This is a genomic window from Pseudomonas sp. BF-R-01, from assembly GCF_019946615.1.
GTDB classification, from domain to species: Bacteria; Pseudomonadota; Gammaproteobacteria; order Pseudomonadales; family Pseudomonadaceae; genus Aquipseudomonas; species Aquipseudomonas migulae.
Genome location: NZ_JAGYFX010000006.1, coordinates 1 through 55698, shown reverse-complemented (window position 1 = coordinate 55698; position 55698 = coordinate 1). Strand labels below are relative to the sequence as shown.

The following is a 55698-nucleotide window of genomic DNA, read 5'->3' as shown; positions in this document are numbered from 1 at the left end:
GATCACCTCGAGCATGTCGCCGCGCTTGGCCAGTTGCCGCTCCAGCCCGAGCATTGCCAGGGCGTAGCGCAGCGGTTCGCGCTGCAGGGTGCTCGGGTCGCGTTCAAGGGCGCCGATCAGCGCGCGATAACCTTCGCGCAGATTGATGTCGTCGCCGCCGTAGACTTCCAGCGTGTCCTTGGGGTCGCGAATCAGCAGGCTGCCAAGCATGCAGGTCAGGCCGGCTTCGCTGGTCTGGCCGGTCTTGGCGATCTTGTCGACAAGGACGGCGGCGAGAAACACGCCGCCCAGCGCCGTCAGTTGCTCCTGAGTGGGGCTCATTGCTGCTCGCCTTGAAGGGTGCCTTTGCTGGTCCACGGTTCTGCCACTTCAATCACGCCGCCGCCGAGGCAGATTTCGCCGTCGTAGAACACCACGGACTGACCCGGAGTGACCGCGCGTTGCGGCTCATCGAAGGTCGCGCGGTAGCCGGTGGCGGTTTTCTCCAGCGTGCACGACTGGTCGCTCTGGCGATATCGCACTTTGGCGGTCAGCTTGCGCGGCTCGCTCAGGTCGATCGGGTTGACCCAATAGATGTCCGAGGCGAGCAAGGCGCGGGAGAACAGGTAAGGGTGGTCATTGCCCTGGCCAACGATCAGTTCGTTGTGCTCCAGGTCCTTGATCAGCACGTACCACGGCTCGTCGCTGGCGTCTTTCAAGCCGCCGATGCCCAGGCCCTGACGCTGGCCGATGGTGTGGTACATCAAGCCGTGGTGGCGGCCGATGACTTCACCTTCGGTGGTTTTGATTTCGCCTGGCTGCGCCGGCAGGTATTGCTTGAGGAAGTCGCTGAAGCGGCGTTCGCCGATAAAGCAGATCCCGGTGGAATCCTTTTTCTTCGCGGTGGCGAGTTCGTATTTCTCGGCAATCGCCCGCACTTGCGGTTTTTCCAGCTCGCCGACCGGGAACAGGGTCTTGGCGATCTGTTCGCCGCCGACGGCGTGCAGGAAGTAGCTCTGGTCCTTGTTCGGGTCCAGGCCCTTGAGCAGTTCGGTACGGCCGTCGATGTCGCGGCGGCGTACGTAGTGGCCGGTGGCGATCAGGTCGGCGCCGAGCACCATGGCGTAGTCGAGGAACGCCTTGAACTTGATTTCGCGGTTGCACAGGATGTCCGGGTTCGGCGTGCGACCGGCCTTGTATTCGGCCAGGAAGTGCTCGAACACGTTGTCCCAGTACTCGGCGGCGAAGTTGGCGGTGTGCAGCTTGATGCCAATTTTGTCGCACACGGCCTGGGCGTCCGCCAGGTCGTCCATGGCGGTGCAGTATTCCGTTCCATCGTCTTCTTCCCAGTTCTTCATGAACAGGCCTTCCACCTCATAACCCTGCTCGATCAGCAGGAGGGCGGAAACGGAAGAGTCCACGCCGCCGGACATGCCGACAATGACGCGCTTCTTTTGTGTGTCAGAAGGGGCTGGATCACGCATAGGGATTCAATGAGTGTCTTGAAAAAGGACGCGATTCTAGCAGGCCGCAGCCCACAAGGCTAAAGAGAAGGGCGGATCAGTTCGAGGCCGAAGTGTTTACCGTCCAGATAATCATCGATACAGCGGATGATCAGCTCACTGCGCCAGTTTGCGCGTTGTGCCAGCAGTTCGTCACGCGTCAGCCATTTTGCGCCGACGATGCCGTCATCCAGCTGATAGTCGGGGTGATGCTTGAGCGGTTTTGCGATGAAGCAGACTCGCTGATACGTCACGCCGTTGCTGGGCGCGGTGTAGAGGTAAATGCCCACCACGCCGGTCGCCTCGACGTCCCAGCCGGTTTCTTCGAGGGTTTCGCGTACGGCGGCTTCGGTCAGGGTTTCGTTCGGGTCGAGGTGGCCGGCGGGCTGGTTGAGCACCGTCCGTCCGTGCTTGGTTTCTTCGACCATCAGGAAGCGGCCATTGTCTTCGACGATGGTGGCTACGGTGATGTGGGGTTTCCAGTCCATAGATAGTCCTCAAATGTTGAAATGCGAAACCTGTAGGAGCCGGCTTGCCGGCGATCGCGGAGTGTCAGCCAATAAAAATGTTGAATGATAAACCGCAATCGCCAGCAAGCCGGCTCCTACAAGGTTGTGGTCAGCCTGTAGAAACAGAAACCCCGGCACTGGGCCGGGGCTTCTTTGCATCCTTACAACCTTAAACCAGCGCAGCGATCGCGGCGTTGAAAGTGTTGCTTGGGCGCATGGCCTTGCTGATCAGCTCGGCATTGGCGTGGTAGTAACCGCCGATGTCCACTGGCTTGCCCTGAACGGCGTTGAGCTCGGCAACGATGGTCGCCTCGTTCTCGGTCAGGGTTTTTGCCAGCTCGCCGAACTGCGCTTGCAGTGCAGCGTCTTCAGTCTGGGCGGCCAGGGCCTGAGCCCAGTACAGCGCCAGGTAGAAGTGGCTGCCGCGGTTGTCGATGTTGCCGACTTTGCGCGATGGCGACTTGTTGTTGTCCAGGAACTGGCCGGTGGCCTGGTCCAGGGTCTTGGCCAGAACCAGCGCCTTAGGGTTGTTGTAAGTAACGCCCAGGTGCTCAAGGGAAGCGGCCAGGGCGAGGAACTCGCCCAGGGAATCCCAGCGCAGGAAGTTCTCTTCCAGCAGTTGCTGAACGTGCTTCGGTGCCGAACCGCCGGCGCCGGTTTCGAACAGGCCGCCGCCGTTCATCAACGGAACGATCGACAGCATCTTGGCGCTGGTGCCCAGTTCCATGATCGGGAACAGGTCGGTCAGGTAGTCGCGCAGTACGTTGCCGGTCACCGAGATGGTGTCCTTGCCTTCGCGGGTGCGGCCCAGGGTGAAGGCCATCGCGTCGACTGGCGACATGATGCGGATGTCCAGGCCGGAGGTGTCGTGATCCTTCAGGTAAGCCTGAACTTTCTCGATCACTACGCCGTCGTGAGCGCGCATTGGGTCCAGCCAGAAAATCGCCGGGGTGCTGCTTGCGCGAGCACGGTTGACGGCCAGTTTGACCCAGTCCTGGATCGGCGCGTCTTTGGTCTGGCACATGCGGAAGATATCGCCGGCTTCAACCGACTGCTCCAGCAACAAGGTGCCTTTGCTGTCCGTCACGCGGACAACGCCGTTGGTCTTGATCTGGAAAGTCTTGTCGTGCGAGCCGTACTCTTCGGCTTTTTTCGCCATCAGGCCAACGTTTGGCACGCTGCCCATGGTGGTTGGATCGAAAGCGCCGTGCAGCTTGCAGTCTTCGATAACGGCCTGGTAGATGGTGGCGTAGCAGCGATCCGGGATCACAGCCTTGGTGTCGTGCAGCTGACCGTCAGTGCCCCACATTTTGCCGGAGTCACGGATCATCGCCGGCATCGAGGCGTCGACGATCACGTCGCTCGGCACGTGCAGGTTGGTGATGCCTTTGTCGGAGTTGACCATGGCCAGCGAAGGACGAACGGCGTAGACCGCCTGGATGTCCGCTTCGATCTGCGCTTGTTGCTCGGCAGGCAAAGCCTTGATGCGAGCGTACAGGTCGCCGATGCCGTTGTTCAGGTTGAAGCCGATCTGTGCCAGCACGTCAGCGTGCTTGGCCAGTGCGTCTTTATAGAACTCGGCAACGATCTGGCCGAACATGATCGGGTCGGAGACCTTCATCATGGTGGCTTTCAGGTGAACCGACAGCAGCACGCCCTTGGCTTTGGCGTCTTCGATCTCGGCAGCGATGAAGCTGCGCAGAGCGTTTTTGCTCATGACCGCGCAATCGAGGATCTCACCGGCTTGCACGGTGGTCTTTTCTTTCAGGACGGTGGTGGTGCCGTCTTGAGCGATCAGTTCGATTTTGACGGCGTCAGCGGCGTCGATCAGGGCGGCTTTTTCGCTGCCGTAGAAATCGCCGGTGCTCATGTGCGCGACGTGGGACTTGGAGTCCGCAGCCCAGGCGCCCATTTTGTGCGGGTGCTTGCGAGCGTAGTTCTTGACCGACAGCGGGGCACGACGATCGGAGTTGCCTTCGCGCAGAACCGGGTTCACGGCGCTGCCCTTGATCTTGTCGTAACGCGACTTGGCTTCTTTGTCGGCGTCGCTGGTCACGGTTTCCGGGTAGTCCGGCAGTGCGAAGCCCTGGGCTTGCAGCTCTTTGATCGCGGCCTGCAGTTGCGGAACCGAAGCACTGATGTTCGGCAGCTTGATGATGTTGGCTTCTGGCGTAACGGCCAGGTCGCCCAGTTCGGCGAGGTGGTCGGCTACGGCTTTGTCACCCAATTGCTCGGGGAAGCTGGCCAGGATGCGCCCTGCAAGAGAGATATCGCGGGTTTCAACGGCGATATCAGCCGAAGCGGTGAACGCTTCTACGATAGGCAACAGTGAATAGGTGGCGAGGGCTGGGGCTTCGTCGGTGAAGGTATAGATGATCTTCGAGCGGGTGGGCATATTCGGATTAACTCTCTCTTCTTTGCTAAAGCGTGCGCAGAAACTCGAGGGGCGCCGGGTAAGCGCGTTCGTTCAAAGTCATCCATGAGCCGAATGTCGAGATTTGTGCGCGGTGATGTTGGGTGCATCAGTCGAGCGTCAAGCGGGTGGACTGCGGTAACAGTCCTGCTTTTTCGGGTCCAAAGTCTCGTGCTAGAGAGGTCGGCCGTCGTGACTCTGTGGTCAGCGGGCGGCATTATACATAGGTAGCTGGCAATCTGCCGATGGTTCATACGTAACGATTGTCGTCCATTGGTCTAAAGGTCGCAGGGGAGTGCAGGGCGTAGAGTCGTTGGCCGTGCTTGAGTTTGGCGCTTTTCCCTTTGCTTTCAGGCTTGTAGAACACGAACTGCGCAGCTTTGCAGTCGATGGGCAGAACATAGGGTTTGCGCGCCGATTTAACTGGGGTACGCTCGGACGAAGCCAGATGTTCAATCCAAACAATGGAGTTCAGCATGGGATACAAGAAGATTCAGGTTCCAGCAGTCGGCGACAAAATCACCGTCAACGCGGACCATTCTCTCAATGTTCCTAACAACCCGATCATCCCCTTCATCGAAGGCGATGGTATTGGCGTTGATATCAGCCCGGTCATGATCAAGGTTGTCGATGCTGCTGTTAAGAAGGCTTACGGCGGCGAGCGCAAAATTTCCTGGATGGAAGTCTACGCCGGGGAGAAAGCGACTCAGGTTTACGATCAGGACACCTGGCTGCCTCAGGAAACCCTGGACGCAGTCAAGGACTACGTGGTTTCCATCAAGGGCCCTCTGACCACGCCGGTCGGCGGCGGCATTCGTTCCCTGAACGTGGCCCTGCGTCAGCAACTCGACCTGTACGTGTGCCTGCGCCCGGTGCGCTGGTTCGAAGGCGTGCCTAGCCCGGTCAAGAAGCCAGGCGACGTCGACATGACCATCTTCCGTGAAAACTCGGAAGACATTTATGCCGGTATCGAGTGGAAGGCCGGTTCGCCGGAAGCGACCAAGGTCATCAAGTTCCTCAAAGAAGAAATGGGCGTCACCAAGATCCGTTTCGACGAAAACTGCGGTATCGGCGTCAAGCCGGTGTCCCTGCAAGGCACCAAGCGTCTGGCGCGCAAGGCCCTGCAGTACGTGGTCGACAACGACCGCGACTCGCTGACCATCGTGCACAAAGGCAACATCATGAAGTTCACCGAAGGTGCCTTCAAGGAATGGGCCTACGAAGTGGCGGCTGAAGAGTTCGGCGCGACCCTGCTCGATGGTGGTCCGTGGATGCAGTTCAAGAACCCGAAAACCGGCAAGAACGTCATCGTCAAGGATGCCATCGCCGACGCCATGCTCCAGCAGATCCTGCTGCGCCCGGCCGAATACGATGTGATCGCGACCCTGAACCTGAACGGCGACTACCTCTCCGACGCCCTGGCGGCGGAAGTGGGCGGTATCGGTATCGCGCCGGGTGCCAACCTGTCCGACACCATCGCCATGTTCGAAGCGACCCACGGTACTGCGCCGAAGTACGCCGGCAAGGACCAGGTCAACCCGGGTTCGCTGATTCTTTCCGCCGAGATGATGCTGCGTCACCTGGGCTGGACCGAAGCGGCCGACCTGATCATCAAGGGCACCAACGGCGCGATTTCCGCGAAGACCGTGACCTATGACTTCGAACGTCTGATGGACGGCGCGAAGCTGGTGTCGTCTTCCGGGTTTGGCGATGCACTGATTTCGCACATGTAAGCGAATCGGCACAAAAAAACCGCCTTCGGGCGGTTTTTTTATGACTGGGTAACGGCTTGCGTCAGTTCGACACTGTTTCTTTGTGGGGGGCGGGTGTGGGCAGTTCGTTAGAGGCAGGCGCCGCCGTAATCTTCACGGCGTGCAGGCCTTTAGGGCCCTGGACGATCTCGAATTTCACGAGCTGCCCGGCCTTGAGGGTTTTGTACCCGTCCATTTCAATGGCGGAATAATGGGCGAAGAAATCAATAAGGCAACCATCCTCGTGGCGACCTTCACTGGTGTCGGTATTGATGAAACCGAACCCTTTGGCATTGTTGAACCATTTCACCTTACCGACAGCCATGCTCATATCCCTCTGCAACAGACTCCATCACTGGAGTATCATCCAGTACATCCGCAGTCGAATCCTGTAAATAAGATTGACTCCGCGGACCTTTTTTACCCACTGTGGGCTCTATTGGTTGTAACACCGTTTTGCCGATAGTCAAGGTGACCCGGCAGTCGGTATTGAAATCGTTCATAACCGTCCCCACTACTGTATTCGCACAACTGACGAACCTTTCTTTCCATGCATGCAATCAGCCAGATTCGACTAACATTCAATCAGGATCGCCCTGATTTACACGACGACGATTCCGCAGGCATTGCTGTTCAGGAGGCCAAGCCTGCTTTACAGGCGCCGCCGATGTACAAGGTGGTTTTGTTTAATGATGACTACACACCGATGGATTTCGTCGTCGAAGTGCTCGAGGTGTTTTTTAACCTGAATCGCGAGCTGGCGACCAAGGTCATGCTGGCCGTCCACACAGAAGGACGGGCAGTATGTGGAGTGTTTACCCGCGACATTGCCGAGACCAAGGCCATGCAGGTCAACCAGTACGCCAGGGAAAGCCAGCATCCGCTACTCTGTGAAATCGAGAAGGACGGTTAATCGCCGACCACTTGGGTATGAGGTGAAGCTATGTTAAACCGCGAGCTCGAAGTCACCCTCAATCTTGCCTTCAAGGAGGCCCGTTCGAAGCGTCATGAATTCATGACCGTCGAACATCTTCTGCTGGCCTTATTGGACAATGAGGCTGCCGCCACCGTTTTGCGTGCCTGCGGCGCCAACCTCGACAAACTCAAGCATGATCTGCAGGAGTTCATCGACTCCACCACGCCGTTGATCCCTATTCATGATGAGGATCGCGAGACCCAACCTACCCTGGGCTTCCAGCGTGTTCTGCAGCGTGCTGTTTTCCACGTACAGAGCTCGGGCAAACGCGAAGTGACTGGCGCAAACGTGCTGGTTGCGATCTTCAGTGAGCAAGAAAGTCAGGCAGTGTTCCTGCTGAAACAGCAGAGCGTTGCACGCATTGATGTCGTCAACTACATCGCACACGGCATTTCCAAAGTGCCGGGGCATGGCGATCACTCTGAAGGTGAGCAAGATATGCAGGACGACGAGGGCGGTGAGTCTTCTTCTTCAGGCAATCCTCTGGATGCTTATGCCAGTAACCTCAACGAACTCGCGCGCCAGGGTCGTATCGATCCGTTGGTAGGTCGTGAGCTCGAAGTCGAGCGTGTCGCGCAGATCCTCGCGCGTCGACGCAAAAACAACCCACTGCTGGTGGGCGAGGCGGGCGTGGGTAAAACCGCGATTGCCGAAGGCCTGGCCAAGCGTATTGTCGACAACCAGGTGCCAGACCTGCTGGCCAACAGCGTGGTGTATTCCCTTGATCTGGGCGCCTTGCTGGCCGGGACCAAATACCGCGGCGATTTCGAGAAACGCTTCAAGGCGTTGCTCAATGAGCTGAAAAAACGTCCGCAGGCGATCCTGTTCATCGACGAAATCCACACCATCATCGGTGCGGGTGCCGCGTCCGGTGGCGTCATGGATGCCTCGAACCTGCTCAAGCCGCTGCTGTCGTCCGGTGACATCCGTTGCATCGGTTCGACCACCTTCCAGGAATTCCGCGGCATCTTCGAGAAGGACCGTGCCCTGGCACGACGCTTCCAGAAAGTCGATGTGTCGGAACCGTCGGTGGAAGACACCATCGGCATCCTGCGCGGCCTGAAAGGGCGTTTCGAGCTCCATCACAATATCGAATACAGTGATGAAGCCCTGCGCGCCGCTGCCGAACTGGCCTCGCGTTACATCAATGACCGGCACATGCCGGACAAGGCCATCGACGTGATCGACGAGGCGGGCGCCTACCAGCGTCTGCAGCCGATCGAGAAACGCGTGAAACGCATCGAAGTGCCTCAGGTCGAGGACATCGTCGCGAAAATCGCGCGGATTCCGCCAAAACACGTCACCAGCTCCGACAAAGAGCTGCTGCGTAACCTTGAGCGTGACCTGAAGCTGACGGTGTTTGGCCAGGATGCCGCAATCGACTCGCTGTCGACTGCGATCAAACTGTCCCGTGCCGGCCTCAAGTCGCCTGACAAGCCTGTCGGTTCGTTCCTGTTCGCAGGCCCGACCGGTGTCGGTAAAACCGAAGCGGCGCGTCAGTTGGCCAAGGCGTTGGGTATCGAGCTGGTTCGTTTCGACATGTCCGAGTACATGGAGCGCCACACCGTATCGCGTCTGATCGGTGCGCCTCCTGGCTACGTCGGGTTTGATCAGGGCGGTCTGCTGACCGAAGCCATTACCAAGCAGCCTCACTGCGTGCTGTTGCTCGATGAAATCGAGAAGGCGCATCCGGAAGTCTTCAACCTGCTGTTGCAGGTCATGGACCACGGTACGCTGACCGATAACAACGGGCGCAAGGCGGACTTCCGTAACGTGATCGTCATCATGACGACCAACGCCGGTGCCGAAACCGCAGCGCGTGCTTCGATCGGTTTCACCCATCAGGACCATTCGTCCGATGCGATGGAAGTGATCAAGAAGAGCTTCACGCCGGAGTTCCGCAACCGTCTGGACACCATTATCCAGTTTGGTCGCCTCAGTCATGAGGTCATCAAAAGCGTGGTGGACAAGTTCCTTACCGAGCTTCAGGCGCAGTTGGAAGACAAGCGCGTGCAGCTGGAAGTGACCGACGCGGCGCGCAGCTGGCTGGCGGCAGGTGGTTACGACTCGGCAATGGGCGCTCGGCCGATGGCGCGTTTGATTCAGGACAAGATCAAGCGTCCGCTGGCGGAAGAGATTCTCTTTGGCGAGCTGGCTGACCATGGTGGCGTGGTGCATATCGATCTGAAGGACGGCGAGCTGACCTTCGAGTTTGAAACCACGGCTGAAATGGCCTGACGGTTGTTGATCTGTTGTAAAGCGAAAGGCGCCTTCGGGCGCCTTTTTTGTTGGCTGCTTGGTTTGGGTGCATATCCGTTTCTTTGGTAACGGCGGCTATTGGTTTCGCCCTTACGGCGAGTCACTTGGAAGAGCCCCAAGTAACCAAGGGCTCTTGCCCCTTTCGTTCGGTGCCTCGCCTAGGCTCGGCATGCCCTCGCTCCGGTCCTGCTCCGTGGGCCCGCCGCCATCGGCCATCCATGGCCGGGGGCGGCTAACCCGGCATCCATGCCGGGTTGCCCACTGCGCAGAACCTGCGCTCGGCCTCTCGAGGGGGCGCTCAGATCAAAAGCGGAAGGCGAGCTAACGCTCGGCCTGATGAGTGGTGGAAATCAAAAGCGTATGGGATTCCCTGTAGGAGCCGGCTTGCCGGCGAAAAGCGTTTGGACAACGCGTTCATTCAGACACCCCGCGTTATCGTTGGCGTCCATCGCCAGCAAGCTGGCTCCTACAATTTTGAATCGTGTGAACCCAATCCCTTGTAGGAGCCGGCTTGCCGGCGAAAAGCGTCTGGGCAACGCGTTCATTCAGACGGCCCGCGTTATCGTTGACCTCCATCGCTGGCAAGCCAGCTCCTACAATTTTGAATCGTGTGAACCCAATCCCTTGTAGGAGCCGGCTTGCTGGCGATAGCGGTGGGTCAGTCGCGCATTTATCGCCTGAAAGGACGCCATCGCCAGCAAGCCGGCTCCTACAGGGGATTGGTGTACATGTTCGGAATGAGTGAGCGCAGCAGTGAAGGACAACGCGGACAACTGCAGAGCCAGGTCGGCTTTCAGGCCGCCTCGGCGGCTGTGGCGGTAGTCGCCCCCTCGAGAGGCCGAGTGGAGGTTCTGCGCAGTGGGCAACCCGGCATGGATGCCGGGTTAGCCGCCCCCGGCCATGGATGGCCGATGGCGGCGTGCCCACGGAGCAGGACCGGAGCGAGGGTATGGCGAGCCTTAGCGAGGCACCGAACGAAAGGGGCAAAAGCGCTTTGGTTACTTTCGCGCTTTTCGAAAGTGACTCGCTGTAAAAGCGAAACCAATACCAGCCATCACCAAAAAAATGGATATTCACACCACACCACACCAAACCAAATCGCAGACAAACAAAAACGCCCGGCAAAAGCCGGGCGTCTTGTATTGACTTGATTAGCGAGCGCGGTAAGTGATGCGCCCTTTGCTCAAGTCATAGGGCGTCAGCTCGACGCGCACTTTGTCACCGGTAAGAATACGAATGTAGTTCTTGCGCATCTTGCCGGAGATATGCGCGGTTACGACGTGCCCATTTTCCAACTCCACGCGAAACATGGTGTTGGGCAGGGTGTCGACGACAGTGCCTTCCATTTCGAAGCTGTCTTCTTTCGACATGCAGTAAAGCCCTCGGTGTCCAATGAATGGCCCGGTGCAACTGCGCCAGGCAAAAGCGGCGTGCATTGTGCCCGAAAAATGGGGTTTAAGCCAAGGGGTTCTAGTTCAGGATGACCCAGCGCTGATTAATCAACAGTTCGATCGGGCGATATTGGGTCTTGTAGCTCATTTTTTTGCAGTTCTTGATCCAGTATCCGAGGTAGACCGCTTCAAGCCCCAGGCGCTGGGCCTCGGCGATTTGCCAGAGAATCGCATAGCGCCCCAGGCTGCGGCGTTCTTCAGAGGGTTCGTAGAAGGTGTAGACCGCCGACAGACCGTTCGGCAGCAAGTCAGTGACCGCCACCGCCAACAGCTGGCCCTCCAGGCGAAATTCGTAGAAACGCGAAAATGGCAGGTCACGCACCAGGAAGGTCGAGAACTGGTCACGACTCGGCGGGTACATGTCGCCATCGGCATGGCGCTGTTCGATGTAGCGCTGATACAGGTCGAAGTACTCTTCGCTGAACTTCGGCTTGGTCGGGCGCACCTGCACGTCGGCATTGCGCTTGAAAATGCGTTTCTGCTGACGATTCGGCGAAAATTGCGCCACTGGAATGCGCGCAGGCACGCACGCATTGCAATTCTGGCAATGTGGCCGATAAAGATGATCGCCGCTGCGACGAAAACCCATTTCAGACAGGTCTGCATAGACATGCACATCCATGGGCTGGCTAGGGTCGAGGAACAGCGTTGTGGCCTGCTCCTCGGGCAGATAACTGCAAGAGTGGGGCTGAGTGGCATAAAACTTCAAACGCGCCAACTCGGTCATGATCAACCCTCGGTATAAGCTTTGAATTAAGTGTAAGCCACGCGCGCGAAAGTCGCTCAGCAAACCCAGATGGCACGGCTGGGTTGGTCCAGATGCTGCGCAAGATAGCGGGCAAACTCGCGACGAGGAATGGCGCGGGCGCCCAGGCTGTGCAAATGGTCGGTGGGCATCTGGCAGTCGATCAGCACGAAACCCGAGTCTTTCAGATGTTTGACCAGGGTGGCAAAGCCGAATTTGGAGGCGTTGTCGGCGCGGCTGAACATGGATTCGCCGAAGAACAACTGCCCCATTGCCAGGCCATAGAGCCCGCCGACCAGTTCCCCCTGATCCCAGACCTCTACCGAATGCGCGTAGCCCCGCTGGTGCAGCGCGAGGTAGGCGTTCTGCATCGCTTCGGTGATCCAGGTCCCGTCGGCATAATCGCGCGGTGCAGCGCACGCGCGAATGACCGCGGCAAAATCCTGATCAAAGGTCACTTGATAGCGTTGCTGACGCAGCAGCTTGCCGAGGCTGCGCGAGACGTGCAGTTCGTCGGGAAACAGCACGGTACGCGGATCCGGCGACCACCAGAGAATCGGCTGGCCTTCCGAAAACCACGGAAAGCAGCCATGGCGATAGGCCTGAATCAGACGATCGGCGGACAGATCGCCGCCCGCAGCCAGCAATCCGTTGGGATCGCGCATGGCTTTTTCCAGCGGCGGGAAGGTCAGGGTGTTGCGTTGTAACCAAGTCAGCATGGCATTCGGGCTTACAGAAGGGGAGGGCAGTGGTGGGCGTTTGGGCCCACCGTGAAGTTTGCCGTCAAACGGCCGGAATGTCGTCGAGGTATTTCTCGGCGTCGAGTGCGGCCATGCAGCCGGCGCCGGCGGAAGTGACGGCCTGGCGATAAACGTGGTCGGCCACATCACCGGCGGCGAACACGCCGGGGATCTCGGTGGCGGTGGCATCGCCTTCGCTGCCGCCTCTGATCAGCAGATAACCGTCACGCATTTTCAGCTGGCCTTCGAATAGTCCGGTATTGGGCTTGTGGCCAATGGCAATAAACACGCCGGCCACCGACAGCTCGCTGGTTTCGCCGCTGTGGCTTTCGCGCAGGCGGGCGCCGGTCACGCCGCTGGCGTCGCCCAGCACTTCATCGAGATTCTGGTTCCAGTGCAAACGGATATTACCGTTGGCGGCCTTTTCGAAGAGTTTGTCCTGAAGGATTTTCTCCGAGCGCAACTTGTCGCGTCGGTGGATCAAGTGGACTTCCTTGGCGATGTTGGACAAATACAACGCTTCTTCAACAGCGGTATTGCCGCCACCGACTACAGCGACCACCTGATTGCGGTAGAAGAAGCCGTCGCACGTTGCGCAGGCCGAAACCCCTCTGCCGGCGAAGGTCTCTTCGGAGGGCAGGCCCAAGTACTGCGCCGAAGCGCCGGTGGCAATAATCAGTGCGTCGCACGTATAAGTGCCGCCGTCGCCGATAAGTTCGAACGGGCGCTGTTGCAACTTGGCTGTGTGGATGTGGTCGTAAACGATCTCTGTGTCAAAGCGCTCGGCGTGTTTTTGCATGCGTTCCATCAGTACCGGGCCGGTCAGGCCTTCGACGTCACCGGGCCAGTTGTCGACTTCGACGGTGGTGGTGAGCTGGCCACCTGCCTGTATGCCGGTAATGACCACAGGTTTGAGGTTGGCGCGGGCGGCATAAACCGCTGCACTGTAACCGGCAGGGCCGGAACCCAGAATGATCAGGCGGCAATGCTTGGATTCGCTCATAAAACACCTCATAAGCCTTTGTCACGAAAGAGAATGCGTGCTCAAATTGAATCGCAATCGGTGCGCCGTTAGCTATGCTGATCCATGGCCTGCCAGCATGGCATCGTACGAACAAACCCGTACAATGCGTGCCGGTCACTTGAATATTCAGTGCGCCCCGTGTTTATAAAAACCGGAGTGCAGTGTTAAAAGTAGTCCCAGTTGCGCCGGTTAACTTTTTTACCTGCCTGGATTGGGCAGTTTTTTATAGTCATTCAACAGATGGACGCGCCATAGGCGCAGGAAAAGAAGCGTTTTGAAGAAATCCACCGCAGCACCTAAACCAGCCGTCGTTCCGCTCTGGCGCCAGCATTTGCACTACCGGCTCAAGGAAGGTGCATTGATCGCCATCGGCGGCCTGTGCCTGTTCCTGATGATGGCCTTGTTGACTTACGGCAAGGACGATCCGGGCTGGAGCCATAACAGCAAGATCGACGATGTTCAGAACTTTGGCGGACCGGTCGGCTCCTACAGTGCCGACATCCTGTTCATGGTGCTGGGTTACTTCGCCTACATTTTCCCGCTGTTGCTGGCGGTCAAGACCTACCAGATCTTCCGTCAACGCCACGAGCCGTGGCAGTGGAGCGGCTGGCTGTTTTCCTGGCGCCTGATCGGCCTGGTGTTCCTGGTGCTGTCGGGCGCGGCCCTGGCCCACATCCATTTCCATGCACCGACCGGTCTGCCGGCCGGCGCGGGCGGCGCGTTGGGCGAAAGCCTTGGCGATCTGGCCCGCAATGCGCTGAATATCCAGGGCAGCACCTTGCTGTTCATCGCGTTGTTCCTGTTCGGCCTGACGGTGTTCACCGACCTGTCGTGGTTCAAGGTGATGGACGTTACCGGCAAGATCACCCTCGACCTGTTCGAAGTGTTCCAGGGCGCGGCCAACCGCTGGTGGGCCGCCCGTGTCGAGCGCAAGCAGCTGGTTGCGCAGTTGCGTGAAGTCGATGATCGCGTGCATGAGGTGGTCGCACCGACCGTTACCGACAAGCGCGAGCAAGCCAAGGTCAAGGAACGCCTGATCGAGCGTGAGCAAGCCCTGAGCAAACACATGTCGGACCGCGAGAAGCAAGTCCCGCCGGTGATTGCCCCCGCGCCGCCGAAACCCGCCGCGCCAAGCCAGCGCGTGGAAAAAGAGAAACAGGCGCCGCTGTTCGTCGACAGCGCCGTCGAAGGCACCTTGCCGCCGATCTCGATTCTCGATCCTGCAGAAAAGAAACAACTCAATTATTCCCCGGAGTCGCTGGCGGCCGTTGGCCACTTGCTGGAAATCAAGCTCAAGGAATTCGGCGTCGAAGTCTCGGTAGACTCGATTCACCCGGGCCCGGTGATTACCCGTTACGAAATCCAGCCTGCCGCCGGGGTCAAGGTCAGCCGTATCGCCAACCTGGCGAAAGACCTGGCGCGTTCCCTGGCCGTGACCAGCGTGCGGGTGGTGGAAGTGATTCCGGGCAAGACCACCGTCGGTATCGAGATTCCCAACGAAGACCGGCAGATCGTGCGCTTCTCCGAAGTGCTGTCGACGCCTGAGTACGACAACTTCAAATCCCCGGTCACCCTGGCCCTGGGTCATGACATCGGCGGCAAGCCGGTCATCACCGACCTCGCCAAAATGCCGCACCTGCTGGTGGCCGGTACGACCGGTTCCGGTAAGTCGGTGGGTGTGAACGCGATGATTCTGTCGATCCTGTTCAAGTCCGGCCCGGAAGACGCCAAGCTGATCATGATCGACCCGAAAATGCTTGAACTGTCGATCTACGAAGGCATTCCGCACCTGCTGTGCCCGGTCGTGACCGACATGAAGGACGCGGCCAACGCCCTGCGCTGGAGCGTGGCGGAGATGGAGCGTCGCTACAAACTGATGGCGAAGATGGGCGTGCGAAACCTGTCCGGCTTCAACGCCAAGGTCAAGGAAGCCCAGGACGCCGGCACGCCGCTGAGCGATCCACTGTACAAGCGCGAAAGCATTCACGACGAAGCGCCGCTGCTGACCAAGCTGCCGACCATTGTCGTGGTGGTCGACGAATTCGCCGACATGATGATGATCGTCGGCAAGAAGGTTGAAGAGCTGATCGCCCGTATCGCCCAGAAGGCCCGTGCCGCCGGTATCCACTTGATCCTCGCGACCCAGCGTCCGTCGGTTGACGTGATCACCGGTCTGATCAAGGCGAACATCCCGACGCGCATGGCGTTCCAGGTGTCGAGCAAGATCGACTCGCGGACCATCATCGACCAGGGTGGTGCCGAGCAGTTGCTGGGCCACGGTGACATGCTCTACATGCCGCCGGGCACCAGCCTGCCGATTCGTGTGCATGGTGCGTTCGTGTCCGATGACGAGGTTCACCGGGTGGTGGAAGCCTGGAAACTGCGCGGTGCGCCTGAATACAACGATGACATCCTCGCCGGTGTCGAAGAGGCCGGTAGCGGCTTTGAGAATGGCGGTGGCGGCGGTGATGACGATGCTGAAACCGATGCGCTGTACGACGAAGCGGTGCAGTTCGTGCTGGAAAGCCGTCGCGCGTCCATCTCTGCGGTTCAGCGCAAGCTGAAGATCGGCTACAACCGCGCCGCACGCATGATCGAAGCCATGGAAATGGCCGGGGTCGTGACGTCCATGAACACCAACGGTTCGCGTGAAGTCCTGGCGCCTGGCCCGGTGCGCGACTGATTTGATTTGCAAGGATGGTGCGGTGACGCACCGTCCGAACTCCCACGAATGTTATGAGGACTCCCATGCGTCTTATCCGCATGCTGTTGCTGCCGGTTCTGGCTTTGACCACGCTCTCGGCCCACGCCGATGACAAGGACGTGGCACGTCTGACCCAACTCCTGGAAAAATCCCAGACCCTGACTGCACGCTTCTCGCAGCTGACCCTCGATGGCAGCGGCACCCAGTTGCAGGAAACGGCCGGTGAAATGTCGCTGCAGCGCCCGGGCCTGTTCTACTGGCACACCGATGCGCCGGCTGAGCAAGTCGTGGTTTCCGACGGCAAGAAAGTGACCCTGTGGGACCCGGACCTGGAACAGGCCACCATCAAGACCCTCGATCTGCGTCTGAGCCAGACGCCGGCGTTGCTGTTGTCCGGTGACGTGTCCAAGATCAGCCAGAGCTTCGCCATCAGCGCCAAGGAAGCCGGCGGCGTGATCGATTTCACGCTGAAGCCAAAGACCAAGGACACCCTGTTCGACAGCCTGCGCCTGTCGTTCCGCAATGGCCTGGTCAATGACATGCAACTGATCGACAGCGTCGGCCAGCGCACCAACATCCTGTTCACCGGCGTGAAGGCCAACGAGCCGATCCCGGCGTCGAAGTTCAAGTTCGACATCCCTAAAGGCGCGGACATCATCCAGGAATAAACCGCAGCCCCTTGTAGGAGCCAGCTTGCTGGCGATGGTGGGTCAGTCAACATCAATGTTGAATGATAAACAGCCATCGCCAGCAAGCTGGCTCCTACAGGTATTGCGGTGTTCATAGTGAGGTTTTATAGGCAGTGATGGACCTGTTTCGCAGCGCCCCGATAGCTCAGCCCTTGGCCGCCCGTTTGCGTGCGGCCAATCTGGACGAGTACGTCGGTCAGGAACACGTGCTCGCTCGCGGCAAGCCTTTGCGCGAAGCGCTGGAGCAGGGTGCGCTGCATTCGATGATTTTCTGGGGCCCGCCGGGCGTGGGCAAAACCACCCTGGCGCGGTTGCTGGCGGAAGTCTCGGATGCGCACTTCGAAACGGTCTCGGCTGTATTGGCCGGCGTGAAGGAAATCCGCCAGGCGGTGGAAATCGCCAAGCAACAGGCCGGTCAGTACGGTAAACGCACCATCCTGTTCGTCGACGAAGTGCACCGCTTCAACAAGTCGCAGCAGGACGCCTTCCTGCCCTACGTCGAAGATGGCACGCTGATTTTCATCGGCGCGACCACGGAAAACCCCTCGTTCGAACTCAATAACGCCTTGCTCTCCCGGGCGCGCGTCTACGTGCTCAAAAGCCTCGACGAAGCGGCGCTGCGCAAACTGGTGCATCGTGCGCTCACCGAAGAGCGTGGCCTGGGCAAACGGCAACTGACCCTCAGCGATGAAGGCTTTCAGATGCTGCTGTCCGCCGCCGATGGCGATGGTCGACGCCTGCTCAACCTGCTGGAAAACGCCTCGGACCTTGCCGAAGACAACAGCGAAATCGGCGTCGATCTCCTGCAAAGCCTGCTCGGCGATACCCGTCGGCGGTTCGACAAGGGCGGCGAAGCGTTTTACGACCAGATTTCCGCGCTGCATAAATCGGTTCGCGGCTCCAATCCGGACGGCGCGTTGTACTGGTTTGCACGGATGATCGATGGCGGTTGCGATCCGCTGTACCTCGCCCGGCGTGTGGTGCGCATGGCCAGCGAAGACATCGGCAACGCCGACCCTCGCGCATTGAGCCTGTGCCTGGCCGCGTGGGAAGTGCAGGAACGCCTCGGCAGCCCGGAAGGCGAGTTGGCGGTGGCCCAGGCCATCACCTATCTGGCCTGCGCGCCGAAAAGCAACGCGGTGTACATGGGTTTCAAAGCCGCGATGCGCAGCGCCACCGAACACGGCTCGCTGGAAGTGCCGTTGCACCTGCGCAACGCCCCGACCAAGCTGATGAAGCAACTCGGTTATGGCGACGAGTACCGTTATGCCCACGATGAGCCGGATGCCTACGCCGCCGGCGAAGACTACTTCCCCGAAGAGCTTGAGCCGCAACCGTTCTATCAGCCAGTGCCGCGAGGCCTGGAGCTGAAGATCGGCGAGAAGCTCAATCACCTCGCGCAACTTGACCGTTTAAGCCCCCGGCAGCGGAGAAAATAGTGCTTCCATTGATTGTTGCGGTTTCCGTCGGCGGGGTCGCTGGCACGCTGTTGCGCTTCGCCACTGGCAACTGGGTCAACGCTAATTGGCCACGGCACTTCTATACCGCGACGCTGGCCGTTAATATCGTCGGCTGTTTGCTGATCGGCGTTCTATACGGTCTGTTTTTGATTCGCCCGGAGGTGCCTTTCGAAGTGCGCGCCGGGCTGATTGTCGGCTTCCTCGGGGGGCTGACGACTTTTTCATCCTTTTCACTGGATACGGTGCGCCTGCTGGAAAGCGGGCAGGTGCCACTAGCCCTGGGCTATGCTGCCATCAGCGTATTCGGCGGGCTGCTCGCCACCTGGGCCGGCCTGTCCTTGACCAAACTTTGATAACGAGAGACCGACATGCTCGATTCCAAACTGTTACGTAGCAACCTTCAGGACGTAGCGGACCGCCTGGCATCCCGTGGCTACACGCTGGATGTTGCGCGCATCGAAGCGCTGGAAGAACAGCGCAAGACCGTCCAGACCCGCACCGAAGCACTGCAGGCTGAACGTAATGCGCGCTCCAAATCCATCGGTCAGGCCAAGCAGCGCGGCGAAGACATCGCGCCGTTGATGGCGGACGTCGAGCGCATGGCCAACGAATTGAGCGCCGGCAAAGTGGAACTGGACGCGATCCAGACCGATCTGGATTCGATCCTGCTCGGCATCCCGAACCTGCCGCACGAATCCGTGCCAATCGGCGATGACGAAGACGGCAACGTTGAAGTGCGTCGCTGGGGCACCCCGACCGCGTTCGATTTCCCGGTCCAGGACCACGTCGCCCTGGGCGAGAAATTCGGCTGGCTGGACTTCGAAACCGCCGCCAAGCTGTCCGGTGCGCGTTTCGCCTTGCTGCGTGGCCCGATCGCCCGTCTGCACCGCGCCCTGGCGCAGTTCATGATCAACCTGCACACCAGCGAGCACGGTTACGAAGAGGCCTATACGCCTTATCTGGTCCAGGCGCCGGCATTGCAAGGCACCGGTCAATTGCCGAAATTCGAAGAAGACCTGTTCAAGATCGCGCGCGAAGGCGAGGCCGATCTGTACCTGATCCCGACCGCTGAAGTGTCGCTGACCAACATCGTCGCCGGCGAAATCGTCGATTCGAAACTGCTGCCGATCAAGTTTGTCGCCCATACGCCGTGCTTCCGCAGTGAAGCCGGTGCGTCGGGTCGCGATACCCGCGGCATGATTCGCCAGCACCAGTTCGACAAGGTCGAGATGGTCCAGATCGTTGAGCCATCGACCTCGATGGAAGCGCTGGAAGGCCTGACCGCCAACGCCGAGAAAGTCCTGCAACTGCTGGAACTGCCTTATCGCACCCTTGCGCTGTGCACCGGCGACATGGGCTTCAGCGCCGTCAAGACCTACGACCTGGAAGTGTGGATCCCGAGCCAGGACAAATACCGCGAGATTTCGTCGTGCTCCAACTGCGGCGATTTCCAGGCCCGTCGCATGCAAGCACGTTTCCGCAACCCGGAAACCGGCAAGCCTGAACTGGTTCACACCCTGAACGGTTCCGGTCTGGCGGTCGGTCGTACCCTCGTTGCCGTGCTGGAAAACTACCAGCAGGCCGACGGTTCGATCCGTGTGCCGGACGTGCTGAAACCGTACATGGGTGGCCTCGAGGTCATCGGCTAAATGGACTATCTGCCGCTGTTTCACAACCTTCGCGGCAGTCGTGTGTTGGTCGTCGGTGGGGGGGAAATTGCCTTGCGCAAATCCCGCCTGCTGGCCGAAGCCGGTGCGCTGCTGCGGGTGGTTGCGCCTGAAATCGAACCGCAACTGCGCGAACTCGTTGCCGGCAGCGGTGGCGAGTGCCTGCTGCGTGGCTACGTCGAAGCGGATCTGGACGGCTGCGGGCTGATCATTGCCGCCACCGATGATGAACCGCTGAATGCACAAGTCTCCGCCGATGCTCATCGGCGTTGCGTGCCAGTCAACGTGGTGGATGCGCCAGCCTTGTGCAGCGTGATCTTCCCGGCGATCGTCGACCGTTCGCCACTGATCATCGCGGTTTCCAGTGGCGGCGATGCGCCGGTGCTGGCGCGGTTGATCCGCGCCAAGATCGAAACCTGGATTCCTTCCACCTACGGTCAACTGGCCGGTCTGGCTGCGCGTTTTCGCAGTCAGGTCAAAGGCCTGTTTCCGGATGTACAGCAGCGTCGGGCGTTCTGGGAAGATGTGTTCCAGGGCCCGATTGCCGACCGGCAACTAGCCGGGCAGGGCGCTGAAGCCGAGCGCATGATGCAGGCGAAAATCAGCGGTGAAGCGCCGGTTGCCACGGGTGAGGTGTACCTGGTCGGTGCCGGGCCGGGTGATCCCGACCTGTTGACCTTCCGCGCCTTGCGCCTGATGCAGCAAGCCGATGTGGTGCTGTATGACCGGTTGGTGGCGCCGGCGATTCTCGATTTGTGCCGTCGCGATGCCGAGCGGGTCTACGTCGGCAAGCGTCGCGCCGATCACGCCGTGCCGCAGGATCAGATCAACCAGCAATTGGTGGACCTGGCCAAGCAGGGCAAGCGCGTGGTGCGGTTGAAAGGTGGTGATCCGTTCATCTTCGGCCGTGGCGGTGAAGAGATCGAAGAACTGGCGGCCCATGGCATCCCGTTCCAGGTGGTGCCGGGCATCACGGCGGCCAGCGGTTGCGCGGCATACGCCGGGATTCCGCTGACCCACCGCGATTACGCGCAGTCGGTGCGATTTGTCACCGGGCACCTGAAGGACGGCTCCACCGATTTGCCGTGGGGTGACCTGGTCGCCCCGGCGCAAACCCTGGTGTTCTACATGGGGCTGGTGGGCTTGCCGATCATCTGCGAGCAGTTGATCAAGCATGGTCGCGCAGCGGATACGCCGGCGGCGTTGATTCAGCAGGGCACCACGGTGAATCAGCGGGTGTTTACCGGCACCTTGGCCGATCTTCCACGGCTGGTAGCGGAGCATGAAGTACATGCACCGACGCTGGTGATTGTTGGGGAAGTGGTGCAGTTGCGCGAGAAACTGGCGTGGTTTGAGGGTGCTCAGGCGCAAGTCTGAAGACCGCGTCGCTTCCTTCGCGGGCAAGCCTCGCTCCTACAGATTTTATGTTGTTCGCACGATTGCGGGTGGACACAAAACCTGTAGGAGCTAGGCTTGCCCGCGAAGGGGGCCTCAAAATCGAAATAGAACCCGGATCAGGCGCTGTTCTTGCGCCAAACCCCTTTCCCACTCAACCGCGCCCGATCATGCGCCACGGTAAAGTCCTGCTCCGGCCCCTTCGGCACAACCCCGGTCGGGTTAATGGTCTTGTGGCTGCCATAGTAGTGGTTCTTGATGTGCTGAAAATCCACCGTCTCGGCAATACCCGGCCACTGATAAATCTCGCGCAGCCAGTTCGACAGGTTCGGATAATCGGCAATCCGCCGCAGGTTGCATTTGAAGTGCCCGTGATACACCGCGTCAAAGCGGATCAGCGTGGTAAACAGGCGAATGTCCGCTTCAGTCAGGTATTCGCCCACCAGATAACGATTGGCGTCTAACAGCTGTTCCAGTCGATCCAGTTCCGCAAACAACCCGTCAAACGCCTCTTTATAAGCCGTCTGCGATGTCGCGAACCCGGCGCGGTACACACCGTTGTTCACCGCCGGATAAATCCGCTCATTCAACGCATCGATCTCGCCGCGCAACGGCGCCGGATAGAAATCCAGGTCATTGCCGGTCAAGTCATCGAATGTGCCGTTGAACATGCGGATGATCTCCGCCGATTCATTGTTGACGATGCGATTCTGCTGCTTGTCCCAGAGCACCGGCACGGTGACGCGGCCAGTGTAGTCGGCAGTGTCGGCGGTATAGCGCTGGTGCATGAAGTTGAAGTGATCGAGCTTGTCGCCGGTCGAGCCGAAGTGCTTGTCGAAGGTCCAGCCGTTTTCCAGCATCAGCCAACTGACCACCGACACGTCGATCAGGCTTTCAAGGCCTTTGAGTTTGCGCAGGATCAGTGTGCGATGCGCCCACGGACAGGCGAGCGATACGTAGAGGTGATAACGACCCGCTTCGGCGGCAAAGCCACCCACACCGGTCGGGCCGGGCGTGCCGTCGGCCGTCAGCCAGTTTCGACGCTGCGCCTGTTCGCGCTGGAACGCGCCGTCCTTGCTGCTTTCGTACCACTGGTCATGCCAGCGACCTTCGACTAACAAACCCATGTTCAAGACTCCTCAACCGATAAGCGTTGGAGAGGAGTCTATTCCGATAGGTTCGATAAAAAAGCGCAAAGGTTGGGCGCTTATGATCGGTTAAATCGATCTGTCCCGTGCGTCCCAATATTTCTGGGCTGTTTCGAAGGCGATTTCGCGAGGTTGGCCGAGGCCGCGTAGTGCGAGGGCCATTGTCGCAATCAGCGCCATTTGCGGATAACTGTCGACCACGTCGCCACGCCATACGGCTTTCAAATGTTCGGGATCGAGAGAGGCGGGTTTGACATGGCGTTGCGCCGACAGCTGCGGCCATTCCTCATCCCAGCTCTCGCCACCGGTGGTGCCGTAAAGGTGGCTGTCGGTGTCGGGGTTGATCTCGATCTCGCCGCCATCGCCCTTGACCACAATCGCGGTGTCGCCGAGCAAGCCGCTGGCATCGCGATGCACCGCCTGGTAGCCGGGGTGGAAAATGCTTTGCAGGCCGCAGCGGGCGTTCAACGGATTGAGAATGCGCGTCAGGGAGTGGATCGGCGAGCGCAGGCCCAAGGTGTTGCGCAGGTCGATCATGCGTTGCAGTTGCGGCGCCCAATCCACCAGCGGCATGAACGCCAGGCCGCCGTTATCGAGCGCCGAGCCGACCTGTTGCCAGTTGCGGCACAACGGGATCTTCAGCTCATCCAGCAGTTGCTCGCTGTACAGCCGCCCGGCCGTATGTGCGCCGCCGCCGTGCATGAAAATCCGCACGCCGTTCTGCGCCAGGCACTTGGCCGCCAGCAGATACCACGGCAGATGGCGTTTCTTGCCGGCGTAGGTCGGCCAATCCAGATCGACATTCAAGGCCGGTGGTTGCAAGCGCTCACGCAGGGCTTCGGTGAAGCCGGCCATTTCCTCGGCGCTTTCTTCCTTGTGCCGCAGCAGCATCAGAAACGCACCGAGCTGAGTGTCTTCGACCTTGTCGTCGAGCACCATGCCCATGGCTTCGCGGGCTTCTTCGCGGGTCAGGTCGCGGGCGCCGCGCTTGCCTTTGCCGAGGATCCGCACGAATTGGGCGAAGGGGTGTTCGGCGGGCGTTTCTAGAGTCAGCACTGGATAATCGGTCATAAGCAATTCGTCGGTTTGGGCAGGCCCGCCAGTTTCGCGGCGAGTTTGGCAGGGGTGCCTTTGAACAGTCGGTTCAGGTGCAGGCTGTTGCCTTTTTCCGGGCCGAGCTTCAACGCTGTGTACTTGATCAGCGGACGTGTCGCCGGGGACAGCTGGAATTCGGCGTAGAAGCTGCGCAGCAATTCGAGGATTTCCCAGTGCTCGGGGCTCAACTCGATTTCTTCGGCAGCGGCGAGGGCGCTGGCCACGTCGGCGGACCAGTCGCTCAGTTCAACCAGGAAACCGTCCTTGTCCAACTCGATGGCGCGGGCGCCGACCGTCAGTGCATTCATAACCAGCTGTTGACCTTGTCGTAGTGAATCGACAGTTCGACGAAGGCGGGATAATCGATCGCCTTGGCCGTATCCGGAACCTCCACCGCACGGGCCTGGGCGTCTTCGGCCAACACGAACAGCGTCGGGTTGCCGGCGATCAGTGCGTTGAAGGGCGCGGTGCCCGGTTGCAACGCATACACCGCGTCACCGGTCAGCAGCAGCGCATCGTTCGCGCCGATCAGGCGCAGGCAACTGCTCAGGCGGTCGTCGCCGAACGGGGAATGAGACAACACATGCAAAGTCGACATCAGAGGGTGATCACCTGGTCGTAACGGTCAATAAGGGCGGTGATTTCGCGGGCGGCCAGCACCTGAGCTTCTGCCAGCGACAAGCTGTCCGGGGCCAGGCCGCGTTCAGCGGCGCTGTCGCCACAGACGAACAGGTCTTCGACGCCGAACATCGGCAACGCTTGCAGGTTGGCGCTCAAGTCTTTTTGTTGCAGGGCCTTGGCGTCCTGTTTCGGCGCGAGCTGGAACACTCCGTCATCAAGAAACAGCAGGCCGATCGGCAGGTCGAAGGCACCACCGGCCAGCACGATGTCCAGTGCTTCACGTGCGCTCGGCCCGGACCACGGCGCCTGACGGCTGATAATCAGCAAGGATTTAGGCATGTCACGCACCTCCGAAACAGATCAGTCGGTCGGCGTCCTGCACCGCGTCATGCAACTGACCGAGACCGGACAACTCCCACGGCGCGCCGACGGCGACCGCTTCGCGCTGATAACGCTGGGCTTCTTCGTCGTTCAACACACCACGACGCAGGGCGGCGGCGATGCAGACAACGCCGTCCAGTTGATGTTCGGCCACAAAGGCGCGCCATTGCTTGGGCAGGTCCTGTTCATCCTGCGGCGTGACCACGCTGGCGGACGCGTTGTAGACGCCATCCTGATAGAAAAACAGCCGGACAATCTCATGCCCGCCGGCCAGCGCAGCCTGGGCGAACAACAAGGCACGGCGCGAGGAGGGCGCATGGGCGGCGGAAAACAGCGCGATGGCGAACTTCATGACGGACTCGATCAGTAAAACTGCGGCCATGATAAGGCGTGGACCGAGTTGTCGCCATCGCCAGCAAGCCGGCTCCTACAGGTCCCGTGTCGTTTACAAGCCTTCGACCCACCACAAAACCCCTGTAGGAGCTGGCTTGCCAGCGATGGCGGTCTGTCTGCCGACATAAATGCTGGATGTGCTACGCCGCTCAACGCGGCATATACCCCAACTGCCAACGCCGTGGAATCCTCAACGACAACACTCCAAGCGCCCCCGCCAGCAACCCGCTGACAAACAACGCCCTGAGTCCAAGATGATGCTCCAGCACCGCTCCCAACACCGCGCCGGCAAACATTCCGGTCCAGGGGATCAACTGCACCCGCCAGCCATTGCGCCGCTCGCCGAGCATCCAGCGTCCCAGGCCGCGACCGAAGCGCGACAGGGCGCCTGTCACGTAAGTAAGCCCCACCGGCAGGCCATTCACTTCTTCGACGGCGGCATTGAGCATGCCCATCGCGATGATCGCTGCCAGCAGCGCCGGCAATTGTTCGTCATAAGGCCAGGCCGCCGCCGCACACAGCAACATGGCGATGCACAACAGCAAGGGCAGCGCGCGGCGCCCGCCGACCCGGCTGACGACAATGCCCAAGGCGTTGCCGAGGATGAACGTGGCCACGAGCAGCAGCAGGCGCAGGGTCAGGCCCATGTCGCCGTCGCTGATCGCCACGGCGAGGCGTGTGGTGTTGCCGCTCATGAAGGAGACGAAATCGCCGCTGGCCATGAAGCCGATAGCGTCGGTCATGCCGGCAAGCACCGAGAGTGCGGCCACCAGCGACAGGCCGATGCGGCCGCGCCATTTCTGAGTGTGCAGATGCCCCGGACTGGCGCGGGTCGTGGAGGACGAAGGCAGCATCGGTGGCGGGATCCTTGTGCGGCGACGTTTATGGGATCAGACCATATAACTCGCAATACTCCAGCCAGTCCATCCCCGCCATCTCGGCCACTTCCCGGTGTACGTTCAGGCGTTGAGCTTCGTAGTCCTCCGGTGTCGCGGCGGTCAGTTGCAGGGTCAGCTCCCAGGCAAACAACCCCAGGCGTTCGGCCTCGGCTTCGAACGCTTCATGCAAGCGCTCGTCGCGAAACTGCGCTGCGGTTTCGCCCTTGGCCTGAGCCAGCAGCGGGTTGAGGTTGTCGAGTTCGTGGCGCAGTTCAGGTCGCTCATCGAGAAACTTCTGCAGCGCCTGCTCGTGTTGCTGTTCGGTTGCCGCCATGGTCGCTCCTTGAGAATGGGTTACACGGACTGCTTCTTGCTGGCCTTGGCCGCTGCGGCCAGGCATTCGAGGGCAAACTGCTCGCAGTAGGTCATCTGGATCGGCGTGGTTTCGCCCTTGACGGTACGTTCGCCGTCGAGGATGTAACGGATCCGCTTGTCGGTGACGCCGATTCGCTTGGCGATCCAGGAAGGCGTCTGGCCGATCTGGCTGATCAGCTTGTCGGCATATTCAGCGGTCGGTTTGTAGAATTCGGCGTTGGGTGTCATGGACGTTCCAGAAAAAAATGAGCTCGGAAATAAGGGCGATGCAGCGTTTGGCGCGACAGGGTGCGCGAATCGTTGCGCGGTGTCGCGGTATAAATGAAGTAAAGCAGAACGATACGCCGGCCCACGGTGATACAGTCCGCTTTTTCTTGATGAGCACACGCAATGCGAATTCTGATGGTGGCGCTGGCCGCAACGTTGCTGGCGGGATGCGCCGGTTCGGTGATGAACGATGCCCGCACGGGCACCCCGTACAAAACCCTGACTTCGGACAAACCGGAAAAAGTCGTCGCCCAGTGCGTGCAGTTCGCCTGGCAGGACGAGGCAGTGTTCGGCGTCGATGCGGGCGCGTATTTGCAGCCGGGCAAGAAGGGCGGGTCTACCGTTTACACGCGTTCGGCGGAGTCCTTTGTGGACGTGACCACCGATGCGTCAGGGACGGCGTTGAGTTACTACGCGCAGCATGACGACTTTGTCGCCAAGCGCCGTTTGGCGGCGCTGGCTACCTGCCTCTGATCTTTTGAGCACCGCAATACCTTTGTAGGAGCACGGCTTGCCGGCGAAGGCGATTTCACGGACGCCTTCGCTGGCAAGCCATGCTCCTACAGGGAGAGTTCGGCTTTATTGATCAGGCGCTTCTGGAAAAAGAAGCGCTTGTGCCCCGGCGGGTAGTCGACGATCTGCCCCAACTCGCTGAACCCCAGCTTCTTGTAGAACTCCGGCGCCTGAAAGTCGAAGGTGTCCAGCCAGATCCCCACGCATTCCTTCTCCCGCGCCAGGTCTTCGGCCATCTGCATCAGTCTGGAGCCAATGCCTTGCCCCCGGCCCTGTTCCGGCACCGACAGCAATTCGATAAACAACCATTGATAGAAAAACCGGCCGTACAGCCCGCCGAGAATCTCGCCCTGGTCATCGCGCACCAGCAAGGCCAGCGGTTGCGCTTTGCCGTCCCCCGCTTGGGCGACGTTGTAGGCCCGCAATGGTGCGAGGATCGCCTCGCGATCTTCCGGTGTCGGGTTGTGCGACTGTTCGATGCTGAGTGTCATCGGCTACATCCTTATGGCAGTGATGCACGAGCGTATCCGGGTCGCGACGATTGTTCTATCCCTCGTTATTCAGAGGAACCGTCGCCAGCGCGCAGATGTCTAGCCTTTACAGCGTCATTCCAGAACGCGGCCGATGAGGATTGCCAATGAACATTTTCGAAGCCTTGCGCGAAAGCCACGACCGCCAACGCACCTACGCCGTCGCATTGGTCAAGACCAGCGGCGACACCCCGGAGCGCGTTGAAGCCTACAAGCAGCTCAAGTCCGAACTCCAGGCACACGAAACCGCAGAAGAGCGGCATTTTTATATCCCGCTGATGGAGTTCGACAACGGTGTCGACCTCAGTCGCCACGCGATTTCGGAACATCACGAGATGGACGAAATGATGGAAGAACTCGACGAGACCGAGATGTCCAGCCCGGCCTGGCTGGCGACCGCGAAGAAGCTCTCCGAGAAGGTCCATCACCATCTGGAGGAGGAAGAGCAGAAGTTCTTCCAGATGGCCGGCAAGCTGCTCGACGATCAGCAGAAAGAAACGCTCGCCAGGCAATACGAGAAGGAATACAAGGCTCAACTTTCGTGAGGGCCTTCGTCTAAGATGGGCGTTTTCTGACGAAATAAGGATGCGTTGTCATGCCGAACACAGCCGAGCGGGTCAACATCGTCGAGTCCCAGGTGTTGTCCCACGACTGGTATCTGCTGAAGAAAATCACCTTCGATTACCAGCGCAACAACGGCGAATGGCAACGCCAGACCCGCGAGGTCTACGACCGTGGCAATGGCGCGGCGATTCTGCTGTTCAACCGCGAGAAGAAAACCGTCGTACTGACCCGGCAGTTCCGCTTGCCGGTGTTCGTCAATGGTCACGACGGTCTGTTGATCGAGGTGGCTGCGGGGTTGCTCGAAGGCGCCGCGCCCGAAGAACGCATCCGCGATGAAGCGGAGGAAGAAACCGGTTATCGCGTGCACCATGTGCAGAAGGTGTTCGAGGCCTACATGAGCCCCGGCTCGGTAACTGAAAAACTGCATTTCTTCATCGCCGAATACGATGCTTCATCGAAAGTCGGCGAGGGCGGCGGGCTCGAAGAAGAGACCGAAGAACTGGAAGTGCTGGAGTGGCCGTTCGACGACGCGCTGGAAGCGTTTTATCGCGGGGAGATCTGCGACGCGAAGACCATCATGCTGCTGCAGTACGCCGCCATGAAAAACCTTTTCACTACCCCCTGAATCTGTAGGAGCCGGCTTGCTGGCGATTCGGCTTTAAGGCTTGCAGTGCTGCCAAGGCCATCATCGCCAGCAAGCCGGCTCCTACAATGTTGCGTGAGTCGCGCAATCCGGGATTAACGCAAACCCTGTAGGAGCCGGCTTGCCGGCGATTCGGCCTTAAGCCTTGCAGTGCTGCCGAGGTCGCCATCGCCGGCAAGCCAGCTCCTACAAAAATCAAAAGCCTTCCAGTCGCCCGGTTCCACCCCATTGGCCGCCTTCCAGCGTCAGCAATAATTCCTTCGCCTCAAGCCCACCTGCAAACCCGGTCAATTTCCCCGACGCGCCGATCACCCGATGGCACGGCGCAATAATCGAGATCGGGTTCTTGCCATTCGCCGCGCCCACTGCACGCACTGCGCTCGGGTTGCCGATCTGCTCGGCAATCTGGCTATAGCTGCGCGTTTCGCCGAACGGAATGGTCAGCAGGGCCTGCCACACCTTTTTCTGAAAGTCCGTACCGGCGAAATCCAGTTCCAGGTCGAAGCGGTTTCGTGTGCCGGCGAAGTATTCCTGCAACTGTTGAACCGCGCGCACCAGGACCGGGTTGTCCGCCGCCTCACTCATCGGCCCGAGCCGTACGCGATTCGGTTTGTCGTTTTCCCAGAGGATGGCCGCCAGTCTCGAACCGTTCGCGACCAGCTTCAACTCGCCGACCGGCGACGCCATGGTGGTGAAGGTGTAACTCATGCGGGCGGACTCCGAAAACAGGTGAGCAGGCGGCAAGCATACTGCCTCGACGGGGAGGCGCAATACGCAATCCCGACCATACTGCGTACTGCTCTTGAAACGTTTTCTCTGTTTTTTTTACCGACCCTAAAAACAAAAAGAGACCGACTCATGAAGTTCGAACCTTTTGCCAAATCGCTCATCGCGACTTCATTGGCACTCAGTTGCCTGGCGGCTCACGCCGCTTCTGTCGCCCCCGTCGCCGCCGAAAACGGCATGGTGGTCACGGCCCAGCACCTGGCCAGTCATGTGGGCGTCGATGTGCTCAAGAACGGTGGTAACGCCGTCGATGCCGCCGTCGCGGTCGGGTATGCGCTGGCGGTGGTGTATCCCGCGGCAGGTAACCTGGGCGGCGGTGGTTTCATGACCATCCAACTGGCGGACGGGCGCAAGACCTTCCTCGACTTCCGCGAAAAAGCCCCGCTGGCCGCCACTGCCGACATGTACCTCGACAAAGAGGGCAACGTCGTCCCGGACCTCAGCACCCGTGGTCATCTGGCTGTCGGCGTGCCGGGCACCGTGTCCGGCATGGAACTGGCGCTGAAAACCTACGGCACCAAACCGCGCAAGGAAGTGATCGCCCCGGCGATCAAACTCGCTGAAGACGGCTTTGTGCTGGAGCAGGGCGATGTCGATTTGCTGGAGTACGCCACCGACGTCTTCAAAAAGGACATGAAAGATTCCGGCTCGATCTTCCTGAGCAACGGCGAGCCGATGCAGGTCGGCCAGAAGCTGGTGCAAAAAGACCTGGGCAAAACCCTGCGGGAAATCTCCGAGAAGGGTGCCGACGGTTTCTATAAGGGCTGGGTTGCTGACGCGATCGTCACCTCCAGTCAGGCCAACAAAGGCATCATCACCCAGGCTGATCTCGACAAATACAAGACCCGCGAACTGGCCCCTATCGAGTGCGATTACCGTGGCTACCACGTGGTCTCGGCACCACCGCCAAGCTCCGGCGGCGTAGTGATCTGCGAGATCATGAACATCCTCGACGGCTACCCGATGAAAGACCTGGGTTACCGCTCGGCGCAGGGTATGCATTACCAGATCGAAGCCATGCGCCACGCGTATGTCGACCGTAACAGCTACCTCGGCGACCCGGACTTCGTGAAAAATCCGATCGCCCATTTGCTGGATAAAAACTACGCGAGCAAAATCCGCGCTGCCATCAATCCGCAAAAGGCCGGCGTGTCCCGCGAGCTCAAGCCCGGCGTCGCGCCGCACGAAGGCAGCAACACCACCCATTACTCCATCGTCGATAAATGGGGCAACGCGGTGTCGGTGACCTACACCTTGAACGACTGGTTCGGCGCCGGTGTCATGGCCAGCAAAACCGGGGTCATCCTCAACGACGAGATGGACGACTTCACCTCGAAAATCGGCGTGCCGAACATGTACGGTCTGGTGCAAGGGGAGGCCAACGCCATCGCGCCGGGCAAGGCGCCGCTGTCGTCCATGAGCCCGACCATCGTGACCAAGGACGGCAAAGTCGTGATGGTCGTCGGCACCCCTGGCGGCAGCCGCATCATCACCGCGACCTTGCTGACCATCCTCAACGTGATCGACTACGGCATGAACATCCAGGAAGCGGTGGATGCGCCGCGTTTCCACCAGCAGTGGTTGCCGGAGGAGACCAACCTGGAGGCGTTCACCACCAGTCCGGACACGGTGAAGCTGCTCGAAAGCTGGGGCCACAAGTTTGCCGGGCCGCAGGATGCCAACCATATCGCCGCGATTCTGGTCGGGGCGCCGTCGCTGGAAGGTAAACCGGTGGGCAAAAACCGTTTCTACGGAGCGAACGATCCGCGTCGTAACACCGGGTTGTCTCTCGGTTATTGAGGGTTGTGTTTGGAGGGGGACGGATTTAGTTTCTGTCCCCTGACCCAACGACAGATCAAGGATGGAACCATGACCACCGCAATGTTGATCATCGATGTCCAGCGAGCACTTTGCACGGGCGAGTACGAGTGCTTCGAAATCTCACGTGTCATCGACACCATTAACGGGCTCAGCACCCGTGCCCGAAAGGCCGGCGTTCCGGTGGTGCTGATCCAGCATGAGGAAGACGGCAGTCCGCTGGCGTATAACGCTGAGGGCTGGCAACTTGCCGAGGGGCTGGAAACCTCGCCCAAGGATTGGCACGTACGCAAGACCACACCGGATTCGTTCTACCAGACCAACCTGCAAAAGCTGCTGCCGGTGCAGGATTTCGAACGCCTGGTCATCTGCGGTTTGCAAACCGACTATTGCGTCAACGCCACAGTGCGTCAGGCGCTGCAACTGGGGTACGACGTGGTGCTGGCGGCTGACGCTCACTCCACGGTCGACAACGGCAACATCCCCGCCGAAGACATCATCGCCGAGCACAACAAGGACTTGGCGCATTTGACCGGTTCAGTGGCGCGGATCGACGTGATATCCGCCGCCGACATCACGTTCTAGCACCCATGATGACGGGCCCCGCCCAACCCTGTAGGAGCCCGGCTTGCTGGCGATGGCGATTTCCCGGACGCCATCGCCGGCAAGCCTGGCTCCTACGGATTGTGAGATGTCCGGGATGGCGGGTTCACGCAAAACCTGTAGGAGCCGGCTTGTGGGATGTCCGGGATGGCGGGTTCACGCAAAACCTGTAGGAGCTCGGCTTGCTGGCGATGGCGATTTCATGGACGCCTTCGCCGGCAAGCCTGGCTCCTACGGATTGCGAGGGTGTTGGAGATTTAGGGTTCACCCAAAACCTGTAGGAGCCGGCTTGCTGGCGATGGCGATTTCACGGACGCCTTCGCCGGCAAGCCTGGCTCCTACGGAGCGCGGGATGTCAGGGATGGCGGGTTCACCCAAAACCTGTAGGAGCTCGGCTTGCTGGCGATGGCGATTTCATGGACGCCATCGCCAGCAAGCCGGCTCCTACAAATCGCGAGGGTGTTGGAGATTTAGGGTTCACGCAAAACCTGTAGGAGTCCGGCCTGCCGGCGATGGCGATTTCATGGGCGCCTTCGCCGGCAAGCCTGGCTCCTACGGATTCGGGGGTGTTGGGGATTGTAGGTTCACGCCACACCTGTAGGAGCCCGGCTTGCCGGCGATGGTGATTTCACGGACGCCTTCGCCGGCAAGCCTGGCTCCTACGGATTGGGGGGCGTACCCATCGATTTTTCCTGATCGAAAACCTGCAATTCATCGGCGATCCGGTCGAACAGCGCCCGGTCGGATGTATCGGACAGGTAGATCGTGGGGGTGGGTTCGCTCATGTTGGCCTCCGGAAAGTCCCGCGACTTTACGTCAGCCGCAAACCCTGTGGCGAGGAAGCAGATCCAATCTCTGGTTGGGGGGATGTGCAGAGGCTTGAACTCAATCTACACTTAAGAACCGTTCTCTGTTGCGGTTAAATTCCAATACCTTTTCTTTGAGGGAGGCAAGCTCCTGGTGGATGCCCTTGTGCTGCTTTTTAACGGCCTGACCGAGTGGGTGATCGAGCCCGTCATCCGCCAGTTCCTGGGCCTTTTCGATCTGAATGGGCGCATGGGTGTACTGTTTCTGTTCTCGTCTTACAGCATCGCTTACGCTCTGTTCCGGTTCAGGAAACATCGAGGTCTCACCGACGCGCAGTCGTTCGGGCAGTTCATCGGCGGGCGTCGGGTGTATTTCCATCGTTCGGCGTTGCTCGATTACCGCTACTACTTCGTGCGGGCGATTCTGAAAGTGGCGTTGGTGTTGCCGATTGTCGGTCTGGTGGACCCGCTCGTCCTGCGCTCCGGAGACTACATCGCCTTTTTCACCAACCTGTGGGGCGCGCGGGTGCAAGTGGAGCAGAATCTTTCACTGTCCTTGCTCTACGGGCTGGGCGTTTTCCTGGTGAAAGACTTCATGGCCTACTGGGCGCACCGCGCCTTCCATTCCAAATGGTTGTGGGCATTCCACAAAGTCCACCATTCGGCGCCGGTGCTGGTTCCAGCGACCGCCAGCCGGGTTCATTTCGTGGAAAAGATTGTCGAAAAGCTCTCGACGATCATCGGCATCGGCGCCTTTGCCGGCGTCTTCTGGTACGCCTGCGGCGGCGAGATCAGCCGCTATACTTTGTTCGGCGTGACCTGGCTGGTGTTCATCCTCAACGGGTTGGTGGGAAACCTGCGTCACAGTCATGTCTGGCTGTCGTTCGGCCCGGTGTTCGAACATGTGCTGAACAGCCCGGCCCAGCACCAGATTCATCACAGCGACGCACCGCACCATTTCAACAAGAACTTCAGCATCAACCTGTCCCTGTGGGACTGGATGTTCGGCACGCTCTACGTCACCACGTCGAAACCCGAAGCCCTGCGGTTCGGCACCGGTGAGCAGGATTCTGAGCGTTACCTGACGGTTTACAGCCTGATCGTCACGCCGTTTGTGGACATTGCCCGCAAGATCCGTTCGACCAAACGACCTGATCGTTCGCGGGCGCCCTTGCGAACAATCCAGAATGCGTTAGCAGAAGTGGAGGTGAGACATGACAACTGATTCCGCGGAAAAAGAGTCTGTCAAAGAAGCCGTCAAACTTTATGTCGAGGGTATGGTCTTCGCTGACGAAGCCTCGTTGCGAAAAGCATTTCATCCGTCTTGTCGCATCATCGGTCACTTCCAAAAAGCGCTTGAATGGCTGTCCCTTGATGAGTTTGTCGACGCGATCAAAACCGAAGGCCCGGCGGCAAAAGAGGTGAAGCCTTTTTGGGAAGTGATTGACCTGGACATAACAGGCGACGCCGCCGCCGTAAAAATCATCGATGATTATGCGGGGATGAGGTTTACCGATTACCTGTCGTTACTGAAGATCGATGATCGCTGGGTCATCATCAACAAGCTGTACTACTACCATGAGTCGTGAACCGCACGGAGACCATTGAGATGGATGTTCAGGTACATCGCGCCGACGCAACGCACATCGATCAAGTCGCCAGCCTCTTCGACGCCTATCGGGGGTTCTATGGCCAGCCCTCGAACCTGAATCAGTCCCGCCACTTTATCGCCGAGCGCATTGCCCGGGATGAGTCCGTGATCTTCTTCGCCCGGGACACCGACGGCGAAGCACTGGGTTTTGTCCAGTTGTTCCCGACTTTTTCGTCTATCGACGCGCATCGCACCTGGCTGCTCGGTGACCTGTTCACCGCGCCTGCCGCCCGAGGGCGCGGGGTCGCAACGCGGCTGATGAACACCGCGCGCGACTTCGCGGTGTTGAGCGGCGCCAAAGGCCTGGTGCTGGAAACCGCCACGGACAATCACGGTGCGCAGCGGTTGTATGAAGCCTTGGGCTATGTGCGCGATACGGGTTACTACACCTATTGCCTGGATTTGAAGCAGGGCTGACCGATCACCGTTCCGGCAGGTTCCAGCGCTCGCGAACGTGCTCGTATTGCGCCTCGGGCATTTGCACCAGCAGGGGAGACTGCTGCGGATCGAGCCAGTCGAACAATCGGCTGATGTCCGCCTGATCCATGGCTGTGCAACCCGCCGTCGGCGATGTCGGGCTACGCCAGATGTGGAAAAAGATGCACGAGCCCGAGGCGGGGGACGCGGGTGTGTTGTGCTCGATGACAATGCCTTTTCGATAGCCTTCTTCGCTGCGCATGCGTTCGGAACTGCTCCAGTCCTTGGGCATCGCCGCGCCGTCGACCAGGGTGTTGTAGTGTCCGGAATGGCTGTCGTCCACGCATTCGGTGGTCGCTGTCAGGGCGAGGTAGGGCAGTTTCGTGTCGGCGCTGGTCTCGTAACCGAACGCTGTTCCCAGCTTGAAAATCCCGGCCGGCGCTTTTCCATCGCCTTCGTGTTTGACGGGTTCTGCGCCTGGCTCAACGTTGTCCAACCCTTTGCCCCAGGCCATGCCGTTTTTGCCGACCACCACCGCAAACGCCTCGCCATATTTGCGGAAGCTGTTCCCGTCGCGTTCATAGCGCTGGGCGCTGCCTTGCAGGTCATCCCAGTTTTTTGTGGTGACCACAATCAGTTGATGGCTGGCGTCGAGTGCGGCATTGGCGTCGAGTGGCGTGATGGGGAAATCCATCACGTTGTTCGGTGCCTGTGCGTTGCCATAAGTGAAGTGCCACCATTCTTTCGAGTACCCGGAGAAGCCTTCTTTTGCCATGGCGCTGCCGAGCCGCTGGCGATTGTCCTGCGCGGTCGCATTGATCGTCGGGTTGGCGGTATGCGCCCGCTCATCGAAGCAATCGAAGCCGGTGCCCATGTCGAGTGCGCCGTCATGCCAGCGCTGATCGTAGGGGGCGGTGCAATCAACCTGCGCGACCGAGGGCGTCCAGGTGCTGGCGGGCAACGCCTTGGGCCCGGTGAGTGTCAGGTCCACGGTCGAGCCTCTGGAGTGATTCGACACCCGCGCCACATACCCCAGGCGCCAGAAGTCCTGCTTGTCCACACGCGGGTAGAACTCGGCCTTGCGTGGGTCGCCCGGTTCGGTGGCAAAGCGGCCCATATCGGCCACCGCCCGATTCGGTCGATAACAATCAAACACCTTCAAACCGTAGCCTTGCGCACGCAACGACGCTTGTACCCGGGCGAGCGCCCTGGCAGCGTCCAGCGTCAACAGGCATTCGGCGGCGGCATAACCGTCGAGTGGGTGACCGGTGAAGTTGTGGGGGCTGGCGTAGCGAATGTCTTGCTCGATGCTCGGATCAATCGCTCGCAGATAGACCATGTGCCCGGGTCGCGGCTCGGCACTGGACATGCCCGCCAGGACGCTGCCCAGCAACAGCAGTGATTGCAGCCAGGGGCGGGCGATGGTGCGAAGAGGGCGCATGCGATGTCTCCAGGATGCCGGGTACGCAATGAACGGGGGAAAGGTAGCAGACTGAGGTGAGGGGGACTAACCTCAGTCTGCATTTCCGGATCACGACGTTAACCTCGTACAGATCATGCGGAGCATAAATCCAAGATGCAGGATCATCGCCCAAATCCGACGCTTAATCTGGAGTATTGTGCCGATCGCCCGATATTCATGGACTTCTTGCAACAGGCACAGCGCTCGCCTGACGCCATTGCGGTCGTCTCTCACGACGCGACGTGCAGTTATCGTCAGCTTGAACAGATAAGCCATGGCATTGCGTCCTTCCTGAAGGTCAATGGCGCGACCGAATCCGACCGGGTGGTTATTGTTTCCAATCGCTGCGCGGGGTTGGTCTATGCAATGCTCGGCGCCTTGCGTGCCGGGTCGACGTTCACCGTTGCCGACGTTGCGTATCCACCTGCGCGCATCGGGCAAATCATCCGAATGCTAAAGCCTTCCTTTGTCCTGCTTTGCGGTGGGGCCACCGTCGATCTCGATTCCGAACACCTGGAGACAGGGCGTTCGGCTCCACGGATCTTCAGCATTGCGGAAAACCCCGCCGATTCATTGCGTGAGTTCGCCTTTCACCAACATGCCTTGCCGCAAGTCGACCCTGCACAGCCGGCCTATATCACCTTCACTTCGGGCAGCACTGGCGAACCGAAGGGCATCGTGGCCACTCATGCGCCGCTGGTGCATTTCATTGAGTGGCATACCCAGCGCCATTCCTTGTCAAAAGACGATTGCTTTTCGCTGCTGTCCGGGCTGGGGCATGACCCTGTGTACCGGGATGTATTTACCCCGCTGTCGATTGGCGCAAAAGTTATCGTTCCCGCACAGTCGACCGTCATAGACCCTGTGGCATTGGCGGCGTGGATACAAAAAAATGCCATTTCGATTATTCATCTGACGCCGCCGTTGGGAAGGCTGATAGGAACCGGCGCAACACTTCAGGGGGCAAGATTCAACGCGCTTCGATACTTGTTCTGGGGTGGCGATGCATTAGGCATTTCGCTGTTCGAGCAAATGTGCGTGATCGCCCCCAATGCCGTCAGTGTCAATTTTTACGGTACGACGGAAACGCCTCAGGCAATGGCGTACCACCACGTCGACCCTGAAGCCGACAATTCCAGGATTCCACTGGGTAGAGGCATTAAAAACGCGCAATTGCTGGTCGTGAATGACACCCGTCAATTGGTGCATGAAGGTGAGGTCGGAGAAATCCTGATACGCAGCCCTTACTTGGCGCAGGGTTACTGGGAGGACATCGCGCAAACCCGGGAAAAGTTTGTGGTGAATCCGTTTACGAATGTCGAGAACGACATTTGTTATAGAACCGGCGACCTTGGGACTTATCTTTCAGATGGCAGAGTCAGCTTTCTGGGGCGGGGCGATAGTCAGGTCAAGATTCGCGGACATCGTATTGAGCTGGCTGAAATCGAAGGCGCACTTTCGAAACATCCGCTGATAAAGCAGTGCGTTGTGCTTGCCGTCAATGACAACGCGCAGGTCAGGCTGGTGGCCTATTGCGTTTCAATCAACGCTGTTTCAACGGGTGAACTGCGTGAGCACCTCAACACTCGGCTCCCGGAATACATGGTGCCGGCGTTGTTCGTCTTTCTGGATGCGATTCCACTGACGCCGAACGGAAAGATCGATAGGCGGGCGCTGCCGCGGATAGCTGCCAACACAGAGGCGGCGTCCAACCATTCCGATCGGGATCTATCGCCGCTTGCGTTAAAACTGACACAGGCTTGGGCCGAAATACTCCAAGTCCCGCGTATCGACGCAAACCTGACGTTTGTCGAACTGGGAGGGGATTCGCTGTCGTTCGTTCAGGCCTCAATGGTGCTTGAAGAACTGATCGGCCATCTGCCCGATCAATGGGAAATGACACCGGTACATGAACTGTGTGGGCTGGCCGGTAAAACCAGCAGTTCAAAGTTGTCCATCAGGGCAATGGAAGTCCCTGTCCTTTTACGTGTTATCTCGATAATCCTGATTGTCATTGGGCATCTTCATCTGTTCTCGACCTGGTCAGTGGTAGGGGAGATAACGGTATTGTTTCTGATCTCGGGTATCAGTCTGGCGAGGTTCCAGTTTCAAGCCATCAATGAACGCGGCAATGTGCGTACGCTGGTCAGGTCAGTGGTCTTTATTGCGGTGCCGACCATCCTTTACACACTTTTGAATCAGATACTGTTCGACCAGGTTCATTGGCAAACGATGTTGCTGATCTCCAACTGGTTTCCACCGACGATGATGGGCGGCTTTGCCTACTGGTATGTTGAAGTGCTCCTGCAGATGATTGTCATCATCGGGTTTGTTCTGTCGTTCGAGCGCGTCAGGAACATCATTGTTGCGAACCCGTTTCGCTGCCTTGTTCTGGCGGCATGTGCATTGGCCGTGGCCGACATTGTGATCAGTGCGTTTCTGTTTGACGCGTCACCGCTCTATAACCGCGTGCCACAGCACTACCTTGCGGTCATGGTGCTTGGAATGGCCGTTCACTATGCCCATTCAAGTGCCCAGAAGTGGATCGTCAGTGCGGTTGCTGTGGTTGTGATGGGTGGGGAGGATCTTCTGGCAATCTTCGGGACGGGGGCGCAGGAAGTTGCGAAGGACTATGTTGATATCGCCATCCCTGCAGTTCTCTCTCTGATTTGGGTCAAGTCAATTCCGGTGCCAGGTCTCATCGCCCGGGGGCTTGCGCTAGTTGCATCGTCAACGCTGTTTATTTATCTGACGCATTTTCAATTTCAGTCCCTGGCCCGGCATGTTGTTGACCTGCCTGGGGTCGCGGTGGTCTTTGCCGTCGTAGGTGGCATCGGGGTCGCGTATGGGTGGAACAAAGTTGTTCGAATCGTTTTGGTGCGCTGGAGTGGCGTAGGTAAGAAGAGCGGTTCGGATACGGTTGAGCGTGTGGCTTGATGGTGAGCTTTGTCTATTGGATGGGGGGGTATATCCGTTGCTGCGGTGATGGCGGCTAATGGTTTCGCCCTTACGGCGAGTCACTTTGGAAGAGCCCCAAAGTAACCAAAGGGCTCTTGCCCCTTTCGTTCGGTGCCTCGCTATGGCTCGGCATGCCCTCGCTCCGGTCCTGCTCCGTGGGCCCGCCGCCATCGGCCATCCATGGCCGGGGGCGGCTAACCCGGCATCCATGCCGGGTTGCCCACTGCGCAGAACCTGCGCTCGGCCTCTCGAGGGGGCGCTCAGATCAAAAGCTGAGGCGAGCTAACGCTCGGCCTGATGAGTGGTGAAAATCAAAAGCACACGCGATTCCCTGTAGGAGCCGGCTTGCCGGCGAAAAGCGTCTGGACGACGCGTTCTTTCAGACAGCCCGCGTTATCGTTGACGTCCATCGCCGGCAAGCCGGCTCCTACAAGGGATTGGTGTCATGTCTAGGTAGCCTGTCCGCTTGAGGTGTCGCCCCCCCGGGATCGGTGCGCAGCTCAAGGTCGATATCACCAGCGCTTTTAAGTTGCATCAACCCTCACGCTTAGTGATGGGGTGGCAAAAAAAACACGGGTTACAGTGGCCGTTGCAGCGGGAACTTCAGGCTGCCGGGCAGGTCAGTTGGAGCCCTGTATCGAGTGCTGTGGTCGGTTGTACGATCGTGCCACGAGAGATCAATCGAGTTCGCCCGCTGATGCCAACCAAACGTTTTCTGACAGGTTTCATTCTGGCGTTATGCGCCAGCGCGTCGCTTTATTCGGTGGCTGCTGAGCGAAGAGCGACAGCGCAAAGCAACAGCGCATCAACCACTTTGATCGAAACGGCTTCGCGGCAGTATGAAAATGGCCAGTTGGACCAGGCTGCTGCCACGCTGGAGCGGGCCCTGCATATCCAGCCGAACAATCCCGCGACGCTGCATTACCTCGGTGTGTTGCGTCTTCAGCAGGGGCAGTACCAACAGGCTGAAAACTTGGCGATGCGCTCTAACATTCGGGTGGGTCGTAACGTCGAGTTACGTAACCGCAACTTGCAATTGATACAGGCTGCGCAGCAGGCCCAGGCTTCCGGTATACCACCCAGTACCAACGCAGACAGGGTCGCCGTACTGAACAAACCGGAAGTGGAGACCCAAAGGCGCAGCGAAGAAGAAATCAGCATTGCTGAACAACCTGCTCAGAATGCCGGGCGCGACGCTGGCAGCTTCGCTCGCGCAGAGGCAGCGCCGGTATTGGGCAGGCCGGGGCCCGAAGGAAACATGCAAATGGCTTCCACCGAGCCTGCGGGTACAAACGATGCGGTCGAGATTCCCCGCGGCCATTGGCCGCCGCCGGGCAAATGCCGAATCTGGTTCCCGGATCGCCCGCCGGGGCATCAGCCCGCACCCGGCAAATGCAAGAAGCTGCGACATCGGGTTCCGCCAGGGGCCTATTTGGTCCGCGGTTGAGCTTCTGAGCGTCCGTATATGGACTCTTGAAGACAGGCGGGTGAGCCATTCACTCCATTTGCCATCACCGATGGAGGGCCAAAACCCTCAATCGCGAATCGCTGAATCCTGGTCGATGGCACGTTGAAAACGCTGCTGCGAACAAACTGAAAATCTGCCTTTCCAGCGCTTGACCTTAAAGTTCAGTTTAACGTTAAGGTGATTTCAAGCCGGCCTCAGAAGCCGGCCCTGGCCGACGCCATCAAGCAGATGCAATCACCTGGAGAGAGACAGATTGAAACTCGCAAGCGCCGTTTTAACAGGATTGCTGTTCAACACGTTCGCCAACCATGCGTTGGCGGGAATGCCTGAAATGCCCAGCCCGACCGACACAACCATGATCGATATCGCCGGTCACCAGGTGCCCGTCGTCAAGGGCGGTTTGTACGATCGCTTTCGCTCCAACCCTCCTTTGTCGGTGATTGCAGCAGAAGTACCGGGCGTTGATTTGAGCTGGTTCAAAGGGTTGGAGAAGAACAAGGTCGACATAGGCTTTGAATCGTTCTCGCCAAACTTTTACTACCAGAACAGTCGCGTAACGGCTGTCTATACGGCAGATCTGGACAAGCTCCGGGCACTGATGCCACCCGAAGTTCTGGCAACCGCCCAGCCTCTGCAAATCTGGCCTGGTCGAGGCTTGATTGCGTTTACCGCATACACCTATGAGCACTGCGATAACGACGCCTATAACGAAGTCGCGGTGTCGATCATCACCAACAAACCGGGCAAAGCCAATCTGGGGCCGTTCACGCTGATTGGCCAGTCGATGTCTGGAGACTTCTGGGGTTATGTACTCAAGTTGCCGGTCAATACAGAGCTTGCGAGGGTTCGTGGTGTCGTCGGTTACAACCTGCCGAAATGGCTGACGGGGATTGACCGCAAAGAAGATGCCCAATCGGTGGTCTATGACATTACCGATAGCGAGACGGGCAAAGTGGACGTGTCCTTCAAAGCGCAGAAGCTCGACGACCTGTCCAGTGACGTCGATATCGTCACCAGCAGTTTCACCAATCTTGATCACCAAGGCCGGTTAGCCTATGGATATGCTGTTTCCCGCCAGCTCAGTCATGGCTCCAGCAGAAACGAGGATTCGGCAACCCTCACGCTGGGCGACGGCAGCCTGTCGAACTACATCCGCTCCTTGAAGCTGGGGAAAATGATGAAGTACGAATACGTGCCAGCGTTCCAAAGTGCGCTCTACGCGCCGAAGCCGTTGGCGGCACTGGCTGACACGCACTAACTAAACCTGCCGGCAAAAATCTGTCAGGCCTCAAAAGCCTGACAGGTGACGCCTTACTTGGACGATGCGGTATCACGGCCGCGCGGTGCTGGCGCTACACCTTCCTCCCGCAGGCGATGCAATAACAACTGCGTGTTGTCCACGCAACCCATGCCTTCCGGCTTGCTTTCAATGCCCTCGATAACCAGAAGAAGTTGCGCTTTATTCTGGGCCAGCCGTTGCTGCAGGACTTCGATTTCCTCAACCTTGCGTTTGAGCCCGCTGAGCAACTCTTCATGCTGCCAACCGTTCGCATTCATCGGCAGTAATTGTCGGATTTCTTCCAATGAAAACCCCGCCGCCTGAGCGCCCGTGATGATCTCCAGAACCCACTCTGTGTCAGGTGCGTAGTCCCGATACCCATTGGCTTTGCGCACGACAGATTTAATCAGGCCGGTCGCTTCGTAGAAACGGATACGTGAAGGCGCCAATCCGCTGATTTTCGCCAGTTCGCCTATTCTCATATTCCCCCCAGAAAACCATTGACCTTAAAGTTGACTTTAAACCTAAAGTGATTTGGTGGCCAAGCGGCGCGGATGTCATGCGTTGCTCAAACGCCATGGAATGCAGGGATAGGCGAAAGCCGGACCAGGACCCGTCTCAGAACCGCCTATGGGGTGGGCTGCACTTGTTCAACAAGGGGCACGATCAGTACACGATTCTGGTCATGGCCTCCATTTCATTCGGGAGATGCGAACATGGGTTATGTCACTACGCAGGACGGTGTTGAGATCTTTTATAAAGACTGGGGACCACGCGATGCCCCAGTGGTCTTTTTCCATCACGGATGGCCGCTCAGCGCGGACGACTGGGATGCGCAAATGCTTTTTTTCCTGGCGAACGGCTACCGGGTGGTTGCACACGACCGACGCGGTCATGGGCGATCCAGCCAGGTCTGGGACGGGCACGACATGGATCACTATGCTGATGACGTCGCGGCCGTAGTCGACCATCTTGGCGTGCAGGGCGCAGCCCATGTGGGGCACTCCACCGGCGGTGGTGAAGTCATTCATTACATTGCTCGCCACGGCGAAGACCGAGTGTCCAAGGCCGCCATCATCAGCGCCGTGCCTCCGCTGATGGTGCAGACCCCGGCGAATCCAGGTGGCTTGCCGAAGTCGGTTTTCGATGACTTGCAGGCCCAGCTCAAAGCCAACCGTGCACAGTTCTACCACGACGTTCCAGCGGGACCTTTCTACGGTTACAACCGCCCGGGCGCCAAACCGTCTGAGGGCATCATCCTGAACTGGTGGCGCCAAGGCATGATGGGCTGTGCAAAGGCACATTACGACGGGATCGTAGCCTTTTCCCAGACCGACTTTACCGACGATCTGAAGAGCATCAAGATCCCCGTGCTGGTGATGCATGGTGATGATGATCAGATCGTGCCTTATGAAAACTCCGGGCCCTTGTCAGCCAGACTCTTGCAGAACAGCACGCTGAAAACCTACTCGGGCTACCCACACGGAATGCCTACAACGAACGCCGATACGATCAACGCCGATTTGCTCGCTTTCCTGCGAGGTTAGGCAGCTGGGGGAGGGTGGGTAAAAAGCCTGCCCTTACCTTTTCCGAAGTCACTGAATCGACGTGTTTCAGATTCGGTTGATTACTGCGCCAAATCACCGACAGCAAGAACATGGGGCGCATATTTGAGGTACCACGCACGTTGGCCGGTGACAAGGTCGCGGGCGCTTTTAAGCACTGGTTCGGACATAGAGGCATAACTCGCCTCTCTTTGGTTAACGCGTTGTACTTGGCTGTTGATAACTTTGTAGAGTGCCCAGCCTTTGCTTTCCATGCATAGACGAGTGCCGCCATTGATGATTTGCGCTTCGGAGTCGCCCAGTGAGCGTAGGACTTGTACACCTTGGCCATTCTTCTGGTAACCGGCTACCTGAAATTGAACACAGGCGTTCAGACTTTCACTGAACTGAGCGGCTGAAGACTTGTTGTCCAATGCTTTGAAATAGACGTTGCCATCTTTGAAGTCCATATCCGCTCGGTCGGACACCACGCTTTGCCCGGTGCTCAGATAACTATTGTGTGGTATCGAGGGCGAGGCACAGCCATTGAGCAGGCTGGCGACGAGGGCAAACGTAAATAGGGAAGGGGCAATACGCATCGAGATGTCCTTGAGCAGTTTCATGAGTGAATCCATATCGCACATAGAACCGGGCACTTGGTAGGTTAAAAGGCCAGCGGCACGAAGATCTATGTTGACACAACGCCGCTAAGTAGCGAAAAGCAGTGCCATTTTTTGATCCTGGTTGCCGTATCAAGCAGATTTGGCACCGCGCTATATGAAATGGCATTGAACTCCACGGCCTTGCTACCGGCAGACAGAATGAGCCCTCCCTAATATTGCAGACACACATACAAGTGGCCGCTGTTGGCCGGTTGTTGCCTGTCGCCAAGGGCAGTAAAAACCCTAAGCGGTCACTCGAAACATCATCAGGCAGACCCTAACCAGTTTTTGCCGCTGCCAACCAATTAAAATCACCGGCCCAGCGCCGGCGTTATCGTCACGCAGCGTACAGCTAGCCCGTCAGGCTCATTGGCCTGGCCGCTATTCACTGCGCAGAGCCGCCACCGGATGCAGGCGGGCCGCCCGCAGTGCCGGAGCCAGGCCGGCGAGAATGCCGAGCACCGCCGCCAGCAGCAGCGCCAGCAGCAGAAACAGCGGCTGCAGCGCCAAGGGCAGGCTCGGCATGGCCAGGTGCAGTAGCCCGAGCAGGAGGCCCATCAACAGCAGACCAAGCAGACCACCGGCCAGGGACAGCAGTGTCGCTTCGGCGAGAAACAGCCCGAGCACCTGCCGCGGACTGGCACCAATTGCCCGCAACAGGCCGATTTCCGCCGTGCGCTCGCCCACAGTGGTCGTCATGATGGTGAGAATGCCGACGGCGCCGACCAACAGGGAAATGCCCCCCAAGGCACCGATGGCCAGGCTCAGGGTGCCGAGAACGCGGTTGAAGCTGCGCAGCATGTCGTCCTGGGTGCTCAGACTGAAGTCCTCCACGCCGTGCCGTTCGCCGAGCACCTGGCGAATCTGCCGACTCAACGCCCGCGAAGTGGTGCCGGCGCCGAACACCACATGGACTTTGACCACCCCGGTGCGGTTGAACAGGCTTTCGGCCCAATCCACCGGGATGTAGGCGATATCGTCGAGGTTGAAGCCGAGCAATTGGCCCTTTTCCGCCATCACGCCTATCACTCGGAAACGCACGCCCCCGACGCGGATCAGCTCGCCCAGCGGATTGCGTTCACCGAACAGCTCGACACGCAACTGATGGCCGAGCACCACATAGGGCGGCGAACGACCGTCACGGGCCACGGGCAGGAACTCGCCCAGGCTCAGTTGCATGCGCCAGGCCTGCGCCAGCTGATGGCCGCCACCGAGAATGTCGCTGCGCCGGCTCAGTTGACCGAACTGGATATCCCCGCTGCCCTGAATGATCGGCACCGCCGCCTCGACATGCGGCAAGCGCCGCAGGGCGTCGGTATCACTGATAGTCAGTGGCCGTACGCTGCCGAGCAGACCGCCGAGGCCGCTGGTCTGGGTCTTGCCCGGGCGCACAGTGATGATCCGCGTACCAAACTGCGAGAAGTTCTCCAGCACATAGCCGCGCACGCCTTCGCCTATGGCCGTGAGCAGCGTCACGGCGGCTATCCCGATCGCTACCCCGAGTAGGGTCAGCAGGCTGCGCAAGGGTCGACAGGTCAGCGCCGAGCTGGTCAGCCGGAAACCATCTTGCCAGCGCATCAGTGCGCTCCCGGCGTGCGTAGCGCTGCCACCGGCTCCAGCGCCGAGGCCCGAGCGGCCGGCAGCCAGGCGAACAGCAGCGCCGTGCCGAGTGCCAGCAGCACCGCGCTAGCCCGCGCCCACCAGGGTGCATAGAGCGGCAGATCGAACGCCAGGCGCCCCAGCCAGAGCAAGGTTTCGGCCAGAAGTAGCCCCGCCAGCGCCCCCGTCAGTGCGAGCAACGCCGCCTCGCCGAGGAACAGCAGGCGCAGCTGCGCCGCCGTCGCACCTATGGCTTTGAGCAGGCCGATCTCGGCGCTGCGCTGGCTCACCGCAATCCAGGTCACGTTCATGATCAGGATGCCTGCCACCAGCAGGCTGATCGCGGCAATCCCGGCGACCGCCAGGGTCAGCACCCCGAGTATGTCGTCGAAGGCGCTGAGCAGGCTGTCCTGACTGATCAGGGTGATGTCTTCCTTACCCTCGTGGCGCTCCTTGAGCGCGGCGAGTATCAGCCGCTTGCTACGGTCGAGAAAGCTCGGACCACGCACCTCGACAAACACCCGCAACAACCCCTCGCGATTGAACAAGGCCTGGGCACTGGCCACCGGGATGATCAACATCTCGGCGAAATCCATCCCCAGGGATTCGCCCCGCTCACCGAGGATGCCGACCACCCGGAAGCGCCGGTCGCCGGCGCGCAACCATTCACCCAGGGCCGGGCGCGCACCGAATAGCTCGCGCCGGAGTTTGCCGCCGATCACGCAGACGGCCTCGGCCTGCTCAGGGTCCAGCGCCGGCAGGGGTTGGCCCTGGACGACCGTCAGTTGGCGAATGGCGAAGAAGTCCCGGGTGGTGCCCAGGGTCAGCACCTCACGATTGCGGTTGCCGACTATCACCTCCATCTGCCCGGCCTGCAGCGGCGCGACCCGGCGGATGCCCGGCAACTGGGTGATGGCCTGGACGTCCTGCAAGGTCAATTCGTGCGGCGTCAGGCCGGTGAGCGGCGGCATGCGCCCCGTGGTTTCCTTGCGGCCCGGGAAAACGATCAGGATGTCGCGCCCGAGCAGCGAGAACTCGTTCAGGACGAAGGCCCGCGCCCCTGCGCCGAGACCGGTGAGCAGATTGACCGCAACCACTCCGATAGAGATGGCCAGCAGCAGCATCAAGCTGCGCGAGCGATGCCCACGCAAGACGCCGAGCCAGAAGCCCAGGGCATCGGCAGCGCGCATCAGGTCAGCGCCCGCTGCGGCGCAGCAGTGTGGATCCGCCCGTCACGCATGTGTAACTGGCGCTGCGCGCGGGCGCCCAGGCTGGCGTCGTGGGTCACCACTATCAGGGTCAGGCCCTCGCCGTTGAGCTCCTCCAGCAGGCTGAAGACCTCGGCGCCGGCCTGGCTATCGAGATTGCCGGTGGGCTCGTCGGCCAACAACAGCGCCGGTTGCATGACCATCGCCCGGGCGATGGCGACGCGCTGGCGCTGACCACCGGACAGCTCGGCAGGGCGGTGGGCAATGCGCTCGCCCAGCCCCAGGCGCGCCACCAATTGGCTGCTGCGCTTGTGCCGTTGCGCCGCGCCGATGCCAGCGAGGACCATCGGCAGCTCGATGTTTTCCAGCACCGTCAGCCGTGCGATCAGGTGGTAGGACTGGAACACGAAACCTATCAGTTGGCTGCGCAATTGGGCGCGCCGCGCCTCGCTCAGCGTCGCCGTGGCCTCGCCCTGCAGCCAGTATTCGCCGGCGCTCGGCGCATCGAGCAAACCGAGGATGTTCAGCAGGGTCGACTTGCCCGAGCCCGACGGGCCCATCACCGCCATGTAGTCACCGGCGGCGATGTCCAGATCCAGGCCGTCCAGCCCCATCACCTGCTGCTCGCCCAACTGGAAACTGCGGCTACCGCCGCGCAGACGGATCATTGCTCAGTCTCCGCCGCATCCACCGGGATCACCGCCACGTTGTCCTTGAGCCCTTCCTGCTCGAGGCTGGCGACTATACGCGCGTCCTCGTCCAGCCCTGCGAGCACCTCGGTCCAGCGCCAGTTGCTCAACCCGGTTTGCACCTCCACCTCGCGTAACACCCGGGTGGTCGGGTCATATCGCAGCACGTGCTGCCCCTCCAGCAGGGTCTCGGTGGGGATGCGCAAAGCACGTGCGCGCTGCTCCAAGAGGATCTCGACATCGGCGCTATAGCCGGTGAGCAGGACCAGATCGGCCGGCGGCTGGTCGAAGCGCACCTCGACATCGACGGTGCGCGCCTGCTTCTCCAGTTCACGCACATAGGGCGCGATGCGGCTGACGCGACCGGCGAAATGCTGGCCACGGAAGGCATCCAGGCTGATCCGCACGGCGGTTCCGGGTCGAACCCGGGCAGCGTCCACCTCATCGATCGGCGCCTCGACATACAGGCAGCTGTCGTCGATCAGGTCGATCGCCGGCGGCGTGGGAATACCCGGCGGCGAAGGGGTGACGAACTCGCCGAGTTCGCCGTTGATTTCTGCGACTATGCCGGCGAATGGCGCACGCAGGGTCGTCTGCTCCAGCAGTGAACGCTGCAACTGCAGGCTGGCGTCGGCCTCGCGGATCAGCACGGCAGTGGCACTGCACATCAGCTTCGCCAGGTGAGCCTTGGTCTCGGCCTGATCGAGGCGATCGGCGGCAACCAACTTGCGGTCGGCCAGAAGGCCCAGGCGATCTAGGTCGCGCCGGTCCAGATTAGCCTGCTGGCAGCGCTGTTCGCGGGCGTTGCGTTGGGCCTCCAGCCGCGCCTCGGCCTCCTGCAGCCGGGCCTGTTGCTCGTCCTGTCGCAGGCGCATGAGCACCTGACCCGGCTGAACCCGCTGGCCCTCGCCGATCAGCAACTCGGCAACCTGGCCGCCGACATTGAAGGACAGGTGCGAGCGTCGACAGGACTTCAGCGTGCCCGCGCGAGTGTTGGCCACCAGCGTCTCCACCGGCCCCCGCTCAACCTCTAGCAGCCTGACCGGCAACGGCTGTGGTCGACTCAACCAGCCGCCAAGCACCATCAGACAGGCCAGCATCGACGAGCCAATCAATAATTTGCGCATGGACTGCACCTCCTCCCACATGGCTTGAGCCTAGGTCAGGAAGGTAAAAGCTCAACGCGAAGCGCCATTTATCCGACGATTTTCAGACGAACGTCAGAAAAATGGCGAATGAGATTTATTTCTCTCGCAACTGCTATCCCCCAGCCATGCCAACTCACTAAAATTCCTTGCCGCGGCGACGCTACGACGTCGAAATATCCCCGGAAACTGTGCCACGCTTTGCTCATGCCCGAATGTCTTCAAGCAGCCCAGGCTGTCGGTCAGCATTGGCTCAAATTGGCCGATAGCTGCGTGTTGGACTCAAGGTCTCAAACTAGTGACGCAGGTCTAGGTAGACCGGGTAGGCGCGACTGATTTTCGTGCTCGAAGAAAAGCCCCCGCACTCGGCTCAAGTGTGGGGGCTTTCTGGTTGAGCGAAGGGGGATTTTCTCACTTCGGTTCGGGTCGTTACGGGTAACACTGTGGTTCAGTCCGGAGGGCGATCGGCCTCATCCACCGTCAGAGCGTTCCGAGGGGCAACTCCATCGCTACGAAAGTGCTCAACGCCAACATAATCAGCAACGCTATAAACATCAGGCTCAAATGAGCGACCTGCTTATAACGGGGTATCAGCCTATTCGTGATTCGAGCAATTGATTTAACAGTGGAAGACATCACCAATCCTCACTTTTGCGCAAAACACCCAATAGTTCCTGAAGGTGTACATCAGAATCACCGGCAGGATGAACAGCGTGCCAATCAAGGCGAACAGCTAACTGGTGGCCGGTGATGTCGCCGTCCACAGGCTGACGGATGGCGGGATGATGTCCGGCCAGCAAGGTCAGCAAGGCATCCGGCGCGGCCTTGGGGGCGGCCGGCGGGTTAGTAGTTGCCGAAGGGGCCGCCGGTGGTGGCGGACCGAAATCATCCAGCGGCATGGCGTTGGCGGTGGTCAGGGTAAGGCGCATCGGACAGCGCAGCCTTGACCCGAGCAGCAAGGCGACGGAGCGGCATGGTGGTGTCGCGCGTTTCATTTTTCACCCCTCCTGTCATGCCGAATCTGCCAAGCCCTGTCGTCTGCATGATGTCCGGGACGACAGCTATTGCGGGTACGAGGGGGCGGTGCAACTAATGAGCCATTTCAATAGAGCGAAAAAAGTTCAACTTAATTAATAAACTGCTTCCGGGCGTTTCGAGTTAGAGAAAAGGTGAGTGGGGAATAATCCTCAAATCAGGTGGTAAACGCCCGGAAGCGTGGGTGTAATTCCCCATTTATGGAGATCGTATCGACCCTGTTTCACCGACCGCTTCTGGCCGATTTCTGCCTGTCCCCACAGTCACCTTTGAGTCGATCCAAATCATACAGCCGCCAATCATGCGCCCCGTGGGGAAACCGGGGCCAGACCACCATTATCCTAAACATGGTCTGACCAAGTTTTTCCGAAGCAGACGCTCTGCAATGATCTTTGGCGTCTCTACAACCGCTACACACCCGCCATCGATCTACGCGAAAAGCGCATGGTGTTATCGATTTTATTGCTGCAATCTGTGCATTAATGATCTGCAATAAACCAGTCTTGTTCATCGCGGGGGCAGTTCTCACACTAGAGGCATCAATGTGAAGGCAGCTTCTGGATGAAGAGGAAATGACCATGGTATCTGCGATCCGGTTTAACCAGTTTGGCAATCCTGAAGTACTGAACCTGGAGACACTGAGCGAACAATTGCCAGGGCAAGGCGACGTTTGGCTTGAGCAAGAAGCGATTGGTGTCAATTTTCTCGACGTAACCCAACGTAAGGGCGCAGTGCCCATCGCGTTGCCATCTGGACTTGGGTTGGAAGGCTCCGGGCGTGTCGCCGCTGTGGGTGCCGGTGTCAGCAATGTGCAAGTTGGGGATCGCGTCGCTTATGCCACCGGGCCTATTGGTTCGTATGCTTCGGCCCGGCTTTATCCGGCGGCGCGACTGGTCAAAATTCCGGATGCACTGTCGTTTGATGATGCCGCAGCCGTCATGTTCAAGGGCCTCACAGCACAGTACCTTTTGAAGACCACCTATCCCGTAGGGCATGGCACAACCATCCTTCTCTATGGTGTGGCTGGAGGACTGGGGGAAATTATGGTGCCGTGGGCAAAGCATTTAGGTGCGACCGTAATCGGCGTAGTTTCAAAGTCGGCCAGTGTCGAAAAAGCCAAGGCGTTGGGCTGTGATGAAGTCTTGGTGTTTGACGCTGACAGCCTGGCATCGGACGTCGCTCGTATCACCGAGGGTAGAAAGGTCGACGTGGTCTATGACCCCATAGGGCGCGCTTCCTTCCAGGCGTCTTTGGATAGTCTGCGGCCACGGGGTTTGATGGTCTCGTTTGGAGCTTCATCCGGTGCACCGTCTGCCGTGGAGCTATCAACACTCAATTCCAAAGGCTCTCTGTACCTGACGCGTCCTTCGTTGGCAGCCCATACGGCAAGTGCCGCTGAGTACCAGGAACGAGCAAAGGATGTCTTGGCCGCCATAGCTGCGGGTATTATCAAACCCCGGATCTGGGCGAGCTATTCATTGGCTGACGCAGCATTGGCGCATGCCGACCTGGAGTCGGGGCGTTCATCCGGGGCGATCATTCTAAAACCATGAATCTTGATGTTCTGAATAATCAATACAGTGACGAAATCGCTGCGTTTCTGGCCGTTGCCTCGCAAGGCTCATTTGTCGCGGCTGGTCGGTTATTGCAGCGACACCCTACGGTCGTCTCGAAACGACTCGCCTCAATGGAAAAGCGCCTTGGTGTTCGGCTGGTGGAGCGTTCAACCCGGCAGGTTCGAATTACTGACGTAGGTGCCAAGCTGGAGCAGCGTCTTCGCTCCGCCATCGAACTGATGAATGAAGCGCAGCAGCAAGCAGCGGAGGGGGCCAGCGAAATTCGAGGAACTTTGCGGCTTGCGCTGCCCGCAGCCATGGGACGGCGTTGGCTTGGCCCGATGCTGCCGGAATTTCTCAAGGCTTACCCTCACGTCTCAATCCTTGCAGACTATAGCGAGCGGCTGGTCGATATCATTGATGAAGGTTTTGACGCTGCCATCCGAATTGGAGAGTTGGAAGACAACAGGTTGATCGCCAGGAAACTGAGCGATCATCGCCGCATATTGTGTGCGTCGCCTGTTTACATCAGAGAGCATGGCATGCCTGAAACGCCTCAGGATCTGGTCAAGCACAATTGCCTTCGCTTCAGCGGCCTTGCGTCTTTTCCTCAGTGGCGACTTCATCGAGGTAATGAGCTTCAGACGGTTTCACCCAAAGGAAACCTGACGGCCAATGATAGCGAGTCGTTACTTGCGGCGGCCCGAGCGGATGCGGGAATACTGGGCGCCGGTGACTGGTTGATGAGTAGTGATATTGCAGCCGGAAAACTGCTGCATGTTCTTCCTGACTGGCAATTGGATACCGCTGGTGGAGTCTACTTGGTCAGGCCATCGGCCAAATTTCCCAGCGCCGTGGTCGTCGCCTTCAAACAATGGATCGAGTCAAAGTTCATCCCAGTGCCCCCCTGGGCCATTTGACTGGCTGATCTTCAATTCTCCCTTAATAAGTGGAGGCCCCTTGTTCAAAGGTGTCGTTCTTTCTATAGCGTCGTCCTGCCTTTTTGCCACCCAGTACTACTACGCGACCTTGCTCTCAGCCTTCGGAGCCGGCAGCCAGAGGCCAACCGATGCGCGCTGCACGGAGGAGGCTGGCCTTAACAACCAAGCGGTGAAATGGGGCAATAACGAATATGTAGGCCCGGCCTAGACGGTTGTGGCACTGGACCACGGTTGAAAAAACGAGTTGGCGACTGCCTTCTGGCTCTGCCTCTCCAGAACACAGGATCGATATCCGGAAGTCGAGGTGCTTGTCGTCCTCTCCCAACACGATTTCAGTCTGGTTCGAGCTGTAGACCTTGAAGATTTGAATCCGATCAGCAAGCGTTGCCAAATGTCTGGCTGTCTTGATACCAAAACAGGCAACGATAGTGTCTCGGACTTTCATGAGCCATCCGATCCAGGATGGCTGGTGGGAAAGGATGAATCGAGCCAGCACATCTGGATTGCTGGAGGTGCCCGCCGGGAGCCGAATCGCAAAAGCGTCCGCCAGGTTCATCGACTTGTAAAGGTGGGTGATGCCGGACCTCGAGGGTACTGGCACGGACATAATGAGCTCAAATTCTCGGGGCATCGGGGATCTCTCCTGAGTTCCAACTACCAATTAGATGACATGCCATGTCGCGTTTCTTGTTGCGATGGTTTGTCGTATAACGCTCCTTGTCGGATGCTGAGCCCGATCAACGCATCATAGAGCTCTTGCTGCCCAGCTGGCAAAACAGGGAGCAACGTTGCACGGCGCTTGCCGACATCGAACCAGGATTCAACCAGCCATCCCACCAGATAGAGCGCCGAAAGGCATCCGCCAGCAGTTGCAACGTTCCCCTGGCAAACAAGTGGCTGGTCCACGGGTTCAAGTCCCAGAGCTTGCAAGCTCGATCGTGCATCCGGATGTGTAGTTGCTTGGCCGCTGAGCAGCCCAAGCCGTTCGAGAATGAACGCTCCGGCGCATATCGAGCCGATTCGCTGGCGTCTGGAGTCAAGTTCAAACGACGGCAGGAAATCCGGGGCGGCAAGTGCAGCGGGTATCCCTTCCTTGCCGCTGACGAACAATACCGCGTCGGCACTATTGGCCTCGGAAAGCGGGCCGTGCACCGAAACAGGCAGGCCGTGCGCCGATCGCACGATAGCGCTGGATCCCAATATCCGGACGTGCCAGTCCTCAGTGTTGCGGCCCAAAATGTCCCACATCAGGAACAGGTCGATATCAGTGAATTGGTCGAAAGCAACCAGAACGATTTTCTTCAAGGCGAGCTCCATGAAAAGTGCTAGCGTGCAAAACGCAACGGCTATCTTTGCTGGTGTTCGCAGCGTATCAATCGGTTGCGCGCCATACACAGTCTGTATGGCGCTAAACATGGAGCGAAATAACGGGTGGGAAAATTAACTCGCAACCATTGGATCGCGGCTGGTTTTGAGGCCCTCGACCAAATAGGACATAGTGGTGTTTCGGCCGAGAGTCTATCGCGCCGATTGAATGTGACCCGCGGATCGTTCTACCACCATTTCCGTAATCGCGAAGACTTTGTCCGCACCTTGCTGGCCGCTTGGGAAGAAGACTACACGGAGCGCATGCTCGCTTATGCGGCACAGGGTCGTAGCGCGGGCGAAATCCTGAAACGCTACTTGAGTATTGCCGCTGAGAAACAACCTGGGCGGGAAGTTTCCATCCGCGCCTGGTCGCTGCACGATCCGTTGGTAGGCGAGTTTCAGCAGCGTGTTGACACCAGACGACTGGACTTCGCGATACGGACGAGCCGCCGCTTGGTCCCTATGCCAGGCGAAGCAGAAGTGATTGGAAGGGTGGCCCATCTGTGCCTGATTGGTGGTCAACAGGCAGGGCTGCGGCGTGATGCCGCTCGCTTCAACAGTTTTCTGAGTCGAGCCTTTTCACTTTTCGAAGGGGCTCTTCCACCGTGGCACACGCGTCAGTAAGACGCGTGCACGGGCTTTCCCTTGTGGTTCTGACATGACGTCCGGACGACCAGCGTCATATTCGTAGATCAGCGCCGTGGGCCGGCAGTGCCCAGGCAAGATGCGGGCTTAGTTCTCCATCACCTCATCCAGTGCCTGCTCGAGGGTGCTGACCGTGCGCTCGATATTTTGCAGCTTTTCGAGTCCGAACAGACCGATGCGGAAGGTCTGGAAGTCGGCCGGCTCGTCGCATTGCAACGGCACTCCGGCGGCGATCTGTAGGCCATGGTTGGCAAATTTCTTGCCGTTCTTGATGTCGGCATCATCGGTGTAGCTCACCACAACGCCAGGGGCCTGAAAGCCGGCTGCAGCCACGCTTTTGATGCCTTTGCCGGTCAACATGGCGCGCACCCGATCGCCCAGCGCCTGTTGTGCGTCGCGGACCTTGTCGAAACCGTAGGCTTGCGTCTCTTTCATCACTTCGTTGAATCGCGCGAGGGAATCGCTGGGCATGGTCGCATGGTAGGCATGTCCGCCCTGTTCGTAGGCCTGCATGATCTGAAGCCACTTTTTCAGGTCGCAGGCGAAGCTGCTGCTTTGCGTCTGCTCGATGCGTTCGAGGGCCAAGGAGCTGAGCATCACCAGAGCGCAGCAAGGGGAGGCGCTCCAGCCTTTCTGCGGTGCGCTGATCAGCAGGTCGACGGCGCATTTGTGCATATCAACCCAAATCGTGCCTGAGGCGATGCAGTCCAGCACGAACAGGCCACCCACCGCATGCACGGCGTCGCCGACGGCCCGCAGGTAGTCGTCGGGCAGGATAATCCCTGATGAGGTTTCAACGTGAGGGGCGAAGACAATCTGCGGCTTCTGCGCCGCAATGGCTGCCAGCACTTCGTCCAGAGGAGGTGGGGCGTAGGCAGCCTGGCGATCCGCGTCGACCGGCCGGGCTTTCAGCACCGTGGTGGCCGCCGGGATGTTGCCCATCTCAAGGATCTGGCTCCAGCGATAACTGAACCAGCCGTTGCGTATCACCAGGCATTGCTGGCCGGTGGCAAACTGTCGCGCCACCGCTTCCATGCCAAATGTGCCGCTGCCCGGGACCACCGCAACCGCCTGGGCGTTGTAGACCTGTTTCAGGGTCCTGGAAATGTTCTTCATCACGCCTTGAAATGACTGCGACATGTGGTTGAGCGAGCGGTCGGTGTAGACCACTGAGTACTCGACCAGCCCCTCAGGATCGATACTGGGATATAGCTTTGACATGGAGTGACTCCTTTGGCAGAGATGTCAGTGGTATCGACCCTGCCTTAAGCCTTGGCAAATGACAAGATTGCTCGGGATGGAATGGCGACTTCTGTTGAGCGGTTGGCATCATCAGATCGATAACTGGACGTAGCAGTGCTCGCGGGTGGCTGCTGAGTTGTGGGA

At 59.3% G+C, this 55698-nt stretch carries 56 protein-coding genes and 1 pseudogene (1 of these 57 only partly in view); 24 read left to right on the top strand and 33 right to left on the bottom strand.

Annotated features, from left to right (window positions below; genetic code table 11):
• The 5 genes from hflD to KGB27_RS04380 form a co-directional block, all read right to left on the bottom strand.
• A protein-coding gene (gene hflD, locus KGB27_RS04400) for a high frequency lysogenization protein HflD (RefSeq protein WP_008032717.1) crosses the window boundary here: on the bottom strand, positions 1-321 show its 5' portion. The gene continues 303 nt to the left of window position 1, outside the view; 321 of the gene's 624 nt are visible here — the first part of the coding sequence; its start codon is at positions 319-321; its stop codon lies off the left edge, out of view.
• Entirely contained in the window at positions 318-1463 is a 1146-nt protein-coding gene (mnmA, locus tag KGB27_RS04395; RefSeq protein ID WP_008041236.1) for a tRNA 2-thiouridine(34) synthase MnmA, read from the bottom strand. Before mnmA ends, hflD begins: the two co-directional genes overlap by 4 nt.
• A 59-nt stretch (positions 1464-1522) precedes the next feature.
• Positions 1523-1969 (bottom strand): NUDIX hydrolase, encoded by a 447-nt coding sequence (locus KGB27_RS04390; RefSeq protein WP_008041234.1) that lies wholly within the window; start codon positions 1967-1969, stop codon positions 1523-1525.
• Between the two features lie 190 nt (positions 1970-2159).
• A complete protein-coding gene (locus tag KGB27_RS04385; protein WP_207286634.1) occupies positions 2160-4385 on the bottom strand; it encodes an NADP-dependent isocitrate dehydrogenase in 2226 nt (741 codons plus the stop codon).
• 268 nt (positions 4386-4653) lie between these two features.
• Entirely contained in the window at positions 4654-4881 is a 228-nt protein-coding gene (locus KGB27_RS04380) for a hypothetical protein (protein ID WP_032829130.1), read from the bottom strand.
• Here KGB27_RS04380 and icd point away from each other — a divergent pair.
• Complete coding sequence (gene icd / locus KGB27_RS04375; protein WP_008033986.1) at positions 4880-6136, top strand: NADP-dependent isocitrate dehydrogenase; 1257 nt, start codon at positions 4880-4882, stop codon at positions 6134-6136. The genes KGB27_RS04380 and icd overlap by 2 nt on opposite strands.
• A 61-nt stretch (positions 6137-6197) precedes the next feature.
• On the opposite strand, the gene KGB27_RS04370 is transcribed toward icd, so the two are convergent.
• Complete coding sequence (locus KGB27_RS04370) at positions 6198-6479, bottom strand: cold shock domain-containing protein (RefSeq protein WP_223449314.1); 282 nt, start codon at positions 6477-6479, stop codon at positions 6198-6200.
• A gap of 225 nt (positions 6480-6704) precedes the next feature.
• Between KGB27_RS04370 and clpS the strand changes: the two genes are divergently transcribed.
• Together clpS and clpA are read left to right on the top strand one after the other, a co-directional pair.
• A complete protein-coding gene (gene clpS, locus KGB27_RS04365) occupies positions 6705-7067 on the top strand; it encodes an ATP-dependent Clp protease adapter ClpS (protein ID WP_015094394.1) in 363 nt (120 codons plus the stop codon).
• A gap of 30 nt (positions 7068-7097) precedes the next feature.
• The gene (clpA, locus tag KGB27_RS04360; protein WP_008033994.1) at positions 7098-9368 is read left to right on the top strand and encodes an ATP-dependent Clp protease ATP-binding subunit ClpA; all 2271 of its coding nucleotides are present in this window, start codon (positions 7098-7100) and stop codon (positions 9366-9368) included.
• 1172 nt (positions 9369-10540) lie between these two features.
• Here the strand turns inward: clpA and infA are convergent.
• From infA to trxB, 4 genes are all read right to left on the bottom strand, one after another.
• Entirely contained in the window at positions 10541-10759 is a 219-nt protein-coding gene (infA, locus tag KGB27_RS04355; RefSeq protein ID WP_002553999.1) for a translation initiation factor IF-1, read from the bottom strand.
• Positions 10760-10859: 100 nt separating this feature from the next.
• Positions 10860-11567, bottom strand: a complete 708-nt coding sequence (locus tag KGB27_RS04350) for an arginyltransferase (RefSeq protein ID WP_008029519.1) — start codon at positions 11565-11567, stop codon at positions 10860-10862.
• Positions 11568-11623: 56 nt separating this feature from the next.
• Positions 11624-12304 carry a leucyl/phenylalanyl-tRNA--protein transferase gene (aat, locus tag KGB27_RS04345; RefSeq protein WP_223553314.1) on the bottom strand — a complete coding sequence of 227 codons (681 nt, stop codon included), beginning with the start codon at positions 12302-12304 and terminating at the stop codon, positions 11624-11626.
• A 64-nt stretch (positions 12305-12368) separates the two neighbouring features.
• Positions 12369-13328, bottom strand: coding sequence for a thioredoxin-disulfide reductase (trxB, locus tag KGB27_RS04340; RefSeq protein ID WP_223480884.1), 960 nt, complete (start codon positions 13326-13328; stop codon positions 12369-12371).
• Between the two features lie 295 nt (positions 13329-13623).
• On the opposite strand from trxB, the gene KGB27_RS04335 reads away from it, so the two are divergent.
• The 6 genes from KGB27_RS04335 (at position 13624) to cysG (ending at position 21246) form a co-directional block, all read left to right on the top strand.
• Positions 13624-16032, top strand: coding sequence for a DNA translocase FtsK (locus KGB27_RS04335; RefSeq protein WP_192418736.1), 2409 nt, complete (start codon positions 13624-13626; stop codon positions 16030-16032).
• Between the two features lie 65 nt (positions 16033-16097).
• Positions 16098-16721, top strand: coding sequence for an outer membrane lipoprotein chaperone LolA (gene lolA, locus KGB27_RS04330; protein ID WP_008029508.1), 624 nt, complete (start codon positions 16098-16100; stop codon positions 16719-16721).
• Between the two features lie 137 nt (positions 16722-16858).
• The gene (locus KGB27_RS04325; RefSeq protein WP_008029505.1) at positions 16859-18181 is read left to right on the top strand and encodes a replication-associated recombination protein A; all 1323 of its coding nucleotides are present in this window, start codon (positions 16859-16861) and stop codon (positions 18179-18181) included.
• A complete protein-coding gene (crcB, locus tag KGB27_RS04320; protein ID WP_008029503.1) occupies positions 18181-18555 on the top strand; it encodes a fluoride efflux transporter CrcB in 375 nt (124 codons plus the stop codon). The genes KGB27_RS04325 and crcB overlap by 1 nt, the downstream gene beginning before the upstream one ends.
• Before the next feature lie 15 nt (positions 18556-18570).
• Positions 18571-19851 (top strand): serine--tRNA ligase, encoded by a 1281-nt coding sequence (gene serS, locus KGB27_RS04315; RefSeq protein WP_008029502.1) that lies wholly within the window; start codon positions 18571-18573, stop codon positions 19849-19851.
• The gene (cysG, locus tag KGB27_RS04310; protein ID WP_008029501.1) at positions 19852-21246 is read left to right on the top strand and encodes a siroheme synthase CysG; all 1395 of its coding nucleotides are present in this window, start codon (positions 19852-19854) and stop codon (positions 21244-21246) included. It abuts the gene before it with no gap.
• Positions 21247-21383: 137 nt separating this feature from the next.
• Here the strand turns inward: cysG and KGB27_RS04305 are convergent, their stop codons facing one another.
• From KGB27_RS04305 to KGB27_RS04265, 9 genes are all read right to left on the bottom strand, one after another.
• The gene (locus KGB27_RS04305) at positions 21384-22391 is read right to left on the bottom strand and encodes a glutathione S-transferase family protein (RefSeq protein WP_223553313.1); all 1008 of its coding nucleotides are present in this window, start codon (positions 22389-22391) and stop codon (positions 21384-21386) included.
• A 90-nt stretch (positions 22392-22481) separates the two neighbouring features.
• Positions 22482-23483: a glycosyl transferase family protein gene (locus tag KGB27_RS04300; RefSeq protein WP_223553312.1), complete on the bottom strand. Its 1002-nt coding sequence runs from the start codon at positions 23481-23483 to the stop codon at positions 22482-22484.
• On the bottom strand, positions 23480-23815 hold the full coding sequence (locus tag KGB27_RS04295; RefSeq protein WP_223436214.1) for a TusE/DsrC/DsvC family sulfur relay protein: 336 nt from the start codon (positions 23813-23815) through the stop codon (positions 23480-23482). The genes KGB27_RS04300 and KGB27_RS04295 overlap by 4 nt, the downstream gene beginning before the upstream one ends.
• On the bottom strand, positions 23812-24105 hold the full coding sequence (gene tusB, locus KGB27_RS04290) for a sulfurtransferase complex subunit TusB (RefSeq protein WP_207286702.1): 294 nt from the start codon (positions 24103-24105) through the stop codon (positions 23812-23814). Before tusB ends, KGB27_RS04295 begins: the two co-directional genes overlap by 4 nt.
• Positions 24105-24467 (bottom strand): sulfurtransferase complex subunit TusC, encoded by a 363-nt coding sequence (tusC, locus tag KGB27_RS04285; protein WP_207286701.1) that lies wholly within the window; start codon positions 24465-24467, stop codon positions 24105-24107. Before tusC ends, tusB begins: the two co-directional genes overlap by 1 nt.
• Position 24468: 1 nt before the next feature.
• A complete protein-coding gene (tusD, locus tag KGB27_RS04280; protein ID WP_008029488.1) occupies positions 24469-24861 on the bottom strand; it encodes a sulfurtransferase complex subunit TusD in 393 nt (130 codons plus the stop codon).
• A gap of 190 nt (positions 24862-25051) precedes the next feature.
• Positions 25052-25756, bottom strand: coding sequence for a YoaK family protein (locus KGB27_RS04275; RefSeq protein ID WP_008029486.1), 705 nt, complete (start codon positions 25754-25756; stop codon positions 25052-25054).
• A gap of 28 nt (positions 25757-25784) precedes the next feature.
• Positions 25785-26114 (bottom strand): DUF6388 family protein, encoded by a 330-nt coding sequence (locus tag KGB27_RS04270; RefSeq protein ID WP_008029485.1) that lies wholly within the window; start codon positions 26112-26114, stop codon positions 25785-25787.
• Positions 26115-26134: 20 nt separating this feature from the next.
• Positions 26135-26383, bottom strand: a complete 249-nt coding sequence (locus KGB27_RS04265) for a hypothetical protein (protein ID WP_008045271.1) — start codon at positions 26381-26383, stop codon at positions 26135-26137.
• A 162-nt stretch (positions 26384-26545) separates the two neighbouring features.
• On the opposite strand from KGB27_RS04265, the gene KGB27_RS04260 reads away from it, so the two are divergent.
• A complete protein-coding gene (locus KGB27_RS04260; RefSeq protein ID WP_008029480.1) occupies positions 26546-26896 on the top strand; it encodes a hypothetical protein in 351 nt (116 codons plus the stop codon).
• A gap of 86 nt (positions 26897-26982) precedes the next feature.
• Here the strand turns inward: KGB27_RS04260 and KGB27_RS04255 are convergent, their stop codons facing one another.
• Positions 26983-27426: a GNAT family N-acetyltransferase gene (locus KGB27_RS04255; RefSeq protein ID WP_223553311.1), complete on the bottom strand. Its 444-nt coding sequence runs from the start codon at positions 27424-27426 to the stop codon at positions 26983-26985.
• Positions 27427-27572: 146 nt separating this feature from the next.
• Between KGB27_RS04255 and KGB27_RS04250 the strand changes: the two genes are divergently transcribed.
• Both KGB27_RS04250 and KGB27_RS04245 read left to right on the top strand, forming a co-directional pair.
• The gene (locus KGB27_RS04250) at positions 27573-28010 is read left to right on the top strand and encodes a hemerythrin domain-containing protein (RefSeq protein WP_207286698.1); all 438 of its coding nucleotides are present in this window, start codon (positions 27573-27575) and stop codon (positions 28008-28010) included.
• A 50-nt stretch (positions 28011-28060) separates the two neighbouring features.
• Positions 28061-28654, top strand: a complete 594-nt coding sequence (locus KGB27_RS04245) for an NUDIX domain-containing protein (RefSeq protein WP_223553308.1) — start codon at positions 28061-28063, stop codon at positions 28652-28654.
• A gap of 213 nt (positions 28655-28867) precedes the next feature.
• Here the strand turns inward: KGB27_RS04245 and KGB27_RS04240 are convergent, their stop codons facing one another.
• Entirely contained in the window at positions 28868-29380 is a 513-nt protein-coding gene (locus KGB27_RS04240; RefSeq protein ID WP_207286696.1) for a methylated-DNA--[protein]-cysteine S-methyltransferase, read from the bottom strand.
• Between the two features lie 150 nt (positions 29381-29530).
• Between KGB27_RS04240 and ggt the strand changes: the two genes are divergently transcribed.
• Both ggt and KGB27_RS04230 read left to right on the top strand, forming a co-directional pair.
• On the top strand, positions 29531-31258 hold the full coding sequence (gene ggt, locus KGB27_RS04235; RefSeq protein WP_008045279.1) for a gamma-glutamyltransferase: 1728 nt from the start codon (positions 29531-29533) through the stop codon (positions 31256-31258).
• A gap of 69 nt (positions 31259-31327) precedes the next feature.
• Positions 31328-31861 carry a cysteine hydrolase family protein gene (locus KGB27_RS04230; RefSeq protein WP_223553306.1) on the top strand — a complete coding sequence of 178 codons (534 nt, stop codon included), beginning with the start codon at positions 31328-31330 and terminating at the stop codon, positions 31859-31861.
• 677 nt (positions 31862-32538) lie between these two features.
• On the opposite strand, the gene KGB27_RS31385 is transcribed toward KGB27_RS04230, so the two are convergent.
• Complete coding sequence (locus KGB27_RS31385; protein ID WP_263288008.1) at positions 32539-32664, bottom strand: hypothetical protein; 126 nt, start codon at positions 32662-32664, stop codon at positions 32539-32541.
• A 175-nt stretch (positions 32665-32839) separates the two neighbouring features.
• On the opposite strand from KGB27_RS31385, the gene KGB27_RS04225 reads away from it, so the two are divergent.
• The 3 genes from KGB27_RS04225 to KGB27_RS04215 are packed head-to-tail and all read left to right on the top strand — an operon-like array spanning position 32840 to position 34753.
• Positions 32840-33910: a sterol desaturase family protein gene (locus KGB27_RS04225; RefSeq protein WP_223553304.1), complete on the top strand. Its 1071-nt coding sequence runs from the start codon at positions 32840-32842 to the stop codon at positions 33908-33910.
• A complete protein-coding gene (locus KGB27_RS04220) occupies positions 33900-34274 on the top strand; it encodes a nuclear transport factor 2 family protein (RefSeq protein ID WP_192227349.1) in 375 nt (124 codons plus the stop codon). The genes KGB27_RS04225 and KGB27_RS04220 overlap by 11 nt, the downstream gene beginning before the upstream one ends.
• 20 nt (positions 34275-34294) lie before the next feature.
• Positions 34295-34753, top strand: coding sequence for a GNAT family N-acetyltransferase (locus KGB27_RS04215; protein WP_192227350.1), 459 nt, complete (start codon positions 34295-34297; stop codon positions 34751-34753).
• A 4-nt stretch (positions 34754-34757) separates the two neighbouring features.
• On the opposite strand, the gene KGB27_RS04210 is transcribed toward KGB27_RS04215, so the two are convergent.
• Entirely contained in the window at positions 34758-36194 is a 1437-nt protein-coding gene (locus tag KGB27_RS04210; RefSeq protein WP_223553301.1) for a M15 family metallopeptidase, read from the bottom strand.
• A 135-nt stretch (positions 36195-36329) separates the two neighbouring features.
• Here KGB27_RS04210 and KGB27_RS04205 point away from each other — a divergent pair, with 135 nt between their 5' ends.
• The 3 genes from KGB27_RS04205 (at position 36330) to KGB27_RS04195 (ending at position 41899) form a co-directional block, all read left to right on the top strand.
• Positions 36330-39152, top strand: a complete 2823-nt coding sequence (locus KGB27_RS04205; protein ID WP_223553298.1) for an amino acid adenylation domain-containing protein — start codon at positions 36330-36332, stop codon at positions 39150-39152.
• 718 nt (positions 39153-39870) lie between these two features.
• Positions 39871-40620 carry a tetratricopeptide repeat protein gene (locus tag KGB27_RS04200; protein ID WP_223553296.1) on the top strand — a complete coding sequence of 250 codons (750 nt, stop codon included), beginning with the start codon at positions 39871-39873 and terminating at the stop codon, positions 40618-40620.
• A 274-nt stretch (positions 40621-40894) separates the two neighbouring features.
• Positions 40895-41899 (top strand): acetoacetate decarboxylase (ADC), encoded by a 1005-nt coding sequence (locus tag KGB27_RS04195; protein WP_223553294.1) that lies wholly within the window; start codon positions 40895-40897, stop codon positions 41897-41899.
• Positions 41900-41952: 53 nt separating this feature from the next.
• On the opposite strand, the gene KGB27_RS04190 is transcribed toward KGB27_RS04195, so the two are convergent.
• On the bottom strand, positions 41953-42402 hold the full coding sequence (locus KGB27_RS04190; protein WP_223553292.1) for a MerR family transcriptional regulator: 450 nt from the start codon (positions 42400-42402) through the stop codon (positions 41953-41955).
• 234 nt (positions 42403-42636) lie between these two features.
• Here KGB27_RS04190 and KGB27_RS04185 point away from each other — a divergent pair, with 234 nt between their 5' ends.
• Positions 42637-43467: an alpha/beta fold hydrolase gene (locus KGB27_RS04185; RefSeq protein ID WP_008029447.1), complete on the top strand. Its 831-nt coding sequence runs from the start codon at positions 42637-42639 to the stop codon at positions 43465-43467.
• A gap of 80 nt (positions 43468-43547) precedes the next feature.
• Here the strand turns inward: KGB27_RS04185 and KGB27_RS04180 are convergent, their stop codons facing one another.
• The 6 genes and pseudogenes from KGB27_RS04180 to KGB27_RS04155 form a co-directional block, all read right to left on the bottom strand.
• A complete protein-coding gene (locus KGB27_RS04180; protein ID WP_223553289.1) occupies positions 43548-44087 on the bottom strand; it encodes a hypothetical protein in 540 nt (179 codons plus the stop codon).
• Between the two features lie 420 nt (positions 44088-44507).
• Positions 44508-45704 (bottom strand): ABC transporter permease, encoded by a 1197-nt coding sequence (locus tag KGB27_RS04175; RefSeq protein WP_008039714.1) that lies wholly within the window; start codon positions 45702-45704, stop codon positions 44508-44510.
• The gene (locus KGB27_RS04170) at positions 45704-46915 is read right to left on the bottom strand and encodes an ABC transporter permease (protein ID WP_223553287.1); all 1212 of its coding nucleotides are present in this window, start codon (positions 46913-46915) and stop codon (positions 45704-45706) included. The genes KGB27_RS04175 and KGB27_RS04170 overlap by 1 nt, the downstream gene beginning before the upstream one ends.
• On the bottom strand, positions 46915-47601 hold the full coding sequence (locus KGB27_RS04165) for an ABC transporter ATP-binding protein (protein ID WP_008033381.1): 687 nt from the start codon (positions 47599-47601) through the stop codon (positions 46915-46917). The genes KGB27_RS04170 and KGB27_RS04165 overlap by 1 nt, the downstream gene beginning before the upstream one ends.
• Positions 47598-48749, bottom strand: coding sequence for an efflux RND transporter periplasmic adaptor subunit (locus tag KGB27_RS04160; RefSeq protein WP_177318176.1), 1152 nt, complete (start codon positions 48747-48749; stop codon positions 47598-47600). Before KGB27_RS04160 ends, KGB27_RS04165 begins: the two co-directional genes overlap by 4 nt.
• 637 nt (positions 48750-49386) lie before the next feature.
• Positions 49387-49563: pseudogene (locus KGB27_RS04155) on the bottom strand (ubiquinol oxidase subunit II); the annotation flags it as partial.
• 817 nt (positions 49564-50380) lie between these two features.
• Between KGB27_RS04155 and KGB27_RS04150 the strand changes: the two are divergent.
• Both KGB27_RS04150 and KGB27_RS04145 read left to right on the top strand, forming a co-directional pair.
• Positions 50381-51355 carry a quinone oxidoreductase family protein gene (locus tag KGB27_RS04150; RefSeq protein ID WP_223553332.1) on the top strand — a complete coding sequence of 325 codons (975 nt, stop codon included), beginning with the start codon at positions 50381-50383 and terminating at the stop codon, positions 51353-51355.
• Positions 51352-52278 carry a LysR family transcriptional regulator gene (locus tag KGB27_RS04145; RefSeq protein WP_223553285.1) on the top strand — a complete coding sequence of 309 codons (927 nt, stop codon included), beginning with the start codon at positions 51352-51354 and terminating at the stop codon, positions 52276-52278. The genes KGB27_RS04150 and KGB27_RS04145 overlap by 4 nt, the downstream gene beginning before the upstream one ends.
• A 115-nt stretch (positions 52279-52393) precedes the next feature.
• Here the strand turns inward: KGB27_RS04145 and KGB27_RS04140 are convergent, their stop codons facing one another.
• Positions 52394-52930 carry a DUF2867 domain-containing protein gene (locus tag KGB27_RS04140; RefSeq protein ID WP_223553282.1) on the bottom strand — a complete coding sequence of 179 codons (537 nt, stop codon included), beginning with the start codon at positions 52928-52930 and terminating at the stop codon, positions 52394-52396.
• Positions 52931-52953: 23 nt separating this feature from the next.
• Positions 52954-53604: a DJ-1/PfpI family protein gene (locus tag KGB27_RS04135; protein ID WP_223481052.1), complete on the bottom strand. Its 651-nt coding sequence runs from the start codon at positions 53602-53604 to the stop codon at positions 52954-52956.
• 126 nt (positions 53605-53730) lie between these two features.
• Between KGB27_RS04135 and KGB27_RS04130 the strand changes: the two genes are divergently transcribed.
• A complete protein-coding gene (locus tag KGB27_RS04130) occupies positions 53731-54291 on the top strand; it encodes a TetR/AcrR family transcriptional regulator (RefSeq protein ID WP_223553281.1) in 561 nt (186 codons plus the stop codon).
• A gap of 108 nt (positions 54292-54399) precedes the next feature.
• Here the strand turns inward: KGB27_RS04130 and KGB27_RS04125 are convergent, their stop codons facing one another.
• Positions 54400-55533: an aminotransferase class V-fold PLP-dependent enzyme gene (locus KGB27_RS04125; RefSeq protein WP_223553280.1), complete on the bottom strand. Its 1134-nt coding sequence runs from the start codon at positions 55531-55533 to the stop codon at positions 54400-54402.
• Positions 55534-55698: the final 165 nt, after the last annotated feature.

Bases quoted from the DNA above. Each gene is read 5' to 3' on its own strand.
- KGB27_RS04390 (WP_008041234.1), bottom strand. From the start codon at position 1,969: ATGGACTGGAAACCCCACATCACCGTAGCCACCATCGTCGAAGACAAT.
- KGB27_RS04295 (WP_223436214.1), bottom strand. From the start codon at position 23,815: ATGAATGCACTGACGGTCGGCGCCCGCGCCATCGAGTTGGACAAGGAC.
- KGB27_RS04180 (WP_223553289.1), bottom strand. From the start codon at position 44,087: ATGAAACTGCTCAAGGACATCTCGATGCGTATTGCCCCTTCCCTATTT.
- KGB27_RS04210 (WP_223553301.1), bottom strand. From the start codon at position 36,194: ATGCGCCCTCTTCGCACCATCGCCCGCCCCTGGCTGCAATCACTGCTG.
- KGB27_RS04215 (WP_192227350.1), top strand. From the start codon at position 34,295: ATGGATGTTCAGGTACATCGCGCCGACGCAACGCACATCGATCAAGTC.
- tusB (WP_207286702.1), bottom strand. From the start codon at position 24,105: ATGTCGACTTTGCATGTGTTGTCTCATTCCCCGTTCGGCGACGACCGC.
- clpA (WP_008033994.1), top strand. From the start codon at position 7,098: ATGTTAAACCGCGAGCTCGAAGTCACCCTCAATCTTGCCTTCAAGGAG.
- icd (WP_008033986.1), top strand. From the start codon at position 4,880: ATGGGATACAAGAAGATTCAGGTTCCAGCAGTCGGCGACAAAATCACC.
- aat (WP_223553314.1), bottom strand. From the start codon at position 12,304: ATGCTGACTTGGTTACAACGCAACACCCTGACCTTCCCGCCGCTGGAA.
- KGB27_RS04150 (WP_223553332.1), top strand. From the start codon at position 50,381: ATGGTATCTGCGATCCGGTTTAACCAGTTTGGCAATCCTGAAGTACTG.
- KGB27_RS04230 (WP_223553306.1), top strand. From the start codon at position 31,328: ATGACCACCGCAATGTTGATCATCGATGTCCAGCGAGCACTTTGCACG.
- KGB27_RS04265 (WP_008045271.1), bottom strand. From the start codon at position 26,383: ATGACACCCAACGCCGAATTCTACAAACCGACCGCTGAATATGCCGAC.
- KGB27_RS04145 (WP_223553285.1), top strand. From the start codon at position 51,352: ATGAATCTTGATGTTCTGAATAATCAATACAGTGACGAAATCGCTGCG.
- mnmA (WP_008041236.1), bottom strand. From the start codon at position 1,463: ATGCGTGATCCAGCCCCTTCTGACACACAAAAGAAGCGCGTCATTGTC.
- KGB27_RS04270 (WP_008029485.1), bottom strand. From the start codon at position 26,114: ATGGCGGCAACCGAACAGCAACACGAGCAGGCGCTGCAGAAGTTTCTC.
- KGB27_RS04260 (WP_008029480.1), top strand. From the start codon at position 26,546: ATGCGAATTCTGATGGTGGCGCTGGCCGCAACGTTGCTGGCGGGATGC.
- KGB27_RS04275 (WP_008029486.1), bottom strand. From the start codon at position 25,756: ATGCTGCCTTCGTCCTCCACGACCCGCGCCAGTCCGGGGCATCTGCAC.
- KGB27_RS04300 (WP_223553312.1), bottom strand. From the start codon at position 23,483: ATGACCGATTATCCAGTGCTGACTCTAGAAACGCCCGCCGAACACCCC.
- cysG (WP_008029501.1), top strand. From the start codon at position 19,852: ATGGACTATCTGCCGCTGTTTCACAACCTTCGCGGCAGTCGTGTGTTG.
- KGB27_RS04185 (WP_008029447.1), top strand. From the start codon at position 42,637: ATGGGTTATGTCACTACGCAGGACGGTGTTGAGATCTTTTATAAAGAC.
- KGB27_RS04200 (WP_223553296.1), top strand. From the start codon at position 39,871: ATGCCAACCAAACGTTTTCTGACAGGTTTCATTCTGGCGTTATGCGCC.
- tusC (WP_207286701.1), bottom strand. From the start codon at position 24,467: ATGCCTAAATCCTTGCTGATTATCAGCCGTCAGGCGCCGTGGTCCGGG.
- KGB27_RS04170 (WP_223553287.1), bottom strand. From the start codon at position 46,915: ATGCGCGCTGCCGATGCCCTGGGCTTCTGGCTCGGCGTCTTGCGTGGG.
- KGB27_RS04165 (WP_008033381.1), bottom strand. From the start codon at position 47,601: ATGATCCGTCTGCGCGGCGGTAGCCGCAGTTTCCAGTTGGGCGAGCAG.
- KGB27_RS04255 (WP_223553311.1), bottom strand. From the start codon at position 27,426: ATGACACTCAGCATCGAACAGTCGCACAACCCGACACCGGAAGATCGC.
- lolA (WP_008029508.1), top strand. From the start codon at position 16,098: ATGCGTCTTATCCGCATGCTGTTGCTGCCGGTTCTGGCTTTGACCACG.
- KGB27_RS04380 (WP_032829130.1), bottom strand. From the start codon at position 4,881: ATGCTGAACTCCATTGTTTGGATTGAACATCTGGCTTCGTCCGAGCGT.
- KGB27_RS04325 (WP_008029505.1), top strand. From the start codon at position 16,859: ATGGACCTGTTTCGCAGCGCCCCGATAGCTCAGCCCTTGGCCGCCCGT.
- clpS (WP_015094394.1), top strand. From the start codon at position 6,705: ATGCATGCAATCAGCCAGATTCGACTAACATTCAATCAGGATCGCCCT.
- KGB27_RS04140 (WP_223553282.1), bottom strand. From the start codon at position 52,930: ATGCCCCGAGAATTTGAGCTCATTATGTCCGTGCCAGTACCCTCGAGG.
- KGB27_RS04190 (WP_223553292.1), bottom strand. From the start codon at position 42,402: ATGAGAATAGGCGAACTGGCGAAAATCAGCGGATTGGCGCCTTCACGT.
- KGB27_RS04175 (WP_008039714.1), bottom strand. From the start codon at position 45,704: ATGCGCTGGCAAGATGGTTTCCGGCTGACCAGCTCGGCGCTGACCTGT.
- KGB27_RS04245 (WP_223553308.1), top strand. From the start codon at position 28,061: ATGCCGAACACAGCCGAGCGGGTCAACATCGTCGAGTCCCAGGTGTTG.
- infA (WP_002553999.1), bottom strand. From the start codon at position 10,759: ATGTCGAAAGAAGACAGCTTCGAAATGGAAGGCACTGTCGTCGACACC.
- KGB27_RS04385 (WP_207286634.1), bottom strand. From the start codon at position 4,385: ATGCCCACCCGCTCGAAGATCATCTATACCTTCACCGACGAAGCCCCA.
- KGB27_RS04305 (WP_223553313.1), bottom strand. From the start codon at position 22,391: ATGGGTTTGTTAGTCGAAGGTCGCTGGCATGACCAGTGGTACGAAAGC.
- KGB27_RS04220 (WP_192227349.1), top strand. From the start codon at position 33,900: ATGACAACTGATTCCGCGGAAAAAGAGTCTGTCAAAGAAGCCGTCAAA.
- ggt (WP_008045279.1), top strand. From the start codon at position 29,531: ATGAAGTTCGAACCTTTTGCCAAATCGCTCATCGCGACTTCATTGGCA.
- KGB27_RS04370 (WP_223449314.1), bottom strand. From the start codon at position 6,479: ATGGCTGTCGGTAAGGTGAAATGGTTCAACAATGCCAAAGGGTTCGGT.
- KGB27_RS04125 (WP_223553280.1), bottom strand. From the start codon at position 55,533: ATGTCAAAGCTATATCCCAGTATCGATCCTGAGGGGCTGGTCGAGTAC.
- KGB27_RS04350 (WP_008029519.1), bottom strand. From the start codon at position 11,567: ATGACCGAGTTGGCGCGTTTGAAGTTTTATGCCACTCAGCCCCACTCT.
- tusD (WP_008029488.1), bottom strand. From the start codon at position 24,861: ATGAAGTTCGCCATCGCGCTGTTTTCCGCCGCCCATGCGCCCTCCTCG.
- KGB27_RS04240 (WP_207286696.1), bottom strand. From the start codon at position 29,380: ATGAGTTACACCTTCACCACCATGGCGTCGCCGGTCGGCGAGTTGAAG.
- serS (WP_008029502.1), top strand. From the start codon at position 18,571: ATGCTCGATTCCAAACTGTTACGTAGCAACCTTCAGGACGTAGCGGAC.
- trxB (WP_223480884.1), bottom strand. From the start codon at position 13,328: ATGAGCGAATCCAAGCATTGCCGCCTGATCATTCTGGGTTCCGGCCCT.
- KGB27_RS04250 (WP_207286698.1), top strand. From the start codon at position 27,573: ATGAACATTTTCGAAGCCTTGCGCGAAAGCCACGACCGCCAACGCACC.
- KGB27_RS04160 (WP_177318176.1), bottom strand. From the start codon at position 48,749: ATGCGCAAATTATTGATTGGCTCGTCGATGCTGGCCTGTCTGATGGTG.
- KGB27_RS31385 (WP_263288008.1), bottom strand. From the start codon at position 32,664: ATGAGCGAACCCACCCCCACGATCTACCTGTCCGATACATCCGACCGG.
- KGB27_RS04205 (WP_223553298.1), top strand. From the start codon at position 36,330: ATGCAGGATCATCGCCCAAATCCGACGCTTAATCTGGAGTATTGTGCC.